Origin of the sequence: Comamonas thiooxydans (assembly GCF_002157685.2) — a bacterium.
Lineage (GTDB): Bacteria > Pseudomonadota > Gammaproteobacteria > Burkholderiales > Burkholderiaceae_C > Comamonas > Comamonas testosteroni_H.
The window spans coordinates 2,060,827-2,117,991 of the sequence record NZ_AP026738.1 but is presented as its reverse complement, the minus strand read 5'-3'; the positions used below and the strand labels follow the sequence as shown (position 1 = coordinate 2,117,991).

Genomic DNA, 57,165 nt, shown 5'->3' with positions numbered 1-57,165 from the left:
TGCTGCCATTGCCTGCCGGCCACCTGCAGCCTCCCGGCCGCAGGCAACAGCCCCAGCACGGCCTGGGCCAGCGTGGATTTACCGGAGCCCGATTCACCGATCACGCCCAGGGTACGGCCGGGCCGCAACAGCATATCCGCGCCCTTGACCGCTACAAATGCGCCCTTTTTGAACCAGCCGCGAATGCCAGGCAAGGGCGTGGCATAGCTCACCTGCAGGGCCTGGGTCTGTACCACGGCAGCCTCACCGGCCGGCACGATCTCATCCGCCACATTGCGCACCGGCCGGCTGGCCAGCAGCCTGCGGGTATAGGCATGCTGCGGGTTCCCCATCAGCTCAGCCACCGAACCCTGCTCCACGAGACGGCCTTTTTCCATGACCGCCACGCGGTCGGCAAAGCGGCGCACCAGATTCAGGTCATGCGTGATCATCAGCACGGCCATGCCGGTCTGCCGTTGCAGATCGGCCAGCAAATCCAGGATCTGGCCACGCAGCGTCACATCCAGCGCCGTTGTCGGCTCGTCGGCCAGCAGCAGCCGGGGACGGCTGGCCAGGGCCATGGCAATCATGGCGCGCTGGCGTTGCCCGCCGCTGAGCTGGTGCGGAAAGCTCTGCGCCCTGCGCCCCGGCTCGGGGATGCCGGTCGTGGCCAGCAGCTCCACCGCCTGCGTCAGGGCCTGGGCACGGCTCAGTGCCTGCTTGAGCTGCAGCACCTCGGCCACCTGCACGCCGACAGTCATCAGCGGGTTCAGCGCCGTCATTGGCTCCTGAAAGATCATGGCGATATCGCCGCCGCGTATGCCCTGTATCTCGCGCTCAGAAAGCCCCAGCAGATCGCGCCCATCCAGCAGGGCCCGGCCACCCAGTTGCGCATCTCCCACCAAGCGCAGCAGCGACAGCGCCGTGACCGACTTGCCCGAGCCGGACTCCCCCACCAGCGCCAGCTTCTCACCGGCAGCCATCTCGAAGCTCACGCCCTGAACCACGGGCTTGCCCGCAAAAGACACGCTCAGATCCTGCACGGTCAGCAGCTTGCTGCCGGCCTGGCTCTCGTATTTCTCCTTGCTCATGGCTTGCCTCCTGCGCGCTTTGCAGCCCCGGTGTGCGCCTGCTTGCGCGGGTCCAGCGCATCGCGCAGGGCATCCCCCATAAAGGTCAGCAACAGCAGCGTGATGACCAGCACGCCAAAGGTGGACAGGGAAATCCACCAGGCATCGATATTGTTCTTGCCCTGGCTCAGCAATTCGCCGAGGCTGGGCGTGCCCGGGGGAACGCCCAGGCCCAGAAAATCGAGCGAGGTCAGCGCCAGGATGGCCCCGCTCATGCGAAACGGCAAAAAGGTGATCACCGGCGTCATGCTGTTGGGCAGAATGTGGCGAAAGATGATGGAGCGATTGCTGGCACCCAGCGCCTGGGCGGATTTCACATAGTCGAGCTGGCGATTGCGCAGAAACTCGGCCCGCACATAGTCAGCCAGACCCATCCAGCCGAACAGGCTCAGCAGGATCAGCAGCAGCGAGACACTGGGCGCAAACAGCGCGCTGAAGATGATGAGCAGGTAGAGCTCGGGCATGGAGCCCCAGATTTCCGTCAGGCGCTGGAAGGCCAGATCCGTCTTGCCGCCAAAAAAGCCCTGCACCGCTCCCGCCAGCACGCCCAGCAGCACGCCCACGGCCGTCAGCGCCAGACCGAACAGGACGCTGACGCGAAAACCATAGATGAGCTGCGCCAGCAGATCGCGCCCCCGATCGTCGGTGCCCAGCCAGTTGTCGGCCGACGGCGCAGAAGGGTTGGGCGACTTGGCAAAATAGTTGATGGTGGACTTGCCATAGCGGTTGATGGGGAAGATCGCCCAGTTCTCGCCCTCGCCGAGCCTTTGCTGGATGAAGGGATCGAGGTAATCGGTCGGCGTATGGAAATCGCCGCCAAACGTGGTTTCCGGGTAATCGTGCAGCAGCGGCAGATAGGTCTGCCCCTCGTAGCGCACGATGAGCGGCTTGTCGTTGGACAGCAGTTCGGCACACAGGCTGAGCAGCACCAGCACCGAGAAGATCAGCAGGCTGACAAAGCCCAGCCGATTGCCCTTGAAGCGCCGCCAGGCCCGGCGCCCAGGAGATTCGGATTGGGCAGCAGGCGCCGCCGGCACACGCTCTACTCCTGTATTCATAGCTTCTTGCGCCTGCAGGGCAATGGTTTGAGGCTTATCTTGCATAAATCAGTCAAACTTGACCCGGGGGTCTACCCAGACATAGCAAAGATCGCTGATGAGCTTGGTCACCAGGCCGATCAGCGTGAACAGATACAGCGTGCCCAGCACCACGGGAAAGTCGCGCCGGATCACGCTTTCATAGCTGAGCAAACCCAGGCCGTCGAGCGAGAACAGGGTCTCGATCAGCAGCGCGCCGGCAAAGAAGGCGCCGATAAAAGCCGAGGGAAAGCCCGTGACGATGGGGATCAGCGCATTGCGAAACACATGTTTGTAGAGCACCTGGCGCTCGGAAAGGCCCTTGGCGCGGGCCGTCAGCACATATTGCTTGCGGATCTCTTCGAGAAACGAGTTCTTGGTCAGCATGGCCGTCACGGCAAAGCTGCCGGCCACCATGGCCGTCACGGGCAGCGCGATATGCCAGAGATAGTCTGCCACCTTGCCCATGGTGCTGAGTTCGTCGAAATTGGCCGAAGTCAGCCCGCGCAGCGGAAACCACTGCAGCTGCCCGCCAAAGACGACCAACAGCGCCACGCCCAGCACAAAACCCGGGATGGCATAGCCGATGAGAATCACAATGGTGGTCGCCAGATCGAAGCGCGAGCCGGCCCGGACGGCCTTGGCCACACCCAGTGGCACGGCCACCAGATAGCTGATGAAAAACGTCCACAGGCCCAGGCTGATGGAGACCGGCAGTTTTTCCTTGACCAGCGCCCAGACGCTTTTGTTCTGGAAAAAGCTGGTGCCCAGATCGAAACGCGCGAACTGCCCCAGCATCTGCACAAAGCGTTCGGCCGGCGGCTTGTCAAAGCCGTACAGCGCCTTGATCTCCTCGATCCGCTTGGGGTCCACGCCCTGTCCGCCGCGATAGCTCATGGAAGCGCCTTCGGCACCATGTCCGGCACCGGCCTTGGCCTCGGCCAGATACTGCTCCACCGGGCCGCCGGGCACGAACTGGATGACCACAAAGGTCAGCAGCAGCACACCCAGCAGCGTGGGGATCATCAGCAAAATGCGTTTGAGAATATAGGCAAACATCTTCGATCAACCCTTGTTTTCAGCCGCAGTTGCGATGGCCGCCGCCCCGGACCGCCCCAAGCAAGGCCAGCCCCTTCGGGGGGCAGCGACCCGTGCAACGGTGGAGCGTGGGGGCCACTTTACCTCGGCCGCCGCGCCGGGCCGCCCCAAGCAAGGCCAGCCCCCTCGGGGGGCAGCGACCCGTGCAACGGTGGAGCGTGGGGGCCACTTTACCTGGGCCGCCGCGCCGGGCCGCCCCAAGCAAGGTCAGCCCCCTCGGGGGGCAGCGACCCGTGCAACGGTGGAGCGTGGGGGCCACTTTACTTGGCCCACCAGGCATAGACGGCCCATAGCTCGCCCGGCGAATAGGCAGGAATCTGCCCGGGTAGCGCCAGCCTCCAGGCGTCATAGACCATGCGGTGGGTGCCCGAGTAGTACTGCGGGATCAGGTAGTGGCCGTGCACGATGATGCGCTCCAGCGCGTGGCAGGCGGGCAGCATCTGCTGCTCGGACTTGGCCGCAGCCATCTGGGCGATGATGGCATCCACGGCCTTGCTCTTGAGACCGACATAGTTTGAGGCCCCCTCCACATCGGCGGCGGCGCTGCCGAACAGCTCGGCATATTCCTGACCCGGATTGTGCGTGCCGGGCACGTTGAGCGTCACGATGTCGAAATCGTATTTGTCCATGCGCTGCTGATAGAGCGCGTAGTCCACGTTGCGCACCTTGAGCGTGATGCCCAGCTTTTCCAGATTGCGCATCCAGCTGCTGACGATCTTGACACCGCTCTCGCTGCTGTCCAGATATTCCAGCACCATGGGCTCGCCCCCGGCATTGCGCAAGGCTCCATCCCTGACCGTCCAGCCGGCATCGGCCAGCAGCTTCTGCGCACGCCGCAGATTGCCGCGCAGGCCATCAGGCCCATCGGTGCGTGGCGGCTGGGCCATCTGCCCCAGCGTGCCTGGCGGCAGACTGCCCTCATAGGGCTTGAGCAGAGCCAACTCGGCCTCGCTGGGATCGCCCGTGGTTTCGCAAGCGGTGTTGCCAAACAATCCATGCACGCGCTGATATGCGCCATAGAACATCTGACGGCTCATCCACTCAAAGTCATAAGCCAGGCCCAAGGCATCGCGCACACGCACATCCTTGAGCAGCTCACGCCGCGTATTCAGGAAAAAACTCTGAAAACCCGAGGGCAGCTTGTTCTCGAACGCGCCCTTGACCAGTTCGCCCGAGGCGAAGCGCCGTCCCGTCAGACGCCTGGCCCAGTCGCCCGCGCTATTGATGCGCATGAGATCGAACTCGCCGGCCTTGAGGGCCTCCAGCCGCGCCGTGTTGTCCTTGTAGATCTTGATGGTGATTCGGTCAAAATTGGCCAGACCGACACGCACCGGCAAGGCTGCCCCCCAATATTGAGGGTCGCGAACATAGCTGATGTCCTTGCCGAACTTGACCGGCCCTATCTTGTAGGGCCCGCTGCCGATAGGCGTGTCCATCACCACCTGATCGAAGGCCTTGGGCTTGCCATCCGCGCCCAGCCCCCAGTCACGGCTGAACACCGGCAGCAGGGCGCCCACGGTCAGCGGCAGGTCGCGGTTGGGCTTTTTGAAGCGAAAGCGCACCGTGCGCTCGTCGAGCACATCACAGGCAGCCACCTCGGCAAACAGCGTCTTGTAGCCGGGCGAGACATATTTGCTCAGCAGCGTCTCGTAGCTGTGCTTCACATCCTGGGCCAGCACGGGCTTGCCGTTGTGAAAACGCGCCTGCTTGCGCAGTTTGAAAGTCGCGGACAGGCCGTCGGCTGCCACCTCCACATCCTCGGCCAGCAGCCCATAGCCCGTCGCCGTCTCGTCGAGACTGGGGGTCAGCAGGGTCTCGAACAGCATGTCCGCCAGATAGGCCGGCGGCGAGCCCTTGATGGTGAAGGGGTTGTACTTGTCGAAGGTCGAATAGCGCAGATTGCTGACCATGCGCAACTCGCCACCCTTGGGCGCTGCGGGGTTCACATAGTCAAAGTGCTTGAAGTCGGCCGCGTACCTGGGCTGCCCCCAGAGTGCATAGCCATGTGCTGCCAGGGCAGGTGTGGCAACTTGGCTGCTGACAATCAGGGCTGAGCAAATCATCCAATGGCGCATGCGACAATTCTGCCCTACCCCGACTGATTCGCACCCAGTTCGAACAGATACGTTTTCAAAGATGGCGCGTCTGCCACAGATGCAGCCATCGTCTCTTTCAATTTTCTTTGGAGAACAACAATGGGTTTTCTCGCCGGTAAAAAGCTGCTGATCACGGGCGTTCTGTCCAACCGTTCCATTGCCTACGGCATTGCCAAGGCCTGCCACGAGCAAGGCGCAGAACTGGCTTTCAGCTATGTGGGTGAACGCTTCAAGGACCGCATCACCGAATTTGCTGCCGACTTCGACTCCAAGCTGGTGTTCGACTGCGACGTGGGCGACGACGCCCAGATCGAAAAGCTGTTCGCCGACCTGGGCGCCACCTGGGGTAAGTTCGACGGCTTTGTGCACTCCATCGGTTTTGCCCCCCGTGAAGCCATTGCCGGCAACTTCCTGGACGGTCTGAGCCGCGAGAACTTCAAGATCGCCCACGATATCAGCGCCTACAGCTTCCCCGCCATGGCCAAGGCTGCCCTGCCTTACCTGAACGACAAGTCCTCGCTGCTGACCCTGTCCTATCTGGGTGCTCTGCGCTCCATCCCCAACTACAACACCATGGGCCTGGCCAAGGCATCGCTGGAAGCATCCGTGCGCTACCTGGCAGAAGCCGTGGGCCGCACTGCCGACGGCCGCGCCATTCGTGCCAACGGCATCTCCGCCGGCCCCATCAAGACCCTGGCTGCCTCGGGCATCAAGGACTTCGGCAAGCTGCTGGGCCGCGTGGCCGACGCCGCTCCTCTGCGCCGCAACGTGACCATTGAAGACGTCGGCAATGTCGCGGCCTTCCTGCTGTCCGACCTGGCCTCCGGCGTGACCGCCGAGATCACCTATGTGGATGGCGGCTTCAGCCAGACTGCAGGCCTGTCTGCCGATCAGGTCTGAGCCTCAGGCTTTTGACGACACCAGCCCCGCAGGCTTCCGAGGCCTGCGGGGCTTTGTTTTTTGAGACCGTCCCCGACATCTTGGCCCTTGCCCTACAAGCGCGGCAAAGCACTGACGCTATGGTTCACAGTGTTTTCTCTATGGTTCTGACGAATATTCAAGAGGAGCTTACATGCCATATCGTTTTCTCATCCTGACCGCATCCGCTGCTGCCCTGACGGCCTGCAGCACCCCCGAGCCCCAGCCCGCCCAGGCCATCGCCAGGCTGCAGGCCACTTCGGGCAGCAAGGTCGGCGGCGATGTGAAATTCACCCAGAAGACCGGACAGCAAGTGGTGATCAATGCCGTGATTCACGGCCTCAAGCCCAATTCCGAGCACGGCTTTCACATCCACGACAAGGGCGACTGCGGCGACAACGGCAATGCCGCTGCCGGCCACTTCAACCCGCTGGGCAATCCGCATGGCAAATATGACTCGACCCAGCACCATATGGGCGACCTGCCCAGCCTGAAGGCCGACTCCAACGGCGTGGCCACCGTCAACGTACAGTCGGCAGACATCACCTTGCTGGCCGGCCCTGGCAATGTCATAGGCCGCGCGGTCATCGTTCATGCCCAGCCCGACGACTACACCACCCAGCCCACGGGCAATGCCGGCGCGCGCATCGCCTGCGCCGTCATCAGTCGCGACTGAAGGCCTTGCCCCTGGACAAAAGCCGCTGCCTGGCTTCAGCGGCTTTTTCATTGGAATCACCACAATTCCTATAGATAAGCCGCTGATAGCTATGTTTTTTGATACGGGTTCGTGCCCGCATCGACAGCATAGGCTCCGCGCTCTAGCATGAGCTGCATCTTTACCGGGAGATAGCCATGCCTGAACCACGGCACCGATCCCTGCGGAAATGCATGCTCTGGCTGGTCTGCGCCTGCCTCTGCATGGGCTTTATTGCCGTGCGGGCACAGACCACGGCCCAGCCGCCGTCGCTGATGCTAGCCCAGGTCTGGCGCAGCGGCCTGCCGCTGCAGGACTACTGGGTCAGCGAAAAACTGGACGGCGTGCGCGGCTACTGGAACGGCCACCAGCTCGTCAGCCGTGGCGGGCAACGGATCGCGGCGCCTGAGTGGTTTGTCCGGGACTGGCCAGCCACCCCCATGGATGGCGAGCTCTGGGCCGGACGCGGCCGGTTTGGCCATGCCCAGTCCACCACGGCACAGGCCATCCCCGACGACCAAGCCTGGCGCCAGATGAGATTCATGGTGTTTGATCTACCCACGGCTCCGGGCAGCTTTGACCAGCGCCTGCCGCTGCTGCAGCGCACCGTGAGCGCCATTGCCCAGGACTGGGTGCAGATGGTGGAGCAGCGCAAGCTGGGCTCGGAAGCCGAGCTGCAGCAATGGCTGCACACAGTCGTCAAAGGCGGCGGCGAGGGCTTGATGCTGCACAAGGGCAGCGCACCCTATCGCCCGGGCCGCAGCGACGATCTGCTCAAGCTCAAGCCTTTCGATGATGCCGAAGCCCAGGTCATAGGCTACAAAAGCGGACGCGGGCAATGGCAGGGCATGACGGGTGCGCTACTGGTGCAGACCCCGGACGGAAAGCAGTTCTCACTGGGCTCCGGACTGACGGCGCAGATGCGCAAAAGCCCGCCTGCGCTCGGCAGCTGGGTCACCTACCGCTACCAAGGACTGCACGAAAAAAGCGGGCTGCCGCGCTTTGCCCGCTTTTTGCGCGTGCGCAGCGAGTCGGGCTTTCAGCCCGAGCCGGCAAGCCCGTGATTCACAGCTTCATCGTTGGCCGCGACCATCGAGCATGCGCCTGAATTCCGCGACATCAGTGGCTAGGGCAGCTGCGCCCCCAGGTCGCGCGCGGCCTGCAACACGTTTTTGACATAGCGCTCGTCATAGCGATGCGCTGGCATGGTCAGCGTCAGGGCAGCGGCCAACTCCCCGCTGCGGCGGAAAACCGGGGCCGAAATACCGGCGATCTCGCTATGCCTGTCGCCCACCAGGGCTTCGTAACCATCGGCCCGTACCCGCGCATAGTGGCTGCGCTGCTTCTTCACCCAATCGCCCAGCTCCGGATCGAAAGCGACCAGCACCCGCCCGCCCGCGCCTTTGTCCAGAGGCAGCAGATCACCGGCACGTGCATGGTCGCGCACCGGATGCGGCGAATCCACGCGGTACAGACACAGGCGTTCGCGCCCCTGGCGCACATGGTAGGCCGCGCTCTCGCCCGTGGCCTGAACCAGTGCGCGCAGCACCGGCATGACCAGCTTGTCCAGCGAGAAGCTCTGTTCGTAAACCGCATGCAGCCTGGCCACGGCCGGACCCACCGCATAGCGCCCGTCATCCTGGCGCTGAACCCAGCCACCATGCTCCAGAGAGGCCAGCAACCTCAGCACCGTACTCTTGTAAAGGCGCGTTCGCTCGGCCAGCTCGGCCAGGCTCAGCGCGGCATCGCCATCCTGGAATGCACCCAGCACGCTGAGGGCACGGTCCACTGCGGCCACACCGCCAGGCGCGGCATTCTCGTCGGCGACGGATTCATTCAGGGATTTACGCGGCATAAAAACTCCTGCCCCTCAGCTTGACAGGGCATCAGGACGCAAGGCAATATTTCAATAGAAAGAATTTAGTTCTATCTGATAGAACATCATTACAACATTGTGCCAGCTGCAATGCAAGCATGAAATCCAAGTGAGGCAACCATGTCATTCCCCCATCGCTTCGATCTCCTGATCAGCGAAGTCGGCCCCCGCGACGGCCTGCAGTCGGTCTCGGCCACCATGAGCACGGCCCATAAATACGCCTGGATCGACGCCCTGGTGGCAGCGGGTGTGCAGGAAATCGAAGTCGGCTCCTTTGTCTCGCCCAAGCTGCTGCCGCAGATGGCCGATGCCGCCGAAGTCGTGCGCCATGCCGTCACCCACCCCGGCATCACCATCATGGCCCTGGTGCCCAATCTCAAGGGAGCCGAAGCCGCCATGCGCGCCGGCGCGCACAAGATCACGCTGCCCGTATCGGCCAGCCCCGCGCACTCCATGGCCAATGTGCGCAAGACGCCCGCACAGATGGTGGAGGAAGTGCGCGCCATCGCCAGGCTGCGCGACGAGATCGCCCCTGCAGTGCATATCGAGGCCGGCATCTCCACCGCCTTCGGCTGCACCTTGCAGGGCCTGGTGCCCGAGGACGAGGTGATCGCTCTGGCTGCAGCCTGCGTGGCCGCCGGCGCCGACGAATCGGGTCTGTCGGACACCACGGGCATGGCCAACCCGGCCCAGGTCAAGCGCCTGTTCACGCGCCTGCGCAGCGAACTCGGCGACAAGGCCGGCGCCGCGCATATGCACAACACCAGAGGCCTGGGCCTGGCCAACTGCCTGGCCGCCTATGAGGCAGGTGTGCGCACTTTCGACGCATCTCAGGCCGGGCTGGGCGGCTGCCCCTATGCCCCCGGCGCCTCCGGCAATGTGGTGACCGAAGATCTGGTCTTCATGTTCGAAGCCATGGGACTGCGCACCGGCATTGATATTGAGCGATTGCTTGCAGCGCGAGAAACGCTGGCCGCCGGACTGCCGGGCGAGGCGCTGTACGGCATGCTGCCACCCGCAGGCCTGCCCAAGGGCTTTGTGCCTCACCGTTACTGATTACGTAGCGGCTCGCAACCGGGCCGAGAACAAGAAGAGATGAATATGCACGCCTCAACCGAAACCGCCGAGACTTCCTCCTCCCCCCTGCCCTATAGCGGCATCCGCGTGGTGGAGTTCACCCATATGGTCATGGGCCCCAGCTGCGGCCTGATGCTGGCCGACCTGGGCGCCGAAGTCATCAAGGTCGAACCCGTGGGCCACGGCCGCAACGGCGATGCCACGCGCAAGCTGCTGGGCTCGGGCTCCGGCTTTTTTCCGCTGTTCAACCGCAACAAGAAAAGCCTGACGCTGGATTTGCAGACCCCCGAGGGCAAGGAAGCCGCGCTGCGGCTGATCGCCACGGCCGATGTGGTGACCGAAAACTTCAAGCCCGGCACCATGAAGAAGCTGGGCCTGGACTATGAAAGCCTCAAGCAGCAGTTTCCGCGCCTCATCTATGTGAGCCACAAGGGCTTTCTGCCCGGCCCCTACGAACACCGCACGGCACTGGACGAGGTGGTGCAGATGATGGGCGGCCTGGCCTATATGACGGGACGACCCGGCGACCCGCTGCGCGCGGGCACCAGTGTCAACGACATCATGGGCGGCATGTTCGGCGCCATGGGAGCCATGGCCGCCCTGGCCCAGCGCGCGAAGACGGGCAAGGGCCAGGAAGTGCAAAGCGCACTGTTCGAGAACAATGTGTTCCTGATCGCCCAGCACATGATGCAGTACGCGGTGACCGGCAAGCCCGCCGCCCCCATGCCCGCACGCATCTCGGCCTGGGCGATCTACGACGTGTTCGAAGTCCAGGGCGGCGAGCAGATCTTTCTGGCCGTGGTCAGCGACGGCGCATGGCGCGAGTTCTGCGATGCCTTTGGCCTGGAGCAGCTGCGTGACGATCCGCGCCTTGGCAGCAACAACGACCGCGTGCAGGCCCGCAGCTGGCTGATGCCGCTGCTGCGTGAAACCATGGCCGGATACAGCGCCGCGCATATCGCCAGCGTCTTCGAGGACAAGGGCCTGCCGTTCGCACCCATCGCCCGTCCGCACGATCTGCTCGAAGACCCTCACCTGAACGCCACCGGTGCGCTGGCCCCCATCACCCTGCCGGACGGCCGCGACAGCAAGACCGTGCTGCTGCCGCTGACCCTGGACGGCAAGCATCTGCAGGTGCGTCTCTCGCCACCCAAGCTCGGCGAGCACAGCCTGGAGATTCTGACCGCCCTGGGCTATAGCCAGGATCAGGCCCAGGCACTGGCCCAGGGTAGATCCGACTGAGCGGCCCTGCGGGGCCACGGCCCCGCTTTCTTCATCACACCCCAGAACAGGGCGCCCATGCACGCCCTGCGGGGATTCCTTACCCCAATTTCCAGCTACCAGGAGACAAAACCATGAAACACCGCCCTTCTTCCCGACACCCGAACCGCCGCCAGGCGATGGCAGCATGCACACTGATGGCCATGACGCTTGCCGCAGGCAGCGCAGCGGCCCAGCCTGGCGAATGGCCTGCCAAGTCGATCCGCATGGTCGTGCCCTTCACGCCTGGCGGCGGCACCGATACGGTGACGCGCCAGATCAGCGAGCGCATGGCGACCGCGAATCGCTGGGTCATCGTGGTGGACAACAAGCCCGGTGCAGGCGGCAATATCGGACTGGATGCCGTCGCCAAGGCACCGGCCGACGGCTATACCTTCGGCATGGGACAGACCGCCAATCTGGCCATCAATCCCTCGCTGCTGCCCAGCATGCCGTTCAACGCCAAGACCGATCTGCTTCCCGTGGCGCTGGTGGCCTCGCAGCCCGTGGTGCTGGTCGTACCCACCGATTCGCCCTGGAAATCGCTGCAGGATCTGATCGCCGCAGCCAAGGCCCAGCCCGGAGCCATCAAACAGGGCCTGGCATCCACGGGCACCGTGGGCCATCTGGCGGGGGAAATGCTTTCCTACAAGGCCAAGATCGATGTGCTCAACGTACCCTACAAGGGCGCTGCGCCTGCCGTGACCGATCTGCTGGGCAAGCAGACCCACTATATGTTCGGTACGCCTCAGGCGGTCTACCCCATGATCAAGGGCCAGCGCCTGCGCGCACTGGCCGTGACCTCGGCCAAGCGTCTTGCCATCCTGCCCCAGGTTCCCACCGTGGCCGAGTCCGGCTTTCCCGGCTTTGAAGCCGTGGACTGGAAGCTGATCGTGGCCCCCAGGAACACGCCTGCCGCGCTGGCGCAGAAGATCAATGCCGCTGTGAACACCGGCTTGCAGGACCCCGCCGTGCTCAAGCAGCTGCAGTCCGAAGGCAGCACGCCCATGGGCGGCAGCCTTCAGGATGCCCAGGCCTACCTGCAAAAGGAACAGGCCAGCTGGGCCGCGCTGATCCGCGACGCGAAGATCACTCTGGAATAGTCATCAAAATCAGGAGCGGCTTGCGCAATAACCACCTGTGCTTCAAATAGATTCATGCCTATATACAACTCAGGTCAAGCGCAAGCAGCTACTATTTTTGCTTCATGCAGCGCAGCCCCTGAATGAACAGCACGGCCAGGCTCGCGCCCGCGGCATTGGCCAGCGCATCGAGCCACTCGGCTGACCGCGTGGTGGAGAAGCCGGCCTGCAGCAGCTCGATCACGCCGCCGTAGCCGGCACAGATCAGCACCACGGCCAGCGCTTGCCCGGCGGTCCAGCACAAGCCCGCAGCATGCGCACGCGCCAGCCCCGCGCAGCAGAGCAAACCCGCCAGCACCGCATGCAGGCCGGCATGCACCAGCTTGTCCGTGTGCTCAAAGCCACGCAGAAACGGGAACAGCCTGAGAATCAGCCCACCGCTGCTGCCTGTCTCATTGAGGCAGCCCCAGAGCATGAACAAGGCCCAGCCCAGGCTGGCTGCCGCCAACAGCTTCCACAGATGCACAGGGCCAGCCGGTTGCAGGAATGAAGGCATGGCAGGGATATGAAAAAGCCCGAAGTGCAGGCACTCCGGGCTGATGTGCAAAAGGCCGGGATCGCCCCGACCTTGCAAAAGCCAAGGCTTATGCAGCCTTCCTTGCCGCTTTGACCGCAGCCTTCACTGCAGGCTTTGCGACGGACTTGGCCGCTGCCTTTGTTGCCGGCTTTGTGGCCGCCTTTTTTGCAGGCGTCTTGGCAGCGGTCGTGGCTTCGGGCGCCGCAGCCGTCTTCTTGGCAGCGGGCTTCTTGGCAGCGGGCTTCTTCACCGCAGCAGTCTTCTTCACTGCCACAGGCTTGACGCTTTCCTCGGCCACGCAGTCCGCGTAGTAGCGGATTTCGCCGTTTTCGTCTTCCAGCTCCACCAGACCGTGGATATCGGTCTCGAAGCCCGGGCACTCCTTGGCGAATTCGCGCGCGAACACCAGATAGTCCACGATCTTCTTGTTGAAGACTTCACCGGGGATCAGCAGCGGAATTCCGGGCGGGTAAGGCGTGACCAGACCCACGGTGGTGCGGCCGACCAGGTGGTCGATTTCCACACGCTCGGTCTTGCGCTGCGCGATATGTGCATAGGCATCCGAGGGCTTCATCGTGGGCTTGAGATCCGACAGATACATCTCGGTCGTCAGGCGTGCGATGTCGTACTTGGCATACAGCTCGTGCACATGCTGGCACAGATCGCGCAGGCCCATGCGCTCGTAGCGGCGATGCTGCTGGCAGAACTCGGGCAGGATGCGCGCCAGCGGTTGATTGCGGTCGTAGTCGTCCTTGAACTGCTGCAGCGCCGTCAGCATGGTGTTCCAGCGGCCCTTGGTGATGCCGATGGTGAACATGATGAAGAAGGAATACAGGCCGGTCTTCTCGACCACCACGCCATGCTCGGCCAGGTACTTGGTGACGATGGACGCGGGAATGCCGGTGTCGGCAAAATCACCGTCCAGGTCCAGGCCGGGCGTGACGATGGTGGACTTGATGGGGTCCAGCATATTGAAGCCGTCGGCCAGATCGCCAAAGCCGTGCCAGTTGTCGAACTCCTTGCCGTTCTTCTTGGAGCGGGTCTTGGTCGACGCATCGGTGCCGCGGATGATCCAGTCCTGGGCCGTGCCCACGCCTTCCTCGGCCAGGGCTTCGGGGCCCCAGACCTCGAACCACCAGTCGTCGTCACCGAACTCGTCTTCCACCTTGCGCATGGCACGGCGGAAGTCCAGCGCCTCGACAATCGACTCTTCCACCAGCGCCGTGCCGCCGGGCGGCTCCATCATGGCAGCAGCCACGTCGCAACTGGCGATGATGCTGTACTGAGGGCTGGTCGAGGTGTGCATCAGATACGCCTCGTTGAACAGCGGGTGATCCAGCTTCTCGGTCTGGCTGTCCTGCACCAGCACATGCGAGGCCTGGCTGATACCGGCGAGCAGCTTGTGGATGGACTGGGTGGCATAGACCACCGAGTGCATCGGGCGCTTGCGCTTCTTGCCCATGGCGTGATAGCTGCCATAGAAGGGGTGGAAGGCAGCGTGGGGCAGCCAGGCCTCATCGAAGTGCAGATTGGCCACATAGCCGTCCAGCATGCCCTTGATGGTCTCGGTGTTGTAGAGCACGCCGTCGTAGGTGGACTGCGTCAGCGTCAGCACGCGGGGCTTGACGGCCTTGGCGTCCACGCCCTTGAGCAGCGGGTTGGCGGCAATCTTGGCCTGAATGGACTCGACCGAGAACTCGCTCTGCGGAATCGGGCCGATGATGCCGAAGTGATTGCGCGTGGGCTTGAGGAACACCGGAATCGCACCCGTCATGATGATGGAGTGCAGGATGGACTTGTGGCAGTTGCGATCCACCACCACCACATCGCCAGGTGCCACGGTGTGGTGCCAGACGATCTTGTTGGAGGTCGATGTGCCATTGGTCACAAAGTAGCAGTGATCGGCATTGAAGATGCGTGCCGCATTGCGCTCGGACTCGCCGATGGCGCCGTTGTGGTCCAGCAGCTGGCCCAGTTCCTCCACGGCATTGCAGACGTCTGCGCGCAGCATGTTCTCACCGTAGAACTGGTGATACATCTGGCCCACGGGGCTCTTCAAAAAGGCCACGCCACCCGAGTGACCGGGGCAGTGCCAGCTGTAGGAGCCGTCTTCGGCATAGTCCAGCAGCGCCTTGAAGAACGGGGGCTGCACGCTCTCCAGATAGCTCTTGGCTTCGCGGATGATGTGCTTGGCCACGAACTCGGGCGTGTCCTCGAACATGTGAATGAAGCCATGCAGCTCACGCAGGATGTCGTTGGGCAGGTGACGGCTGGTCTTGGTCTCGCCGTAGATATAGATGGGCACCTCCTCATTCTTGCGGCGCACTTCACCGATGAAGTCGCGCAGGCTGTGAATGATGGGGTCCTTGTCGCCGCCGAGCTGGAATTCCTCGTCGTCGATCGACAAAATAAAGGCACTGGCCCGGCTTTGCTGCTGGGCGAACTGCGACAGATCGCCATAACTGGTCACGCCCAGGACTTCAAAGCCCTCTTCTTCAATGGCTTGAGCCAGGGCGCGGATGCCCAGTCCCGAGGTGTTCTCGGAACGATAGTCCTCGTCGATGATGACGATGGGAAAGCGAAACTTCATGAACAGCCTCCGTACCAATCAGGCCTAAAAAACGAAACAGCCGCGAAGTGTAAGGAATATCCTTATTGCGGCTTTGAAACAGGCTGTTTTTAACCCAGAATGTGGTGCACTAAATACAGGCCTTAACAGGAGCTCAGGTATGGATCACTCCACCGCGTGGTGGTTGCTTGTCGGTTTGCTGGTCATTGCGGAGCTGTTGACCGGCACTTTCTATCTCCTCATGCTGGCTCTGGGTGCCATTGCCGGAGCGCTTTGCGCTCATTTCGGCCTGGGCACCAGCAGCCAGATCGTCGCTGCGGCCCTGCTGGGCTCCGGTGCCGTCCTCGTCTGCTATCTGCTGCGCAAGCGCAGCCCGCGCAGACAGCCTGCCTCCAGCAATCGCGATGTCAACCTGGATGTGGGCGAAACCGTGGTCATCGAACAGTGGAACACCGACGGCACGGCCCAGGTCCGCTATCGCGGCGCCACCTGGACCGTCATGGGACGCCAGGGCGCGCTGCCCATCCCGGGCCCGCATCGCGTGGCCGAAGTCATTGGCAACCGCCTTCTGGTTGACAAGATCTGATCACCGGCCAGCCCCGGCATGGTTATGCTGGACGCTGGAACGCTTCGCTCTCTTTCTTCACACCAACGCCCCACAAGGGCTGGAGACAATATGGATTACGCAGTCCCTCTCGCCATCGCCATCATTGCCGTCATCTTCATCGTCCGCTCGATCAAGGTGGTTCCCCAGCAGCATGCATGGGTCAAGGAGCGTCTGGGCAAATACGCAGGCACGCTCACACCTGGCCTGAACTTTCTGATCCCGTTCGTGGATCGCATCGCCTACAAGCACAGCCTCAAGGAAATTCCCCTGGACGTGCCCAGCCAGGTCTGCATCACGCGCGACAACACGCAGCTGACCGTGGACGGCATTCTCTACTTCCAGGTCACCGACCCCATGCGCGCCAGCTATGGTTCGTCCAACTACATCATGGCCGTCACCCAGCTCGCCCAGACCTCGCTGCGCAGCGTGATCGGCAAGCTGGAGCTGGACAAGACCTTTGAAGAGCGCGACATGATCAACGCCCAGGTCGTCAATGCCATCGACGAGGCCGCGCTGAACTGGGGCGTGAAGGTGCTGCGCTACGAAATCAAGGATCTGACGCCACCCGCTGAAATTCTGCGCGCCATGCAGGCCCAGATCACGGCAGAACGTGAAAAGCGCGCCTTGATCGCAGCTTCCGAAGGCCGACGCCAGGAACAGATCAACATTGCCACCGGCGAGCGCGAGGCCTTCATCGCCCGCTCCGAGGGCGAGAAGCAAGCCGCCATCAACAAGGCGCAAGGTGAAGCTGCCGCCATCACCACCGTGGCCGAAGCGACCGGACAGGCGCTGGAGCGAGTGGCCACGGCCATCCGCCAGCCCGGCGGCGAGCAGGCAGTGCAGCTCAAGGTGGCTGAAAGCGCCGTGGAGGCCTACAGCAAGGTGGCTGCGGACTCCAACACCACCCTGGTCATTCCCGCGAACATGACGGAAGTCTCCGGCCTGATTGCCTCTGCCATGAAGATGGTTCAGGTGGGCAAGAGCGCCTGAGCCTGCTCGCTACAGGCTGCATGCAGAAAAGAACTTTCTGCACTTTCATTTTGAGGTCGAAATTTCTGGTTAGAATAGCGGCTTCATCACACGGAGCGGTGGATGAGTGGTTTAAGTCGCACGCCTGGAAAGCGTGTGTGGGTTAATAGCCCACCGCGGGTTCGAATCCCGCCTGCTCCGCCAGATTTTAAAATCAAGTCGACCACACTTGGTTTTTTACTTCAGCAATGAAGTATTTTTGGGATCGCTGTGGAGCGGTGGATGAGTGGTTTAAGTCGCACGCCTGGAAAGCGTGTGTGGGTTAATAGCCCACCGCGGGTTCGAATCCCGCCTGCTCCGCCAAATGACAAAAGGCCTTGAAGAAATTCAAGGCCTTTTTTCTTTTTGCCGCCTTCAACCGTGAATGCGATTTGAATTCATTGCGCAGCAATAGCATCTTGCATATTTTGCGCGGCGCCGGCCAATGCCACGGGCCTGAACAGTCCAAGTCGAAGCCGGCCATTTCCGGGCCGGCTTGAAAACCGCAGCGCACGTATCGCCTGCCAGCAATGCCCCAAGCCCCGGACTGCGTCCCGGGCTCTCGCACCTGCATCAGCCGGCTTTCACGAGCCAGGGCATCGGCAGCCCGGCCCGGGCCCACCTTGAACAGACGCTCAGAACTTGCCGCGCAGCGTCAGCATCACATTGCGCGGCTCGCCATAGTAGTTGGAGCCATAAGCCGCCCAGACACGCTGGTAATACACCTTGTCAAAGACATTGTTGACCGTCAGCGTTGCATCCAGATTCTTGTTGAAGCGATAGCCGATCTGCAATGCAGCCGTAGTCACCGGACCCTGAGAGAACTTCACGTCACCATTGAGGCGGTACATCCGGCTGACGCTGCGCAGACCGCCACCCACACTGAAGCCTTCCAGAGGCCCCGAACCGAACTGGTATCGTGTCCACAGGTTGAAGCTGTGGCGCGGAGCGATGAAGGTATAGAGCTGAGCCTTCTCGTCCGGCGTTCCTTCCAGGGTTTTGGTCTGGGTGTACGCGTATCCAACAGCAAGATTCCAGCCCGGAGCAATGCGACCGTTGATTTCGGCTTCCACACCCTGACTACGCATCTTGCCTGCGGCAACCGAAAACAGCGGATTGGCCGGATCGGTCATTGCACGATTGCTGTCTTCCATGCGGAACACAGCCGCACGGGCATTGAGCTGCTTGTTCAGCCACTCGCCCTTCAGGCCTGCCTCGTACTGCTGACCCACTCGTGGGCGCAATGTTATGCCCTCAGCGTCGCTGGCAGTCTGTGGCGCGAAAATGCGGGTGTAGCTTGCATAGGCAGACAACTGCTCGCTCAGGTCGAACACGACTCCCGCATACGGAGTGAACTTGCCGCTGATGCGCGTATCGGTTTCGGAAAACTGGTTGAAGTAGGCATTGCGATTGACGGCATGGTTGTCCCACCAGGTCATGCGCCCTCCCATGCTGAGCAACACGCCGCTGGCCGGGCGCAGATTGATTCGTCCATAGAGCCCGTACTGCTCGGTTCGGTTGTCGTTGCCGTTGGAGAAGCTGTAATTCGCAGGCTTGGGAACGTTGTTGTCGGGATCGAAGATGTTGATGGGAGCACCGTCTCCGCCGCCGTATTTGAAGCTCTTGTGCACCTTGCGATAGTCTGCTCCCAGCGTCAGCTCATTATTGGATGAGCCCAGCGCGGCAAACGGCGTGGTGATGAAGCCGTCCAGGCCATGCGTCTTCCAGTGGCTGCGGTAAGCCCAGCTGATGAGGCAGCTGTCGCCGGTAGCAGGGTCGGCCGCGCAGTCCGACCAGCCGAACAGGCGAGAGGGTTCATCCTGCTCCCGGTAGGTCGCATTGAGCTTGATCTGCCCGCCATTGTCCAGGCGATGCTGAAATTCTGCGAAGTACTCGGTGTTGCGTTCCGTGATGTGATTCCAGATGGGATCCAGATAGCTGGAGCGCGGAATATCCAGCAAGCGGCCATCCGGATAGGCAGGCAGGCCGAAGGCGGGACGCCCCTTGTATTGCTGATGGCTGGCTCCGGCGGTAAGCGTGCTCGAGGGAGTGAGGTCGGCTTCCAGCACGCCATAGATCAACGGCTTCCTGGAGTACACATGATCCACAAAAGAGCCGTGATCCTGATAAGCGGTGACAAGACGCCCGCGTAGGCGTCCATCACTGCTCAGAGGCCCGGTCATGTCCGCCTCGGCGTAATAGCGACTCCACGAACCGGCCGACAGCTGGGTGCTGAACTCCTTGTGCGCCTTGGGGCGCTTGCGCACCAGATTGATGGAGCCGCCAGGGTCGCCAGCCCCTTGAAACAGTCCGGCAGGGCCGCGCAGGACTTCAATGCGGTCGTACATGGCCATGCCGAATCCGCTGGAAAGATCATTGCCGGTGCTCGCAGGAGTGTTGACGCCGTCGATCTGCACGGTATCCACCGCGTAGCCGCGCAGGTAGAAATTGCCATGATTGCCCCCTGTGCTGCCTGGCTCCACGGTGACGCCAGGCACGGTGCGCATGGCGTCATCGAGACTCTGGATATTCTGATCCTCGAGCATCTGGCGCGTCACGACGGAAACCGACTGCGGAATTTCGCGCAGACTCTGTGCACTTTTGCCGGTCGTGACGAGCTGCGCCGCATAGGAACCCGTGCCTTCCGAGAAGGCCGACGCTTCGGCCGCAGCAGTCACCAGCACTTCCGCCAGACTGGGGGCGGCACCCGCCGCCACAGGGGCCTGAGTGCTTTTGCGCAGAATGAAAACACCGGGCTGGGCCTGGACGGCCTCAAGCCCCGTGCCGCGCAACAGCTGCGCAAAACCCTCGGCGACTGCGAACCTGCCATGCAGACCTGGCGTTTGAAGTTCCCCGGAAAGGGCGGAGTCCGCAGACAGCGTCACCCCGGACTCTCCCGCAAAACGCGCCAGGGCCTGGCTCAATGGCCCGCGAGGCAGGCTGTACTCCCGCCGCTGCGGCTCGCTCGGAAAGCCCTGGCCAGACTGGGCCTGAACGCCGCCGGCTGCGGCCATGCCCAGCAGCAGTATCAGCCCGGCTTGCACGGCACTCTGTTTGAATCCCTGGCCACCGACGGACAGGATGGACGATGAAAGTAGTGAAGTCTGCCCGCAAAAATGCTGCGCCATGGCCATGGAGTAACCCTTCTGAAAAACGCCGATAAATGTGTTGTCTTTCTTGTATGACCGGCGTCCCGCCAAAAGGGGACATGGAAGCGGAACAAATCGAGTGCCTCAGCGCGGCACGATGGTCACCCAGTAGCGCGAGCGCTGCAGAACCTTGATGGGCAGGGAGGCCGCCAGCGCCGCCAGTGCCTGATCCGTGTCGCGCAGTTGAAAGGCTCCGCTCACAGGCAGCGCAGCAACAGCCGGATCGCATCGCACGATGCCCGGACGGTAGCGCGAGAGCTCGGCAGCAAAAATTCCCAGCGGTGTCTTTTCCGCATAGAGCACCCCTGCCGTCCAGCCATCTGCGGCAAGACCGGCGGCTTCGGGCGCGCCCACATGCTCTGCACTCATATGTGCCTGCTGCCCCGCATCGATGCGCACCGCCGCGCCGCCGTTGGCGGGGATCAGCTCCACCGCCCCCTGTTGAACGGCGACGAGGGAGCTGCGATCCGTCGACGCAGAAGGTGGAGCGATACGCACGGTAAAGCGCGTTCCCAGCGCGCGCGCCGTTCCTTGCGCCGTCTGGACCAGAAAAGGCCGCAACTCGGCATCGGCAGCTGTCTGCACCCAGATGGCGCCCGCACGCAGGATCAGTCGGCGCTCCGACGCTGTGAACACCATGTCGACGGCGCTGCCGGTATCCAGCCGGATTCTGCTGCCGTCGGCCAGCGTCGATTCACGGCTCTCTCCCGTGTCGGTACGCATGTCCGCCGACCATTCATGCCAGAGCGCGAGACGCCAGACCCCATAGCCGAGCGGCCCCGCCACGATCACAGTCGCCAGCAGCCGTGCAACAGCACGCCGCTGCGATCGACTCGCCTCGCGCAGCGCCGCAGCGCTCAGGCCACCCAGCGTATTGCCTGCTTCTGCACTGTTGCCGCCCCGGCTTGCATACAGCTGGCCGAGAACCCGTTCGGCGCGCTGCCAGGCGATTTCATGGCGTGGGTCGGAGTTGCGCCATTGCATGAGTTCTGTCTGCAGCGTCGCATCGCCGTCATCGGCGTGCAGCCGCACCAGCCACTGCGCTGCCTGCTGCGCTGCACTCGGGTCGATAGCCAGGGTCGAGGACGGTGAAGCGGACATGCTCAGACCACCAGCAAGATACATTGCTCGAAGGCCTGCGCCATATAGCGCTTGACGGTGCGGACCGTGACATCAAGGCGCTGCGCCACTTGCGCGTAAGTCAGGCCATCGAGTTGAGACAGCAGGAATGCCTCACGTACCTTGGGTGGCAGGCCGTTGAGCATGGCATCGACCTGATGCAATGACTCCAGTACCAGCAACTGCTGCTCGGGCGAAGGCGCCAGAGGCTCCGGCAGTTGGGCCATCGCGTCCAGCCATGCCTGCTCCAGCGACTGCCGCTGCACATGATTGATGAGCAGATTGCGCGCCACAGTGGTCAGATAGGCGCGCGGTTCGCGCAACACCAGCGCGCGCTGCTCCGCCTGGGCAGCCAGCACTCTCACAAAGGTATCTTGCGCAAGATCCGCCGCATGATCAGCTCCGCCGAGCTTGCGCCTCAGCCAGCCCAAGAGCCAGGGGTGATGCTCTCCATAAATCTTGGCCACATCGGACAAGGAGCGGAATGGGTATGACAAGATACGATACGTTACTCATTTTTGATAATGAGAATTATTATCGATTAAAGTCAAAAATGAAATAGATGTGGTTTTTTGGGAACTTTGGCTCGCCTGCACTTCGCCACCTGCCGGCCATCCCCTCATCGCCAACAAATTCACCGGCATCCGGCAAATCCCACGGATGTCGACGACCGGTTCAGTTCCTTGATGTCAGAGGCCAGGCAAGGCTCGACCCATCTGTGCAATCTGGCTGAGTCTCATGAGCGTTGGGGCGGCTTCATAGGCAACACCAACGCTCCTCTCATCATGCGGACAGATTAGGGGCACTCAACCTTGGGTTCCAGGACTGACCTGCCAGCCGCCACCCAAGGCCTTGAACAGCGTGGCCAGGGCCGTCTGCCGCTGCGCGCTGACCTCGATCAGTGCCATCTGCTGCGCATAGTCCGTGCGCTGCGCATCCAGATAGCGCAGATGACTGTCCACCCCCGCGCGATAGCGCAGCTCGGCAAGCTTGAGCGTATTCGCGCTGGTCTGCACCAGGCGCTGGCGGGCAAGCTCCTCGCGCCTCAACGTCTCCACGGAGGCCAGCGCATCGCTGACCTCACGAAACGCGGTCTGGATGCTGCGCTCGTAACTGGCTATCGCCATGTCCTTGCGCAGTTGCGCGATTTCCAGGTTGGCGCGATTGCGGCCGCCATCGAAAATCGGCAAGCTGAGCTGCGGCATGAAGGACCAGGAGCGCTGGCCGCCGGCAAACAGATCGCCAAGCTCGGCACTGGCCGAGCCATAGGAGCCCGTGAGCGAGATGCGCGGAAAGAACGCGGCCCGCGCCGCCCCTATGCTCGCATTGCGCGCGCGCAGTTGGTACTCGGCAGCGCGGATGTCGGGCCGCTGCACCAGCAGATCTGAGGACAGACCCGGGCCTATCTCCTGCACCAGGGGCGTGGTGCTCAGATCTGCTGCCGGCTGGACCCTTCCATCGCCAACCAGCCAGTCCAGAGCATTGCCGGCCTGGCGCAGTTCGCGTTCGAAGCGCTCGACTTCGGCACGCGCCAGCTCGAGCTGTCCTTGCGCCTCCTGCTCGTCGAGACGACTTGCCGTGCCGGTCTTTCTGCGCTCGCTCATCAGCTGCCATTCCTTCTCGCGCGCCTGCAAGGTACGCAGCGCCAGAGTATGGCGCTGCCGTGCGCTGTCCTGGGCCAGCGAGGCCTGGATCACTTCCGCGATCAGACTGATCTGCACGCTGCGCGCAGCCTCTTCGGTGGCCAGATACTCCATGAGCGCGGCCTCGGACAGCGAGCGCACACGGCCGAATAGATCGAGCTCGAAAGCCATCAGCCCAGCGCCTGCCTGATAGTTGCTCTGCACCCTGGCCGCTCCTGTGCCGCTCAGGTCGGCAGGCAGGCGCTGGCGGTTGCCGCCGGCCTGCACTTCCAGGCCGGGCAATTGATCCGCACGCTGCACGCGATAGGCCGCGCGTGCGGTCTGCACATTGAGCAGTGTCTGACGCAGATCGCGGTTGTTGTCCAGCGCCGTTTCGATACGCGAGCGCAGGCGCTCATCGATCACGAAATCCTTCCAGTGCAAGCTCTGCACCGATGCAGCCGAAGCTGATGATGCTGCGCTCCAGGTGCCGGGAATGGGCGCAGCAGGCCTGTCATAGGTCGGTGCAAAAGAGCAGCCGGCGAGCACCGCGGCAATCAGCGTCAGCGCCGCGGTACGCATGGGGTTTCGCCCGTTCATGCGGTTTCTCCTTCGGAGTCTGTGTTTTTTTCCTCCGGCACTGCGCGGCGCTTGCGCCGCAGCGAGAGCACGAAGACAAAGAAGATGGGCACGAACAGCACGCCCAGCAAGGTGGCGCTGAGCATGCCGCCGATCACGCCGACGCCGATGGCGGCCTGGCTGGAGGCACCCGCCCCGGTGGCCAGTGCCAGTGGCACCACCCCGAGGATGAAGGCCAGCGAAGTCATCACGATGGGACGGAAGCGCAAACGGGCTGCCTGCAATGCCGCTTCCGTCAGCGAATGGCCGCGCTCGTGCAGGTCCTTGGCGAACTCCACGATCAGGATGGCGTTCTTGGCCGCCAGACCGATGATGGTGATCAGGCCAACCTTGAAATACACGTCATTCGAGAGACCCAGCGCCGAAGTGGCCAGCACCGATCCCAGCGCACCTATGGGCACGATCAGCATCACGGCTGCTGGAATGCTCCAGCTTTCGTAAAGGGCCACGAGCAGCAGGAACACCACCACGATGGCCAGAGCGAACAGCTTGGGAGCCTGTGCGCCAGCGGCCTTTTCCTGATAGGACAGCGCCGTCCACTCGTAGCCTATGCCGCGCGGCATTTCGCCCAGGATGCGTTCGAGCTCGGCCATGGCCTCACCCGTGGTGTGGCCGGGCTTGGCGTCGCCCGCGATACGGAAGGCCGGATAGCCGTTGTAGCGCGAGATCTGCACCGGCCCCTGCTCCCATTCCACGCTGGCAAACGAGGCCAGCGGCACCTGCTCGCCCTGGGCATTGGGCACATACAGCCGCAGCAGGGCCTCGGGCGTCATGCGCGCGGCCGTATCGGCCTGCACCACCACGCGCTGCAGGCGTCCGGCATTCGGAAACTCGTTGATCACGGCCGAGCCATAGGCCGTGGACAGCACGGCACTGATGCTCGCGAAGCTCACGCCCTGGGCCTGGGCCTTGCGCCGGTCTATGTCCAGGCGCAGCTGCGGCGCGTCTTCGAGGTTTTCCATCATCGCGTAGGCGATCACCGGCGAGGCATTGGCCTTCTTCAGCAGCTCGTCGCGCGCGGCGACCAGGGCCTCACGACCCAGATTGGCGCGGTCCTGCAGACGCAGCGCAAAGCCGCCGGAATTGCCCAGGCCGTCGATGGGTGGCGGGTCCACAGCCATGGCCGCACCATCGGACAGACTGCCGAAGCGCTGATTGAAGGCCTGGACCTCGTCCCACGATGCCTGGCCCTTGTTGCGCAAGGACCAGTCCTTGAGCGTGACGAAGGCCATGGCCGCGTTCTGCCCCATGCCCGAGAAGCTGTAGCCCATGAGGAACTCGGCCTGGGCCGTGGCGGGGCGGCTTTGCACATAGGCTTCCATGTCGCGCACCACGGCCTCGGTACGTGCTTCGGTCGCACCGGGAGGCAGTTGCACGCTGACGATGTAGTAGCCCATGTCTTCATAAGGCACAAAGGACTCGGGCATGCGCGTATAGGCAAAGCCCAGCCCGCCCACGATCGCCGCATAGATCAGCATATAGCGGCCTGTGCGCTTGACCAGACGCTGGTTGAGCAGCGAAAAGCGCTCGGTCAGCTTGGCAAAGTGGCGGTTGAACCAGCCGAAGAGACCTTTCTTCTCCGCGTGGTGATCCTCGGCAACAGGCTTGAGCAGCGTGGCGCACAGTGCCGGCGTGAATGTCAGCGCCAGCAGGCCGGAGAACAGGATGGAGACCGCCAGCGACAGCGAGAACTGACGGTAGATCACGCCCACCGAGCCGCTCATGAAGGCCAGGGGCAGGAACACGGCCACCAGCACCAGCGTGATGCCGACGATGGCCCCCGAGACCTGCTGCATGGCCTTCACCGTGGCGGCCAGCGGCGAGAGGCCCTCCTCGGCCATGAGACGCTCCACGTTCTCCACCACCACGATGGCATCGTCGACCAGAATGCCGATGGCCAGCACCATGCCGAACATGGTCATCATATTGACCGAGAAGCCCAGCGCATACATCACCGCCAGGGTACCGGCCAGACACACCGGGACCACGATGGTGGGAATCAGCGTATAGCGCAGATTCTGCAGAAACAGCCACATCACCAGAAACACCAGCACCACGGCCTCGACCAGGGTCTGGATCACCTTGCCGATGGCGACTTCGACAAAGCGCGAGGTGTCATAGGGCACGGCGTACTGAATATCGTCGGGGAAGTTCTGCGACAGCTCGGCTAGCCTCGCCTTGACCGCCTTGGCGGTCTGCATAGCATTGGCACCAGGTGCCAGTTGCACGGCGGCCGCCACTCCTTTGTGGCCGTCCTCGCGCGAGGCAAAGCTGTAGTCGAGCTGGCCGACTTCGAGACGCGCCACATCGGCCAGGTGTACGGCCGAGCCGTCGGCCCTGGCCTGCAGCACGATCTGGCCGAACTCCTCGGGCGAACTCAGCGTTCCCTTGACGGCAATCGTGGCGCTGAGCTCCTGCTCGGACGATCCGGGCTGGCTGCCGAAGCTGCCCGCCGGCACCTGGGCGTTCTGCGCGGCAATGGCGGCATTTACGTCCGCCACCGACAGGCCGTAGCCCAGCAGCTTCTGCGGATCGACCCAGACCCGCATGGCGACATCGGCGCCGAAGTACTGCACCTTGCCCACCCCGGGCACACGGCGGATCTCGTTGTTGATGTTGCGCACCGCATAGTCGGAGAGGCGGACCTCGTTCTTGCCGCTGTCGTCACCCTTGTAGGTCAGCGAATAGATCATCAGGAAATTGGCGCTGGCCTGCTCTACCTGCAGACCCATCTGCATCACCGATGCGGGCAGCCTGGCCTCGGCCTTCTTGATGCGGTTCTGCACCTCGACCTGAGCCAGTGCGGGATCGGTGCCCGGCGCGAAGGTGGCCGTGATTTCGGCCAGGCCCGTGGCACCGCTGGACGAGTCGAAGTACAGCAGCCCCTTGGTGCCGTTGAGCTCCTCCTCGATGACGCTGGTCACCGACTCCATCACCGTGGTGGCCGATGCCCCCGGATAGGTTGCCGAGATGGAGATCTGCGGCGGCGCCACGTTGGGAAACTGCGCCACGGGCAAGGCCGGGATAGCCAGCAGGCCGGCAAGCAGGATGAAGATCGCGACCACCCAGGCCAGCTTGGGGCGATCAATAAAAAACCGGGACATTGTCTATCCTTGAATAAGGCTTGTCTTCTTGGCATTCAGCGCTTGCAGGACCAGCGCATAGTGCTCATTTCTTTTCCGTGACTTCAGCATCTTTGACAGCGTCAGCGACGCTTGCAGCGGCAGCTCTGATCTGCACCTTGGTGCCGGGCACGGCTGCAGCAAGGCCTCCGACCAGCACCCTGGCGTTTTCCTTCAGACCCTCGGTGATATGCCACTCGGATCCGTACATGGCGCCGGTGCTCACCTTCTGGGACTGCACAATGTCGTTCTCGTCGAGCACCAGCACATGGGCCAGTCCGTCGCTGCCGCGCTGCACCGCACGCTGAGGCACGAGAATGGCCGCGGGATCCTCACCCAGCCCCAGGGTCACACGCACATACATGCCGGGCAACAGCAAGCCATCCTTGTTGGGGAATTCACCGCGCAGCGCAAGCTGGCCGGTTCCGCGATCCACCGTCACATCCGAAAACAGCATGCGTCCCTGGCGCTTTTCGTCCAGGCCGTCCGCCACCAGCGTCACGGGAGCACTCCTCTGCGACCGCTCTCCCTGTTGCTGTGCACGCAAGCGCGTGGCCAGCGCGGCGGTCTGGCGAAAATCGGCATAAATGGGGTCAAGCTGCTGTATCACTGCCATCGGCGTGGCCTCCCCCTGGCCGACCAGAGCGCCTTCCGTCACCAGCGCACGGCCGATGCGGCCCGCAATCGGGGCCCTCACCGTCGCATAGTCCAGATTCAGGCGTGCCGCCTCTACTTCGGCCTGGGCCGATTGACGCATGGCCATGGCGCTGTGCAGCGCAGCCTTGGCGCTGTCGAAATCCTGGCGACTCACGGCTTCCTGTGCCACCAGCGGCTCGTAACGACGCACCACGGACTGAGCATCGGAGAGCGCGGCCTCCGCTCGCGCCAATTCACCCCGGGCCCGCGACAGCGCCGCGCGCAACGGTGCCGGGTCGATGTTGAACAGCACCTCTCCGGCCTTCACATCGGCACCCTCTTTGAAGTTGCGGCTCAGCACGATACCCGGCACCCGCGCACGCACCTCCGCCACACGTACGGGCTCGACCCGCCCAGGCAGTTCAGCACTAAGGCTCAGCGCCCTGGGCTTGACGGTCACCACATCCACCAGCGGCAATTCCTGAGGCGGGCCGCCCGCTTCCGACTTGATGCAGCCGACCAACATCATTGCGGCCGCCAATGCGGCCAGGGCCGACCAGGCACGCACATTCTGGCTTTTCTTCTTCATGGCTTTTGAGTCTTGTCAAATCTTGAAAGAAGTGCATGATGCATGAAAATATTTTTTGAATCAAATTTGATTCATTAAGACCTATATTGATTCATGGCATTTTGATACCAAGTAAAGTTGCTCTCCCAAGCTTTTAGCCCCGCTGCTTGAATCAAAATAGGTTCATCCGTATCCGCCCCAACCGGAGCCACGAATGACGACAACCCCTCACGACAACACAGCAATCCTCCCTCCACTGGCCCTGGCCCTGGTCAACCACCCACGCGCCACTTTGCAGGAGCTGGCCAAGGCCATAGGCATCAGCAAGGCCACCCTCTATCGCTTCTGCCCCACGCGCGATCTGCTGATCAAGCGACTGCTGGAACAAAGCCTGCGCACGCTGGACGATGCGCTGGACGAAGCCCGCATCGAGGAAGGCCCGGTGCTCGAAGCACTCAAGCGCCTCAATGCCAAGCATCTTGAACATCGCGAATTCACGCTGTTCCTGACCTATTACTGGAACGAGGTCGAAAAACCCATGGAGGAAAATGCGATCTGGGAACCCAAGGTCGACGCTTTCTTCCTGCGTGGCCAGCAGGAAGGCGTGTTCCGCATCGATTTCAGCGCGGCAACATTGACCGAGCTGTGGCTGGGAACCGTGATCGCCCTCATCGACGGCGAGCGCCGCGGTCGCATCCCTCGCGCCCCGCTGGCACAGCTTGCCGAGCAGGCGTTCTTGCAGGGCGTCATGCGCCAGGACGGAGCGGCGACAGCCTGACAGAATCGACCCGGACCGCAGCCTTAACGGCAATGCCTGCCTGCAACTGCACCATGCTCATGCCGTTCCCCTGCAACGCGAGATTGCGTGCCCTCACACTCATTTTCACAACCAGACAGTAGCCTTGTCATGATCAGTCACCTCGACCACCTGGTTCTCACCACGGCCAACGAAGCGCAATGCATACGCTTTTACACCGAAGTCCTCGGCATGCGGCTGGAATCCTTCATAGGCGGCACCCCACCCGTGGAGCGCAAGGCCTTTGTATTTGGGCAGCAGAAGATCAATCTGCATGTGAAGGGACGCGAGTTTGAACCCAAGGCCCACACGCCTGTGCCCGGTGCCCTTGATCTGTGCTTTCTGGCCTCGGTGCCGCTGGACGAGGTTATCGCGCGTCTGCAGCAGTTGTCGGTTCCCATCGCCGAAGGCCCTGTGATGCGCACCGGTGCCTCATCGAAAATCCGCTCCATCTATGTGCGTGACCCCGACCTGAACCTCATCGAGATCTCGGAGCCGGCCTAGCCGCCCTCGCGCTGGCAAGCCGGGGCCTCGAAAACGGCCCCCGCTTGTCAGCTCAGAGCTCTGCCAAAGCCTTTTTTGCCGGAGCATGGCCTTGCTCTGCGGCGCGCTGCAACCACTCACGAGCCTGCTTGGCATTCTTCTTCACACCCAGACCGTCCCGGTACAAAGTTCCCAGCGCGTACTGGGCCGGGGCATCCTGCTGCTCGGCGGCAAGCCGATACCACTTCAGCGCCTGAGCCAGGCTCTTGCCCACACCCTCGCCGTTCTCGTACAGAGTGCCCAGGTTGTACTGGGCCTTGGCATAGCCTTGATTGGCTGCCATGGTGAACCACTTGGCGGCCTCGGTGTAGTTGGGTTGCGCAAAGCCCTTGCCCAGATATTGAAAGACACCGACGTTGTACTGGGCCAGAACATTGCCCTTGAGAGCCGAGTTCAGGTTCTCCATGTATTCCATGGACTGCGCAAACTCCGCGGACTTGGGCGACGAAGCGGAGAGTTGCTCAAGCCGCTGCGCCGCCGCTGCATGCTGGTACTTCAATGCCTGGGTGTAATAGGCAATCGCTTCCTTTTCATTGCGATACTCGCCCTCTCCCTGTTCGAACAGGCGGCCCAGTTCATAGTAAGCCTCGCCCGAGCCGCGGATGGCAACAGCGTGCAGCAGCAGCACGGCCCGCTTGTAGTCGGGGTCCACGCCCTGGCCTTCGAAGCAAATCTTTCCCAGCAGCAATTGGGCTTTCTGCACGCCTTTGTCTGCCAGCGGGGTCAGCCATTTCGCGGCTTCGGCACGATTCTTCTCCACGCCTTCGCCAAGGTAATACATCTCGGCCACCGTGAACTGCGCCAGCACATCGGCTTGCTGCGCCGCCATCAGATACCAGCGAAACGAGGCCTGCAGATCCTGAGCAAGCAGCTCGCCTTTACGATAGACGAAGCCCAGGCTGTTTTGTGCCGCGGCAGAGCCCTGTTGCGCGGCGCGCTCCAGCCATGCGACGCCTGTTGCGGCGTCCTTTTCAACTGCTTCGCCTTTTAGATAAATAGTTCCCAGCAGGTTCTGCGCATCGAGATTTCCGGCGTTTGCAGCCTGATGAATGTGTGCCAGGCCTGCCTCAGGATCCTTTTTCACACCCTCGGCACCCAGCACATAGACCAGACCCAGCAGATACTGGGATGGCGCATGATTGTGCTCGGCGGCCAGACGCAGCCAGCGCAAGGCATCGTCGGCATTCTTTTCCACGCCCTTGCCGTAAAGATAGGCCTTTCCCAACTCGTACTGTGCCGCGACATCGCCTGTCTTCGCGGCATTGACCATTTCGCTGGGCTGAGCCTGCGCACAACCCCAAACTGACAGCCAAGCCGACAGAACCAAAGCACCAGACCATCGCGCAAGCATTGCTTCCCCTGTTCAAAGAAAAAATGGGAGTATATAGAAGCAACACCTTGCCCATAAAGCGTTGACAGCTATCAAAAACATACTAACCCGCTGCAGTAGGGAAATGACTGCCGATGGAACTCGTCCTTGCCTGTCGTCACAGAGCCGCTTACGCCCGCGAAGTCTCTCTTGTCTCGGGACAGCATTGCTGCCCGAGGCTCTCCCAGGCCAAGCAACGCAGAGATCTGCCCGGTCAAACTAGGCCGGGGTGCAATTTGCGTCGCATGTGCGCGATATTGCAAACAGTGCGGAAAGCCAGGCCGGACCTTGCGCCTTTGCGGGCAAGCATCTCTTTGGCTCAGGCAGCCATGGGCGTACAAAGCTCCACCACGGTGCCGTCGGGGCAACGCAGATAAGACACCATCTGACCCCAGGGTTTGGCCGTCGGAGCGGCCATCTCGATGGCGCCTGCGCTCAGCGCGCTCCGATGGGCCAGCTCGACATCCTCCGTGACCAGCGCGATTTCAAATCCCAATGGCTTGGCAGAGCTGTGTGCTTCGACATGGCCTCCAGGAAAATTCAACGCGCCCAGTTCATGGGCGGCAAATGCCAGCGTGGTCTGCCCCGTCTCGAGCTCGCCATAGGTTCCGGATTCATGCAGAAAACGCTGTTGTATGCCGAACGCCCGGCTAAAGAATTCCAGCGATGCCGAGACATCCGGGACGTAGATGATTGTGTAACCCAATTTCATGAAGACATCCTCTCAAAACCCAACCGAACTTGAACGACCGCATCTTTACCGCTCAAGACCATTGCCTGCATCATCCTACTCAGCAAAACGGCAAAGGCCTTGAAACGCTTCAAGGCCTTTCGGGGACGGTCAGATTCAAGCTCTCATCTATAGCCCCATGCCCAGAATCGAGTTATCGGCGTGCAGCTCGCTGCCGCTCATGACACTGGACTCTTCGCTGGCCAGGAACAGCACCAGTTGCGCGATACGCTCGGGCATATAAGCGCGGCCGGCACGGTTGAGCTTGGGGTCATGCAAGACCATTTCCTTGCTCACGCCCTTTGGCAGCGAAGCCTGCATCATGGGCGTATAGATGCCATCGGGATGAATGGAATTGACACGAATCGCATAGCCTTGCTTGCGACAGTTCAGTGCAGCGGCGCGGGTCAGTGCCGACACGGCGGCCTTGCTGGCGCTATAGCCGGCGTATTGCTCTATGGGCAGCCAGCTGGATACCGAAGCCATATTGATGATGGAGCCGCCAGCCTGCTTCATCGCCGCAATGCCCTGCTGGCAACCGATGAAGACCGACTCGGTGTTGATCTTGAGCAGGCGGCTGAAATCCTCCAGACGCCCTGTTTCCATATCACCAGGCAGCAGGATGCCGGCATTGTTGACCAGCACATCGAGCCTGCCAAGACGTTGCTGCACCGCCGCCATCACAAGCGCCCAGTCCGCCTCGCTGCTCACGTCATGGCGGACAAACATGGAGCGTTCGCCCAATTCAGCCGCCAGTTGCTGCCCTACCGTTTCATTGATATCGCTGAATGCGACCTTGGCGCCTTCACCAAGAAACAGCTTCACCACCTCCAGACCCACACCGCTGGCACCACCAGTGACCAGCGCCACCTTGCCCTGCAAACGATTTGTCATCTACGTCTCCTCTTGTTTTTCCAAGCCCTGAGCAGGGCATTGCTACTGCCACATAAAAAAGGAGGCGCAAACGCCTCCTGACTTGAATGGCAAAAGCCCGCAGCCACACAAAGTACGCCACAAGCTGTTTGCCGGATTCATTTTTTAGTTGCCTGCGTTACGCGCTGCTTCGGGCGTAAACATGGCTGCAGTCATATTGCCCTTGTTCAAGACGGGACCCTGGGGTCGCTCCTGGAACAGGTTGTAGGCCACATAGCCGCCAGAGTTCAGGTCGTGATAGAAGCTGGTGCCCGCATGCCAGATCCTTGCGTCGAAGGCATAGTAATGATTGACTACCGCCTGCAGCCACAACTGGCCGCGTGCATCGTAGTAATCGCTCATCAGTGCCTGGCCGGTATCTTCATCGAGGAACAGCACGCGCTTGCCGAACATGTGGCGGTAGCCATCCTTGAGCGAAGCCTCCAGCACCCAGACACGGCGCAGCTCATAGCGCATGTAGTCGGGGTTTTCATGACCGGGTTTGAGCAGATCGGCATACTTCACGTTGCTGCCGTGAATCTTGTAGGCATTGGCCGGCACATAGACTTCCCTCTTGCCCAGCGACTTCCAGTTGTAGCGCTCGGGCGAGCCGTTGAACAGGCGATCGGAGTCAATCGTCAGCTTGCCGCCGGTGCCCGATAGAGGCTGGTCGAAACCGTATTCGGGAATCTGGCGCACCCGACGTGTGCCGGGGTCATAGCTCCAGCCCAGGCGCTTTTCCTTGCCAAATTCAACCGGCTCGGACACCACGCTGACGCCGCCCTTCTCACGCTCGGGCAGCTTGACTGCATTCATGCCCTGGGACATGGGACTGCTCAGTGGCTGTCCTGCGTTGGCCGGGTCGTTGACCTGACTGAAGGCGCGATTGTCGGCACGACCCCAGACGATGGTGCCATCGGCCAGCACATTGGCGTTGTCACGCAGCGTGTGTTCGGTGAAAGCACGCGAAGGCAGCAGGTTGTTGAAGGCCAGCTCAAGTCCATTTCTGGGGAACGGGAAGGGCAGCGCCCCCTTGACCGCACCCGTTGTACCCTGACCGTCTGCGTTCATCACGGCATCCTGGGCATTCTTTCTGGCCGCCGCGCAGACGGCATCCGAGAAGCGAAAGTCACGGTGGCCCTGATAGACCGGAATACGATAGGTCTTGGGGTATTTGGCAAACATGGCCTTCTGACCCTCGCTCAGGCGCTCGCCATACTGCGCCAGATTCTCAGCCGTGATGGTGAGCAGCGGCTTTTCACCGGCATAGGGGTCCACCGGGTGCTGGCCAGCATGCGGGTTGTATTGAATGCCGGGCGGCGTACCCAGCCATTTGCCCGTGAACTCGGGCACACCGCTGGCTGTACCCGCTTTTTCGCCCCCCGTGCAGGTCAACGACTTGCCCAGCCTGGACAGTTCATCGGGCGTCGCCTTGGCCCAAGCCCCCCCCACAAACAATACGCCTGCAGCCAAGACCGCCATCAAACGGGGTCCCTCTCCTAACTTCATGCCTAGTCTCCTTGGATGCATCCGCCATGCATCTACCTGTCATTGAACTTCTCTTATCGTTCTTCTTCCTTGCCCACTCGCAATTGCGAAGCAACGAAATCATTGTTCGACCGGCGACGATCGCAAACATCGTCAATTAGGACTAGCGCAGGCAGGCGCCAGCAACAGACACAAAAAAGCGGGCCATTGGCCCGCTATGGAAAAGCAGTTTTCGTTCAGCGCTTGATGCCGAACACACCCAGCATCTGCTCCGTCTGCTTTTGCATCTGCTCCTGCATCTGCGTGAACATGTTCTGGGACTGCTCCATATAGCTGCCCATCAAACCCTGCATGGCTTGAGGCTGCATGCTCATGAACTGCTTCCAGGCCTCGGGGTTCATGCCCTGGGACTGGCCCGCAAGCTTGCTTTGGAAGTCCGTGAACATCTGCACGTTCTTTTCGATGTAGCTCCCCATGAAGCCCTGCATGGCATGACCATAGAAGCGAATGATGTTGGCCAGCATTGCCTCGGAGAACATGGGAGCCCCGCCCGCTTCTTCTTCCAGAATGATCTGCAGCAGGATGGAGCGCGTCAGGTCTTCATTGGTCTTGGCATCCCTGATGACCACCGGCTCGCTGTCCATGACCAGTTGCTTGACCTCGGCCAGAGTGATGTATGAAGAGGTATTGGTGTCGTAGAGGCGGCGATTGGGATACTTCTTGATGATTCGCTGGCTCCCCACCTGGACATCACCCTCTTTGCCCTCTTTGTTTTCTTGCATCGCAAGTCCTTTATGTTCTGGGGGTCGGCCCCGTCGTCAATTGAGCTATTGCAGTGCAACAGATTTTAGGCAGTGCACAAGCCTCATCGGCAAGCAGTAACCCTGACAACCCAGCTTGTCCGTGCTGCAACAAAGTCGCACCACCGTCACAGCCAGCATCAGGTCTTTGCCATTTATTCACAAAAAACAGTTTGCCGTCTATCGAAATCAAGCTTGCAGAAGGTTTACAGTGCCTCTCGTTGTTTGACGAAAGGCTCAACGGATGATTACCACCAAAACACGCAATGCTGTTTGTCTGACCGCCCTGCTGGCTGCCGCCGGCTTCATGACTGCAGCACAGGCCCAGCCCGATGCTGCTGCGACCGATGCCGCCAAGGCCGCTGCGCCGCAGGCAGCACCCGCAGCTCAGGCAGTCCCTGCCAATGTGGATGCCGCTGCCGCAGACGCCGCATTGCGCAAGCGCCTGCAGGCAGTTGTCGCAGCCATGGACGGCAAGTCCAAGCTGGCTGCCAACAATTTCAACGAGGAGTTCCTCAAGAACTCCCCCATCGACACCGTGCAGAAAGCCCTGGACTCCGTGCGCACTGGCGTCGGCAGCTGCCAGACGGTTGGCCGCATGGAAAGCTCCACACCTCTGGCAACCAGCGTGCTGCTGAGCTGCACCAAGGGCTTTGTACCCATGGAACTGGCGGTCGAGCCCAAGGCTCCTTACCGTATTTCGGGCATTTTGCTGCGCCCAGCCTTCTGGAAATAAGCGCATTTCACCATCAAAAATGGAGCCTGCTGGCTCCATTTTTTGTTGGCACCGACAAAGTCAGATCACCACCGGCTCAGGCTCCAGGCGAATGCCAAAACGTTCGTAGACACTGGTCTGAATTGCCCCTGCAAGCGTCATCACCTCGCCGCCGGTCACGCTGGCGTCGAGGCTGTGGCGATCTCCGCGATTGACCAGCACCAGCGCCTGCTTGTCGTAGACGCCCGCCCGGCCCATGGTCTTGCCTTTCCAGCCGCAGGCATCGATCAACCAGCCGGCCGCCAGCTTGATGGAGCCGTCATCCATGGGATAGTGAACAATCTTGGGCTCGCGCGCGATGATGTCCGCGCATTGCTCGGTCGTCACCGTGGGATTCTTGAAGAAGCTGCCCGCATTGCCGATGACTTCGGGGTCCGGCAGCTTGGCACGACGAATCTCGCAGACCCATTCAAAGATCTGCTGTGCAGTCGGCTGCTCTATGCCTTTTTCCGCCTGCTTGCGCTGCAGATCGAGATAGCCCAGATCCGGTTGCCAGCTCTTGGGCAGCGCCAGACGCACCCGGGTGATCACCGCTCGTCCTTTGAGACCCAGGCCGCGCGGGACAGCCGTCGAACCTGTCACGGGCCAGTACTTGGGCTGAGCCGGTGCATGTTTGAACACCGAGTCACGGTAGCCGAAGGCACATTGCGCGGCATTGAGGCTGAACTGCTCGCCGGTGACCAGATCGATCGCGTCCAGGGAGTCGAAGCGATCCTGCAGCTCCAGCCCGTAAGCACCGATGTTCTGCACCGGGGCCGCGCCTACCGTGCCTGGAATCAGGGCCATGTTTTCTAGGCCTGTATAGCCCTGGGCCAGCGTCCATGCAACCATGTCATGCCAACGCTCGCCCGCCCCGATCTCGACAATCCAGTGCTTGTCGGTTTCGCGCAGCAGCCGCATGCCCATGATTTCCATCTTGAGCACCACCGGGGCCACATCGCCCGTCAGCACCACATTGCTGCCACCGCCAAGGACGAACACAGGCTGCCGTCCCCATAGCGGGTCGGCGAGAAACTGACGGATATCGTCCTGGCTACGAATGCGCACCAGCGTTTCGGCGCGCGCGGCAATGCCAAAGGTGTTGCAATGCTGCAGGGGAACATTTTTCTCGACTAACATCCATCCAATTGTCGCACTGCGCCTGCTCTGCTGCTGGCAAGCAGTACATCACGGCCCGGCGCACTGTGGCTGTTTACCGCTCTGATACTGATAGGAATTACACATGCCTTCTTTTGACACTGTTTGCGAAGCCGATTTCGTCGAAGTGAAGAACGCCGTTGACAACGCCACCAAGGAAATTGGCACCCGTTTCGACTTCAAGGGCACATCGGCCGCCGTCGAACTCAAGGACAAGGAAATCACCATTTACGGGGATGCCGAGTTCCAGCTGCAGCAAGTCGAGGACCTGCTGCGCAACAAGCTGACCAAGCGCAATGTTGACGTGCGCTTCCTGGACATCCAGAAGGCACAGAAGATTGGCGGCGACAAGGTCAAGCAGCTCATCAAGGTCAAGAATGGCATCGAGTCCGAGCTGGCCAAGAAGATCCAGAAGCTGATGAAGGAAAGCAAGCTCAAGGTGCAGGCTGCCATTCAAGAAGAGAAGGTCCGCATCACCGGAGCCAAGCGTGACGATCTGCAGGCGGCCATGGCCTTGATCCGCAAGGATCTGGCCGACCACCCTCTGTCATTCAACAACTTCCGCGATTGAATGAAGCTCCCCCTGCGTAGCTCCGCGGCTTCCCCTTCCCTCGCCTTGCGGGAGGGGGACGAGGCCGTTGCCACAGGGCGACGCGGCCAGCTCAGCTCCTTGCCCCGCGCCTCTCGCCTGCGTCGCATGGGGCTCATGCTTTCAGTCGCCGTAGCCTCCAGCAGCGCCTTTGGACAGTCCGTCGCCCTGACCGGCGTGCTGGGCAGCAAGGCCTTGCTGGTCATCGATGGCAGCGCCCCCAAGGCGCTGGCCGTCAACGAAAGCCACAAGGAGGTGCGCCTGCTGCAGATCAGCGGCGACTCCGCCGTGGTGGATATCAAGGGCCAGCGCCAGACGGTGCGCCTGGGAGCAGCTCCGGTCAGCGTGGGCAGCCGGGGCGGCATTGATGGCGCCGCGCGCTCGGGCCGGCTGGTCCTGATCGCCGACTCGCGCGGCCATTTTGTCGATCGCGGCTATATCAACGGAAAAACCATGCAGTACATGGTGGACACCGGCGCCAGCACCATTGCCATAGGCCGCGCCGATGCCGATCGCATGGGCCTGCCCTACGAGCAGGGTGCCCCCGTCCTGATGCGCACGGCCAACGGCACTGCCCAAGGCTGGCGCATCAAGCTCGACAGCGTCAAACTGGGCGAAATGGAGGTCTACGGCATAGAGGCCGTCGTTGCCCCCCAGTCCATGCCCTATGTGCTGCTGGGCAACAGTCTGCTGACCCGGTTTCAGATGACCCGCAAGGGCAATGAGATGGTTCTGGAAAAGAACTGAACCCGCCTCTCGCCCATGCACGCACGCTACGACGATCCCTATGAAGACCTGCTGGGCCTATGGTCGGATCTGGAGGCCGCACTCGCGGTTTTGCTGACCGAGCCGCTGCGCATCCCAGGCTTTGCCATCAAGCTGCACCAGCTTGATCTGTGGCTGCAAGACCTCATCACGCAGGACAGCGATGCCGCGCTGTACCTGATGTTTCAGCGTGCCAGCTCGACAACCGTGGGCTACAGCCCGTCTCACGCCGTGGTCTGCGCGGGCCTGTGCCATATCCTTGCCAAGGAGCTTGACCTGCCTCAATCCGAGCGCGACATGCTGATCCGGGCCGCTCTGACCATGAACATCGGCATGACCGTGCTGCAGAACCAGCTGGCCGAGCAACGTACACCGCTGAGCAGTCAGCAGGCCGAAGCCGTCAAGCAGCACCCCACAGAGGGCCGGCTGATGCTGGAGCGGCTCATGGTACGTGACCGACTCTGGCTGGACACCGTGCAATACCACCATGTGGTGCTGCAGCCCGCGCCGCTGGCACAGTTGCAGCCGCTGGAGCGTCTGGTACGCATTCTGGGCACGGTAGACCGTTATGCGGCCCTGATCAGCCCGCGCAAGACCCGTAGCGGCCGCTCGGCCACCGAGTCTCTGCAAGTGCTGCAGCAGGGCGGCCAATACGCCGATGAGATCAAGCAGGCATTGATCGATGTCGTGGGCCTGTACCCACCCGGCACCTATGTACAGCTGGACAATGGCGAAGTGGCCGTGGTGCTGCGCCGCGGAAAAAGCCTGGAAGAGCCCGAGATTGCCAGCGTGATCGACCGTGACGGCCACAGCATGTACCCGCCCATCTGGCATCTGGACGGTCGCAGGCCGGCCATCACCTCCGCGCTGGCTCGCTCGTCGCTGACGCTGGACCTGGACCTGCGCTCCATGGCTCAGCTGGGCATTCACAGTGCACGCGGCAATGCCGAGCTGTACCGCATGGTCAAGCTGCCGGGTAGCAGACGCTGACCCTTTCTAAACGCCCTGTGCAGCGATCAGGCCGGCATGGTGGCCACGCGTGAAAGCCTCTTCCAGCACCGAATAGCCGGCCCAGTCCGAATGCGCAAAGCTCAGCCGCGCCGTCGCAGGCGTTGGCAGGCCCTGCACTCGCTCCCCATTCAATAGCAGATTGCGCTTACTGGCACTGAACTTGACGGCTATTTCGCTCAATATCTGCTGATCACCAGGACGCGGAATCGCCATCGCATGGCCATAACGGGTGATTTCCATGCGTGTGGCATGCTGCAGCAAGTCTGGGTGCGGCTCGCTCAGCGTGTTCACGATGCGCTCGCGCCAGAAGGCAAACGGCTGCTGCATCAATTGCCGACGCCCATCGGCCCAGTCGCCCAGTGCCTGGTAGTAGCTCAGCACCGTGGGCTGGCTGCGGATGCGGTCCAGTCGCTGATTGCCTGCATCCACATAGCCCAGCCCGCCCGCATTGCCATCGCGGTACAGCACATTGTCCCAGGCGGGCTCGGCGCCGGGGTAGTCGGCCAGCGGTCGGGCGATATGGATGTTCGCCACCAGCCAGGGGGCCCAGTCCAGGCGAGCCGCTACGGTCCGCAGAAAATCGGGGGCATTGCGCAGCACTCTTGCGGCAATAAAGCTGGGCAGCGCCACCACGCAATGGCGCGCCAGCCAGCGTTCATGCTGCTGGCGGCCATGGTGATAAACCTCGATCTGCACGCCGCCCGCGTCCTCGGTGACCGCAAGCACGCTGCAATCGGTCTGCAGCTGCGTGGCTTTCAGTCCCGCCACCAGTTGCTGCGCCAGCCAGCCATTGCCCTGTGGCCAGGTCAGCACCTGCTCGCCGTCCGCTTCGCTCTCATGCTCGGCCTGCGGACGCGGCGCGTGGAAACCATGGCGGCTGGCGAAATAATGAATCCCCGCCCAGGCCGAGACACGGCTCAGACCGGCACCGAAATCATCCCGGCAGCTGTAGTCCAGATACCAGAGCAGGCGCTCGTCATCCAGACCCTGCGCGGCCAGCCACTGGTCGAAGCGCTGCGCATCCAGCTCGGCGTGGGCGACAGGCAGACCCGCTTGGCGCTGCCAGACACGGATGGAAGGCATGGCAAAGGCCGCCGCCTGAGCCGCTGCCTCGACCTGCTTTTCAAACAGCGCATATTGCTCCAGCGTGCGCTGGCTCACGCCCTGCACCGGCAACAGTCCTTCGTGCCAGCCGCCCTGCCAGTACAGACGCTCCTGCGGGCTATGGCAGAGATAGCGCTCGTCATAGCGCCAGCGGCCAGCGAAGCGCTGGCGCACGCCCAGCTCCTCCAGCCAGTCCTGCACCTCATGGGCATCGTCGCCGGGCACGGGCAGATAGTGTGCGCCCAGCGGGCAGGCAATGCCCTTGACTTGCCCGCCCTGGCTGTTGCCTCCCATGGCGGCCTGGGTATCGAGCAAGGCTGCGCCCTGAACACCAGCCAGTTCCAGCGCGCGCGCCGCTGCCAGCCCGGCCATGCCCCCGCCCACAATCACGACCGGCGCCCGGTGCACCACGGCAGGTGCGGGCAGCTCCAGCCCCTGCGCCAGACGCTGCCAGAAAGGGCGCAGGCCATGACCGCGCTCCAGCGCCACGCCGCTGAAGCCGCCAGGCAGATCTTCCAGCCTGGGCGACTCCTGCCCGCAGCCGGCCAGGCCGGCAGCACCGAAAGCGCCGGCAGCCGCCCGCTTGAGCCAGTCACGCCGATGCAGATGGTCCGGCATCAATGTTCCACCTTGCCCCACTCGCGCTCATAGGTGTTGACCAGCACCTGATTGGACAGGCGGTTCACCTCGGTCGGCACGCGCGCCATATCGAGAGGGAAGTCAAACATCAGGCGCAGCGTGGGCAGAGTCAGAAAGCGCATGCCAGCGGGCAAGGCCTCGGGCTCGCGCCAGGGACGGTGGCTGGCCAGCACAAAGCCCCATTCGCCAAAACTGGGCACATGCACGTGATAGGGCTTCGCCGTCAGACCCACGGACTCCACGGTCTGCACCACGGTCCAGAAGCTCTGGCGCGCAATCAGCGGCGAGGTGGTCTGAATCACGGCATAGCCGCTGGCTGCCAGACGCTTGTCCAGCAGCGAATAAAAACTATTGGTGAACAGCTTGCCTATGGCGAAATTGGTGGGATCGGGAAAATCCACCACGATCACATCGAAGGTATCCGCAGTCTCCTGCAACCAGTGAAAGGCGTCGGTGTTGACGATCTTCACGCGCTGGTCATTGAGCGCATTGCCATTGAGCGCCGTCATCATGGCGTTGCTCTTGAACAGATCGGTCATGGCCGGGTCCAGCTCCACCAGCACCACGGACTCCACGCCGGGGTACTTGAGCACCTCGCGCACGGCCATGCCGTCGCCGCCGCCCAGCACCGCCACCTTCTTCGGTGCACCGTGCGCGGCCATGGCGGGGTGGACCAGCGCTTCGTGATAGCGGTACTCGTCGCTCTGGGCAAACTGCAGATTGCCGTTCAGGTACAGCCGCGCGCCCTGGCGTCCCTGTGTCACCACGATGCGCTGGTAGGGCGAGCTGCTGCTCAGCACAATGCGATCCTGGTAGAAATGGTCGTCGGCCAGCCGGGTCAGCTGATCCGCGCCCGCGATGCCGCCGCCCAGGGCCAGCAGCACCAGCGCGCAGGCCCAGGCATGGGCGCGCAGATTGCGCAGCTCATGCTTGAACAGCACCAGGGCCCAGACCGCTATGGCCGCGTTCATGAAGCCGAACAGCAGACCTGTGCGCACCAGGCCCAGCTTGGGCACCAGCACGATGGGGAATGCCAGCGACACGGCCAGGGCCCCCAGATAGTCGAAGGTCAGCACCTTGGAGACCAGATCCTTGAGCGATGCATTGCGCTTCAAGATGCGCATCACCAGCGGAATCTCCAGTCCCACCAGCGTGCCCACCACCATCACCATGCCGTAGAGCAGAAAACGGAACGCGCCCGGCGCATAGGCATTGGCCAGAAACAGCACGGCTGGCAAGGCACCACCGACCAGCGCCACCATCAGCTCCACACGCAGAAAATGCGCGGGCAGCTGATCTTCGAAATAGCGCGACAGCCACGAGCCTATGCCCATGGCAAACAGATAGGTGCCGATGATGGTGGAGAACTGCAGCACCGAATCACCGAGCAGATAGGATGCCAGCGCACCTGCCGCCAGCTCATAGAGCAGACCGCAGGCCGCAATCACGAACACGCTGGCCAGCAGCGCCACATCAATGGGCCGAGGCCCCTGGCCAGCGCTATGCTCCTCGGCCACCATCGAAGTCATCAAAGGTACTTTCTATCTAGTTCAGCACACCATCGGCCTGCACTCCTCGGGAATCAGCACTTCCCATTGGACTCTGAAGCTCAGACCCGGCGCGCTGCAAACGAGAGACTGCCAGCAAGCGCCGCCGCGCAGCGATGCAGTCGTCCCCCTCCCGCGTAGCGAGAGAGGGGCGCCCGGTCAGGGGGAAGGCGCGGGCGCCTCAGGGGGTGTTTAGTGAATAGCCGCAGCGACGATGATGCTGATCCCCAGGCACATGGCCGCCACCACCATGGCCAGCGCCTTGTTGTGCTTCTCCACGATCTCGGCCCACATGTCCACGGGCGTGATCTTGTCGATGATGATGAAGCACAGCCAGAACACCACCACACCCACCAGGGCGTAGATGATGGAGCCGAAGAAGTTCTGGGGGTTGAACCAGTCAAACATGATCTCTCTCCTCGAATGAGATGGGGGTGCTATTTGTGGCTTCCGCCGGAGGTATAGCCGCCATAGGAGCCGCTGCTGGAGCGGCTGTAGCTGCAGTTGGGGTCGGTGCGCGGATCGCAGTTGGGGCTGGACATGCAGGCGCGCAGGAACGGCAGTATGAACAGCAGCAGGAACAACCAGAACAGGATCGTGCCCCAGCTGAAGCCGCTGCCCGACAGCGGGCTGACCTGGGAGCGGTCCTTGAGCTTGCCGGTGCTGAAGGCCTGGGCAATGGTCTCTGCCGACGCACGCTGTCCGTGGGTCCAGGTGGTTTCCTGATTGGCGGTCTCCAGCGCCAGCGTGGACTGCTTGCCGCCATTGGCAAAATCCACATTGCTGGACTTGGCGCCCTTGAAGACGGGCCAGTAGAACTCGCCCTCGGCATACTCCGTCTCCGCCAGGTAGGCGTAGTCGCGCTGGTATTTGCGCTGCAGATAGGTCGCAGTGGCGCCGTTCTTGCTGAGCTTGGGAGCACCCGTGATGACGCGCGCTGTGCTCCAGCCGTCTTCCGAATCGACGATGAACGAAAAGCCCGCCTTCTTGTTGTAGAGCAGGTATTCGTCCCAGGTGAAGCTGTCGTCCTCATCCTCGCCCAGGCCGCGCCCGCTACGCCTCTGAAAGCCCACGATCTGCCATTTCAGGCCATCCAGCGTGCCTTCGCTGCCCAGCGGAATCAGAGGCTTGACCTTTCTGCGCTGCTCGGCATAGCTCAGCTCCGCCCCCATGCCCTTGGACATGTCGATCAGGCTGCCGCAGCTGGGGCAGCTCAGGGCCTTGGTGGTGTCGAAGCGCACGGGCACCACGGCACCGCACTTGGGACAGTTGAAGTGGCGCCCCTGGGTTTTCTTCTGGGCGCTGCTGCGCAGGCCCTGCATCTGCAAGGCCTCCAGCGCCACGGCCGCCCCCAGGCTGAAGGCCGGTGCCTTGTCGCTGAAGTCGATGGAGAGAATCTGGTTCTTGTCGCTACGCAGCTCCACCAGCTTGAAGCTCTTGCCCAGCTGAGGCAACTGGGGCAGCTCGCCCTGAGCCGCCATCAGCTGCGCATCCTGAATGCTGGTGACGGTGAAGGATTCCGTGCCTGCCTTGAGCTCGCGGCCCATGCGCCATTCACGCTGCTGGAATTCGGTCACATTCCAGCCCGGCGGCTGCCAGTTCACGGCAAAGACAAAGCTGCCGTTGTCCTCGCTCAGCCAGGCCAGCTCGCCGTTGCTGAGCGCAGCCACCCATTCCGACCAGCTGCCGGCCGCGCTTTTGTACTGCGCGCGGCCCACGACGGTGAAGGGCTCGGGCTTGCCGTTGCGCTTGACCATGCCCGAAGCGCCCAGCTGCAGCGGGCTGTAGTCCTCGAACACCTCGGCCATGGAGCCAATGCGCTTGAGCGTCTCGCCATCGCGCAGCACGGTGCTGCGGCAGAACTCGCAGACGGCAAAGCTCGATTGCGCACTGGCGAAGTGGACCGGCGCGCCACAACCAGGACAGGGAGCGCTGTAGGCGCGCTGCGATGGGCTGGAAGCCATATCTTTTTGCTATTGAATTAAGAGCTTCTTGTGCTTTTATATACGAGGTCTGGCGACCTCCATGGACTATCTCCGGGAGCGTCCTAGCGATGCCTGCTCTTGCCGCTCTTGCGGGCCGCGCCCTCTGCAGGCTTGGAGCCCTCGGTCTTTTTCTGCCCCAGCCTGGACTCCTTGCCGGCAATCAGGCGCTGGATGTTTTCGCGATGACGCCAGACCAGCAGGATCGCCATCACCACAATCGCGGCAGTGATGGGCGTTTCCGCATCCCAGACGATGCCGCTGCACAGCACGTAGTACACGGGCGCGAACACCGAGGCCACCAGCGCGGCCAGGGAGGAATAGCGGAAGAACACGGCCACGATGACCCAGGTCAGCGCCGTCGCCAGACCCAGCCAGCCGCTGATGCCCAGCAGCACGCCCAGCGCCGTGGCCACGCCCTTGCCACCCTTGAAGCCGAAGAACACCGGATACAGATGACCCAGGAAGGCCGCCAGGCCGGCCAGTGCCACCGTGCTGTCACCCAGGCCGAACGGCTCGCCGAAGGCCTTGACCAGTACCACCGGCACCAGACCCTTGAGTGCATCCAGCAGCAGCGTGACGGCCGCGGCCGCCTTGCTGCCCGAGCGCAGCACATTGGTGGCCCCGGGGTTGCCGCTGCCATAGGTGCGCGGGTCGTTCAGGCCCATGACGCGGCTGACGATGACGGCAAAGGACAGCGAACCAATCAGATAGGCCGCGATGACGGCGATAACGGGATAGAGGGCGTTCAAAGGAATTCCTCGGCCAGAGACTGGCCCTTAGGCTCGTCGACCAAAGTCGACGGCACCGATTGTTGTCACGACTTGCGCAATCCGGATCAGTCATGGCGGTTTGTCGACCGCCATGCCCGTTGTGCATCCTGGTTTGCGTAAGTCCTTGTTGTTTACGTTTTTGCCGGCCGGCGTCTGCCCCCGGCTGGCTAGTCCCCTATTCTGCCAGCGCGCAGTGCACTGGCCGGGCATCGAGCAGACGGGTACAAACCTCAGGGGCCAGTTGCACCAGATAGCCGCGCCGCCCGCCGTTGATGGCAATGCGTGGCAGCGCGAGTATGGTTTCCTCGATATAGACCGGCATTTCGCGCCTGGTGCCAAACGGCGAGGTGCCGCCCACCAGATAGCCGCTGTGGCGGTTGGCCACCTCGGGCTTGCAGGGCTCCACGCTCTTGGCCCCGATCTGGCGCGCCAGGTTCTTGGTCGATACCTTGCAATCGCCATGCATGAGCACGATCAGCGGCTTGGCATCCTGATCCTGCATCACCAGGGTCTTGACGACCGCATGCTCGTCCAGCCCCAGCTGACGCGCCGACTCCTCGGTGCCGCCATGCTCCACATAGTCATAGGGGTGCTCGGTGAACTCCACCTTGTGGGCCTTGAGCATCTGCGTGGCCGGAGTCTCGCTCACATGGGCGTTTTTGTCTTTTTTTGCCATGATTCAATTTTGATAGCTAGTGGCGCATGCCCGATGTGGGCCATCAACCATTTTCCCTCAATAAAGCGATCAGACAGCAGGATCGCGCATCTCCCAGCGGATGCGGTCTATTTCGGCCAGCAGCTCGGCAGGCAGCTGCGTGCCCCAGGCGTCGAGATCCTCGTCGAGCTGGGCCACCGAAGTCACGCCGATGATGGTGCTGGCCACCTGCCACTTGGTGTAGCAGAAGGCCAATGCCAGCTGCGTGGGAGTGAGGCCATACTGCTGAGCCAGCGCGTTGTAGCGGCGTGCGGCGGCCAGCGCATCGGGGCGACCCCAGCGCTGTTTCTGCACGGATTCATACCTGGCGATGCGTGCCTGCTTGGGCGCACCGGCCTCGGTCGGCGCAAACTGATCGAACTTGCCCGTCAGCAGGCCGAAAGCCAGTGGCGAATAGGCCAGCAGTGACACCTCGAGACGGTGACAGGTTTCGTCCAGCCCGTTCTCATAGCTGCGATTGATCAGGCAGTAAGGGTTCTGGATCGTAGCCACACGCGGCAGTCCGTGCTGCTCGGCCAGGCGCACGAACTCGTGCACGCCATAAGGCGTCTCGTTGGACAGGCCGATGTGGCGGATCTTGCCCTGCCTGACCAGACCGGCCAGCGCCTCTAGTTGCTCGTGGATGGGCGTGAGCGAGCTTTCCTTCTTCGGGTCGTAATACATGGTGCCAAAGGCCGGCACATGACGCTCGGGCCAGTGAATCTGGTAGAGGTCGATCACCTCGGTCTGCAGGCGCTCAAGGCTGGCGTCGCAGGAGCGCACGATGTCCTGCGCCGACAGGCCCGAGCCTTCGCGGATCCAGGGCATGCCGCGCGAAGGGCCGGCCACCTTGCTGGCCAGCGTGATCCGCTCGCGCATGCCGGGGCGGGCCTTGAGCCAGCGGCCGATGATGGATTCCGTCGCGCCAAAGGTGGCCTGACGAGCGGGCACGGCATACATCTCGGCCGTGTCGAAGAAATCCACGCCGCGCTCCACGGCTCGGTCCATGATGCGCCAGGCTTCAGCCTCATCGACCTGCTCGCCGAAGGTCATGGTGCCCAGACAGATGGGGCTGACGCGCAGATCGCTCTGCCCCAGAGCAACGGGATTCATGGAAAGACGGGAAGTGGATGCAGCAAAAGTCATGCTTCCAAGTTTAGAGCCTGACAGTACAAGATCAGGGCAGACTGCTTGTTTTTGCTGACACAGCTGTCCCGCGCACGACGGGCCATGCTGCAAGCGCAGCAATAATCAAAACAACGGAGACAATATGACAACGCACAACCCCGCGCAGACCAGCCAGCTCACCGATATCCCGCCCTATCAGCCGCGCCGCCAGTGGCAGTCACAGATGCTGCCCGTGCGCAATATGCACTACCACCTGCGCAGCTGGGAGCCCGAGCCGGCTTCTGGTGTCGATGCCGGGCTGCCCGTGCTGGTGCTGGCCCATGGCTGGATGGATGTGGCCGCCTCCTACCAGTTTGTGGTCGATGCCTTCAGCGACGCCTTTGTGCAGGGCCGCCGCATTCTTGCCCACGACTGGCGCGGCTTCGGCCTGAGCCGCAGCGCCGATCCCTGCGACAGCTATTACTTCACCGACTATCTGGCCGACCTGGACATGCTGCTGGAGCAGATTTCGCCCGATCAGCCCATCGACCTGGTCGGCCACAGCATGGGCGGCAATATCTCCTGCATGTATGCGGGCGCGCGGCCCGCTCGCATACGCCGCTTTGTCAATCTCGAAGGCTTTGGCATGGCACCGACCACGCCCGACCAGGCCCCCGGACGTCTGGCCCAATGGATGGATCAGCTGCGCGAGCAGCGCGCGGGCGGCATGGGTCTCTCGGACTATGACAGCGTGGAGGCCGTTGCCAACCGCCTGCAGAAAACCAATCGCCGCCTGCCCCGCGACAAGGCGCTGTGGCTGGCTCATCACTGGTCGGCCTCCGATGCCCAAGGCCGCTGGCATATTCTGGGCGACGCCGCGCACAAGCTCTCCAACCCCTATCTGTATCGCGTGGACGAGGCCCTGGCCTGCCTGGCCTCCATCAGCGCCCCCACCCTGTCGGTCGAAGCCTCGGACGACAGCCTGGGCCAATGGCATCAGGGCCGCTACACGCTGGAGCAGTACCACGAGCGCATTCGCCATATTCCCCAATGCGAGATCGCCCATGTGCAGGACGCCGGCCATATGCTGCACCACGACCAGCCCGAGGCCGTGGCCAGGCTGATCGAGGACTTTCTGCGCTGACCGCCTGCTATCCAAACAAGAGCTTCTGGCGCATACCATCAAATGATTTCAGATTGATTTAAATCTTAAATCCATTGAATACATGCGCTACAAGCTCATTTAACAATAGCAAACTCTGGATCACCGGGCCTGCAGCTCCAGCACATGGCGCCAGCGCCCGGGCTGCATCCGCAGCGGGCGATAGCGGCCCTCGGCCCATTCCCGGCTCATGTCGGCATAGCGGCCCGATAGCGCCAGCCCGCTCTGCCCGGTCTGGTAGATGAACTGCGAGGACTCCGGATCGCCGAGGTCGTAGATGGCGCGCAGCGAGGGCGCATGACGGCTGACAAAGCGCCCGCCCAGCGGGCCTTTGGCATCGGCGGGCGGCGGGTTGGCGTTGTACTGCCCGACGTTGACGCTATAGGTATCTCCGCCCGAGGCCACGCTCACATTGAACACACCGGCCAGTGCCGCCACCGCGCCCAGCGGCTTGTGCGCGCTGAGCGCCGGATGCGCAGCGCCCCAGCGCCATCGGCGCGGATCATTGCCGTAGGCCGACTGCAGCTTGCTCAGCGTGCGGGTCAGCGCCTGTCCGGCCTGTTGCTCGCAGCTCATGGGCGCGCACCACCAGGCGTCATTGCGCGCGAGGATTCCCTCCAGCCCGGCGCGGAAGTCCCGTTTGCCGTAGCTCATGGCAAAGCGCTGCTCGCCAATGCGCGCAATCACCAGGGCGCGCGTCAGCTCGTCGACCCAGACCGAGAAGATCAGCGGCTCGGGCCTGTCCCGCTCCATCTGCCCGTCGAAGTCCGCCAGCAGTTGCTGTGCCTGCGCTGCCAGCGCGTGGCTCGATCGGGCCTTGCGCAGCACGGGCAGCAAGGCCCGGGTGGCCAGGGACTGCACATCGTTCTGGATCGCCGCCATGCTGGCCACATCATGCTGGTTGCCGGCCGCCAGCAGTTGCTCTATGCGCTGGTGGCGGTAGGGCAGGCTCCAGTCCTGGGTCAGAAAATGCGCATAGCCAGCTTCCGTCACGCGCTGGTTGGCCGTGGCCACAAAGCCGCGCGTGCCGCCATCGTCCTGCGGCGTCTGCTCGTAGCCCAGCCAGCCCTGCCAGTCATAGCGCGCCTCCCAGCCGGGCGCCGGCGCCACGCCGCGCAAGTCATTGTCGGGCGCACGCACCGGCACCCTGCCGGCGGCCTTGAAGCCTATATGTCCCTGCACATCGGCCGCCACAATGCTCTGCATGGGCGAGTGGTAGATGGAAAATGCCTCGAACAACTCGGACACCGTCTGTGCCCCGTTGGCCCTGAGGCCGGCCTCCACCGTGCGGTTATCCGTATCCAGCGCCGCCCAGCGCAGGGCCAGCGCATAGCGATCGGTGTTGATGACCTTGCCGTATTGCTGCTGCGCGTCGCTGATCACGGGGCCGTGGCGCGTGCTGCGCAGCGTCACCCTGACATCGCTCTGTCCCTTGACCTTGAAGACCTCCTCGCGCACGGCAAATTCTTCCCAGCCCGTGGGCGTGCGGTACTGGCTGGCATCGGCCGGGTTGATCTGCTCCAGATACAGGTCCTGCACATCGGGGTTGGTGTTGGTAAAGCCCCAGGCCACCTGCGCCGTGCGGCCCAGCACCACGAAGGGCATGCCGGGCAAGGTGGCCCCTGTCACATCCAGCGCGCTCAGGGCGCTGCCGTCGCCGGCCCGGCCCTGTGGCGCCTGAAGACGCGCAAAGTACCAGATGGCCGGAGCGCTCAGCCCCAGATGCGGGTCGTTGGCCAGCAAGGGCTTGCCGCTTCGGGTCTTGCTGCCGGCCACCACCCAGTTGTTGCTGCCCAGTCCGTCGTTCGTCCCCATATCCCTCACCATGGAGGCCGCCCATTGCTGCAAGGCTGATTGAATCTGCCCGGCCGACGCGGAGACCTTGGGCTTGGCATCCGCCTCCCGGTAGACACCGAGCTGGCGGTACAGGCCGGCCAGATCCACCGCCGTCGCGGGCGGCTCGCCCGGATAGGCCGGCATCAGCTGCCACAGCTGCTCGGTGCTCAGGACCTGCAGCAGATTCAGCCGCGCGAACTCGTTGCCCCAGTTGCCGCCCAGATCCAGCGCCATCATCAGCGCCCAGCCCACGGTGTCTTCCGGCTCCCATGTCGATGGCCCTCCTGCTCCGGCCCTGGTGCCCAGCAGCAGGAACTCCGGCGCTGCAGCCTGCGAGGACCTGGCGTAAAAGGCGGCTATACCCTGGCTGTAGGCCTGCAAGGCTTCCTGCACGGCAGGCGGCAGCGCCGCATACTGGCGACGCGCCGCGCCATGGATATCGAGAGCACGCATCAGCTTGTCCAGCTCCAGCGTGGCTGGTCCCAGAATCTCCGACAGCCGCCCCTGCATCAGGCGGCGGTTGAACTCCAGCTGCCAGCCGCGCTCCTGCGCATGGACAAAGCCCAGGGCCCGCCAGGCATCCTGCGGCGATTCGGCGCTGATATGCGTGACATCGGACTCGTCGCGCCTGACCCACACGCTGCGCTCAAGCCCGGCGAGGACCAGCTTGCCATCCATGCGCGGCTGGGCCCGCACACCATAGACCGCCAACGCGGCCCCTGCCAACAAAACCAGCCCGGTGGCCGCAGCCGCCAGATGCAGTGTGCGCCTGAGCCAGGGACGGGCAGAGGGCTCTGCCGCCGAAGTGATGTCTCCCATATCGCCTCTTGTCATGCGTCCGGTGCGCAACATCCACATGCTGATCGCGTCCAGCCATGGGCGACAATACCTGTTTGGGCCCCGGCCCGGTGTTAGGAAAACGACTTACGCAAATTCGGATCGGGCATGGTTTTCTGTCGATGGAAATGCCCGTCGAGCCGCCCTGTTTGCGTCAGTCCCAAGGAATTCAACGCATGTGGCCCTTCAGTCTGTTCAAGAAACTCAGCCAGGATCCGGCCGTGGGTCAGCCCCGGGGCGACTATATCGGCTGCTATCTGCTGGGAACGCATACCAGCGGGCGCGACGATGACATCAGCTATATCTCGCTGGCAACCACGCGGGAGCAGCTGGAGCTGGATGCACGCCAGTATCTGCAGGAGTTCCTGGAGCAGCATCCGCAGTTGACCGAAGCAGAGCGCCTTGCCCTGCAGGATCTGCTGGAGCACTGGAATGCGCGCGCCGATGCCCACCTGGCCCAGGACGGCGGCAAGCCCGGCCAGCCCCTGGCCGTGCAAGGCGGCAGCGAACTGTTTCTGCGCACCGGCATGCGGGCTCGCAAAAAGGAAAAAGGCGTGTATCTGGAATAGACGCCGGGGCGGCGGCCGCTGCCCGACGCCTGCCGCTACTGCGTGAAATTCATGTCGAAGCCGGCTTCGGTCAGGCGCACCTCGCCGCCTTCGGCTTTTTCCAGCCAGCCCCTGCCGACGGCCCAGTCCAGCGCGGACTGGCGCTCGCCTTCGCCGATGCCATGCTTTTGCAGGTCGGCGGCAAGCGCCTGCTCGCTCATGCCTTCGCCGGCACGCAAGCTTTGCTCCACCACTAGGATGTAGACCATCTTGTGGGCGGCTGTCTGAATGCTCTGCTCTGTCATGTCCAGGAGTCCTCTGGCCGCAAGGCCTTTGAATGCGAAAGAAAACCAGGCGCCGGCCGGGCCGAAAGCCTTGCGCCTTGCCCAGGGCCCGGTCTTGCCATCGCTGTTTGTATGCCGCCAGTCATACCCACTCTGGCAGTGAGTTTGTAGCCATCTCTCTAGTATTTCCGATGCGTTTCCTCTGCTTGCCGGCTCCGCAACCATGGTGCCGGCGCTTCAGTTTCAGAACTGTGTTTCAGGGAGGTCATCATGGCTCGCCACACGCCCATAGAACGCTATCGCAATATCGGCATCTCCGCGCATATCGATGCCGGCAAGACCACTACCACCGAGCGCATATTGTTCTATACCGGGGTCAACCACAAGCTGGGCGAAGTCCACGACGGCGCCGCGACCATGGACTGGATGGAGCAGGAGCAGGAACGCGGCATCACCATCACCTCGGCAGCCACCACGGCCTTCTGGTCGGGCATGGAGCACAACTTCCCGGCCCACCGCATCAACATCATCGACACCCCCGGACACGTGGACTTCACCATCGAGGTCGAGCGTTCCATGCGCGTGCTCGACGGCGCGGTCATGGTCTACGACTCCGTGGGCGGCGTGCAGCCGCAGTCGGAGACCGTCTGGCGCCAGGCCAACAAGTACAAGGTGCCGCGTCTGGCCTTCGTCAACAAGATGGACCGCGTGGGCGCCGATTTCTTTCGTGTGCGCCAGATGATGGTGGACCGCCTCAAGGCCCACCCGGTTCCCATCGTCATACCCATCGGGGCCGAAGCCGATTTTCATGGTCTGGTCGACCTCATCAAGATGAAAGCCATCTTCTGGGACGACGAGTCGCAAGGGGTGAAATTCGAGTACCAGGAGATCCCCGCAGCGCTTCTGGCCAGCGCACAGGAATGGCGCCAGAAGATGGTTGAGGCCGCTGCCGAGGCCAATGAAGCCCTGACCGAGAAATACCTGGACAGCGGCGACCTCGATGCCGAGGACATCATCACCGGCCTGCGCCTGCGCACCATCGCCACCGAAATTCAGCCCATGCTCTGCGGCTCGGCCTTCAAGAACCGAGGCGTTCAGCGCCTGCTCGACGCGATTGTCGAACTCATGCCTTCGCCGCTCGATGTTCCTGCCGTCGAAGGTCATAGCGAAGATGACAGCGCCAGCACCACGCTGATACGCTATGCCAGCGATGATGAGAGATTCGCCGCCCTGGCCTTCAAGCTCATGACCGACCCCTTCGTGGGCCAGTTGACCTTTGTACGCGTTTACTCAGGCGTGCTGGCCAAGGGCGATCTGGTCTACAACCCGACCCGCGGTAAGAAGGAGCGCATAGGCCGCATCGTGCAGATGCATGCCAACGCACGCCAGGAGATCGACGAAATCCGCGCCGGCGACATCGCAGCCTGCGTGGGTCTCAAGGACGTGAGCACGGGCGAGACGCTGTGTGATCCGCAGGCACCCATCGTGCTGGAAAAAATCTCCTTCCCCGAACCCGTGATCGCCCAGGCCGTGGAACCCAGGAGCAAGGCCGACCAGGAAAAAATGGGCCAGGCACTGGCGCGACTCGCGGCCGAAGACCCGTCCTTCAAAGTCAGCACCGATGAGGAATCGGGCCAGACCATCATTGCCGGCATGGGCGAGTTGCACCTGGAAATCATCGTCGACCGCATGAAACGCGAATTCAATGTGGCCGCCAATGTGGGCAAGCCCCAGGTGGCCTACCGCGAAACCATTCGCAAGACAGTCAGCGATGTGGACGGCAAGTTCGTGCGCCAGTCCGGCGGCAAGGGTCAGTACGGCCATGTGGTGCTGAGCGTGGAGCCGCTGGAATCGGGCAAGGGCTTTGAATTCGTCGATGAAATCAAGGGCGGCGTGATTCCGCGCGAGTTCCTTCCTGCCGTGGAAAAAGGCCTGCGCGAAGCCATGAACTCTGGCGTTCTGGCCGGCTACCCGGTGGTCGATGTGCGGGTGCGGCTGACCTTCGGCTCCTACCACGAAGTGGACTCGTCGGAGCAGGCCTTCCGCATGGCCGCCATCCTGGGTTTCAAGGAAGCCTGCAAGAAAGCCGCCCCGGTGATTCTGGAGCCCATCATGGCCGTCGAGGTGGAAACGCCCGAGGAATATGCAGGCGCCGTGATGGGCAATCTGTCCTCGCGCCGCGGCGCCGTGCAGGGCATGGACGATATCGCAGGCGACGGCAAGACCATCAGGGCCGAGGTGCCGCTATCGGAAATGTTCGGCTATGCCACGCATCTGCGCTCCATGACTCAGGGCCGCGCCACCTACACCATGGAGTTCAAGCGCTACGCACAGGCCCCGCAGCAGGCAGCAGCCGCAGCGACCGCGACGACCGGCCACCGAAAACAGGGCTAGGCAGATCCAGGCAACTGTGCCGCGGCTCGGCGGCACAGTTGCCGGGCTGGCTCAGACAGACGACTCAGGCCGCATGTAGCCACTGCATGGCCATGGCATCTTCGGTAAAGGGGAAATGCCTGACCTCGGCATGCGTGAGATGCCTGCCGACGAACTCGGCCATGCCCGCCAGATGACTGTCGGTCACCAGAGCGATCTGCTCCACCTGATGGCGATGGTCTCGGACAAAGCCCATATGGGCGCTGAAGCCGGCCCAGTTTTGCCAGCCGGGAAAGTCCTTGGACTGGATCATCACCCCATGCAGTTTGGGATGTTCGGCCAGAAAATCGTCCACGTCCTGGCTGACGCCGTCGAAATCCTGCTCGGTCAGGGGCCCATGGGGCTCCAGCAGCAAGATGCCTTCGGGTTTCATGAGGGAGTAATTGAGCATATGCAACTCCTGCAGCGAAACTTCACTGTACGCCTGCGCTCGCTGGAATGCAGCCCTAGACAGCACCCGCAGCACAGGTTTTCGCGGCTCCTGGCGCAGCATCGTGTCGACTGCGAGGTCGACTAGGGACAGCCCATGGCCCGGCTCAGGCTCCGCAGCTGCTCGCCCAGCGCGGCACGCAGATCGGCGCGCATGGCATCGCGTGTCAGCAGCTCTTCGGCATAAAGTGCCGCCCAGTCAATCCCCACGCCCAGCACCACACCGGCAACTGCTCCCGCCACTGCCCCCACGGCCGTGCCGACACCGGGAACGACGGAGCCCACGGCAGCACCCGCTACCGCTGCCCCGGCCTTGCCCAGCCCCTGCTTGGCAGCGGCCTTAGCCAGCACCTTGCTAGCGGCCTTCATCGAAGCCTTGGCCATGGCTTTGCCCGCGACGGCAGCGGCAAAAGCACCGCCCCCCGTGCCCACCAGAGCGCTGGCCGTCAGACGCTGGCGTGCATCACCCAGCAACTCCAGCGCAGGCAGGCTGGCAACCTCGGAACGCACCAGACATTGCTCGGGACTCAAGGCCAGATGATGGCGCGCCAGGGTTTCCTCGATGCGCTGCTGGCCCTCGACCAGAGCAGCGCCGCTGCTCAGCGCCTGCTTTTGCAGAGTCTGCACCCAGCCCTCCAGCCCTGGCGTGGCTCCCAGGGTTTCGCTGAGCTTGTTCTGCAGAAACTGGCTCACATCGCCCGTGAGCAGACTGAGGATACGCCCCCACTCCGCACCCAGGCTGAAATACCAGTCCAGATAGCGCTCGACGGCCGCATCCAGCTGCTGGTTCATCTCCGGGATGCTCTGGCACAGAGCCTGCCCGGCCTGGGCCCGGCCCAGCAGTTGCAGGACCTGCTGATGTGTAGCCTCCAGCGTGCCGAGGCGGTAGAGCTGCTGCCCGATGCGCTCGCACTCGGGCATACGCCTGAGCGCCAGCGGGCTCTCCTGCGCACGGGCCAGACCGTCAAGGACGGCCGTGGTCTGCACCAGAATGCCCAGCACCAGCACGGCAACCAGGGCCAGCAAAGGCGCGGCCGGCGAAGGCGCGGCATTGCGCACAGTCCCCGAAGGCCTGGCCTGCAGCAGCAGGGCCGAGGAAGTCGATGCCCCCTGCATGGCTCGCCCCAGGCATAGCAGCACGCCTACCGGACCAAACAGCGCTAACAGTAATAGGCGCAGCACGGGCAACTGGGGCAAATCGGCCATGGCGCCACTGGCCAGCTGCACGGCCATCAGGGCATCCAGCCCCCAGCGCACCAGCCCAGAGGGCGCTGCGTGAATCTGGGCCAACGCATGATTCAATGCCTCGGGCTCCATGCCAGAGGCCAGCGCCCGCCCCAGATCCTGCTGGCTGACCATGGCACAGAGCCAGCCGCTACCCACAAGCACCAGCAGCAGCCAGGTGGCAGCGCGCTGGGTCCAGGCCCAGGCAAAGGCCGGCGATGAAAACTCTCGCTTCAGTCCGGCCTGCATGCCACAGGCCAGCAAGACATGGAGCAAGGGTGCCAGCGCCAGCAGCGCCCATTCCCAGGGCGCCAGAAACCAGGCCTGCCAGAGTGAGCTGGTGCACAGCAGCAAGGCCAGTGCCAATGCCTTGCAGGCCGGCCACCAGCCGCCGCCAAGCCAGCGGCCGATATGCCCCTGCGGCGCGAACTGCAAGCGCAGCAGCTTTTTGCGCAGCATCAAGAGCAGCCAATGTCCCCAGGCCGGCAGCAACACCAGCAGCAGGACCGCGAGCAGCCAGCCCCAGGGCGGCAGGCGCGTCAGCAGATGGGAAAAGCCGGCCAGTGCCGCCAGCCACAGCCAGCCCAGCAGTACCGCGCGCAGCAGAGTTCGCGGCCGGGTCGACCCAAGCTCGGTCACTGGCGCGCCAGCACGGTTCATGATTCGCGGCTCTTGCCCGCTGCCCCCCGGCCTGCAGCAGCAATCCCCCTGGCGACGCGCGCGTTGTAAACCGTCAGACGGCTCAGACCTAGTTGCTCTGCGATCCGCGCATCGGAGGCCGTCCCCAGCAGGGCCACAGCCTCGTCGCACCAGTCAAAAGCGCTGCTGGAAGCCGCTCCTGTCACCGAGGCAATACCGAGCTCGGTGCGCTTGGCCACCACGCTGGCCTTGCTGATGCCCAGCTGCCTTGCCACCTCGGCGTCCGCTTCCCGGCCCAGCAGAGCCAGCGCTGGCTGCGTCCACTGGAAATGCCCGTAGGCCGGAATGCCCAGCGCATTGCGCTTGAGGTTGACCGTCTTGGCCGATGTGCCCCAGCGCTCGGCCAGCACCGAGTCCTTTTCCTGGCCCAGGCAGGCCAGCATTTCCTCGGTCCACTGCAGTGCAGCCTTGCCCATGCGTGCGTCCTTCCAGATTTTCAGAATACAAGCCAAATCGACATTCAGCCTATATATAGCCTGCGTTGGCAGCTATCAAAACAGATATAACTAAGGCGCTACACAAGGCGCAGGCCGTGCTGGCCACGCCCCAGCAGCCTCAGCGGCAGTCTGGCATCAGACATGTCCCCAATAGATCAGCGCATCCCGCCCTTCCACGGACAGCGACACCTGCGCCCCCACGGGCAGCAGCACCTTGGTGGGCACATGGCCGAAGGGCAGGCCTTGGAGCACGGGGCGCTTGAGCTGCATGCGCAGCCAGTCGACAACGGTCTGCAGCTTGAAGCCCTTGTCATGCGTGGTGAGCTTGAATTCGGTGAACTGGCCGAAGACGATGGCTTTTTGGTTTTGCAGCACGCCCGCCAGCAGCAGCTGCGTCAGCATGCGCTCGATCTTGTACGGGTGCTCGCCCACGTCTTCGAGGAACAGAATGCCGCCATCGACTTGCGGAAAGTAAGGCGTGCCCAGCAGGGACACCAGCACCGCCAGATTGCCGCCCCACAAGGTGGCTCCGCCGGGAACATAGAAGTCCTTGAGCTGCGGCTTGCCATTGGGCAGCTCGCCAATCCTGGGCATCTGCCAGCCCGCGCCCTCA

The 57,165-nt window shown here is 62.7% G+C and carries 50 protein-coding genes and 2 tRNA genes (2 of these 52 cut by a window edge); 20 read left to right on the top strand and 32 right to left on the bottom strand.

Going from position 1 to position 57,165, the window contains the following annotated elements:
- The 4 genes from CTR2_RS09730 to CTR2_RS09715 form a co-directional block, all read right to left on the bottom strand.
- Positions 1-1,070, bottom strand: partial view of an ABC transporter ATP-binding protein gene (locus tag CTR2_RS09730; RefSeq protein ID WP_087084242.1) — the 5' portion only. Its footprint begins 586 nt before the window's first position; only the first 1,070 of its 1,656 coding nucleotides appear in the window; the start codon lies at positions 1,068-1,070; the stop codon falls past the left edge of the window.
- Positions 1,067-2,167 (bottom strand): ABC transporter permease, encoded by a 1,101-nt coding sequence (locus CTR2_RS09725; protein WP_087084668.1) that lies wholly within the window; start codon positions 2,165-2,167, stop codon positions 1,067-1,069. Before CTR2_RS09725 ends, CTR2_RS09730 begins: the two co-directional genes overlap by 4 nt.
- Before the next feature lie 48 nt (positions 2,168-2,215).
- The gene (locus CTR2_RS09720; protein ID WP_087084243.1) at positions 2,216-3,244 is read right to left on the bottom strand and encodes a microcin C ABC transporter permease YejB; all 1,029 of its coding nucleotides are present in this window, start codon (positions 3,242-3,244) and stop codon (positions 2,216-2,218) included.
- Between the two features lie 299 nt (positions 3,245-3,543).
- Entirely contained in the window at positions 3,544-5,358 is a 1,815-nt protein-coding gene (locus CTR2_RS09715; protein ID WP_087084244.1) for an extracellular solute-binding protein, read from the bottom strand.
- Between the two features lie 120 nt (positions 5,359-5,478).
- On the opposite strand from CTR2_RS09715, the gene fabI reads away from it, so the two are divergent.
- The 3 genes from fabI to CTR2_RS09700 all read left to right on the top strand — a co-directional run bounded on the left by fabI (position 5,479) and on the right by CTR2_RS09700 (position 8,055).
- Complete coding sequence (fabI, locus tag CTR2_RS09710) at positions 5,479-6,279, top strand: enoyl-ACP reductase FabI (RefSeq protein ID WP_003063172.1); 801 nt, start codon at positions 5,479-5,481, stop codon at positions 6,277-6,279.
- Between the two features lie 172 nt (positions 6,280-6,451).
- Positions 6,452-6,973 carry a superoxide dismutase family protein gene (locus CTR2_RS09705; RefSeq protein WP_087084245.1) on the top strand — a complete coding sequence of 174 codons (522 nt, stop codon included), beginning with the start codon at positions 6,452-6,454 and terminating at the stop codon, positions 6,971-6,973.
- 176 nt (positions 6,974-7,149) lie between these two features.
- Positions 7,150-8,055, top strand: a complete 906-nt coding sequence (locus CTR2_RS09700) for a DNA ligase (RefSeq protein ID WP_254913397.1) — start codon at positions 7,150-7,152, stop codon at positions 8,053-8,055.
- 62 nt (positions 8,056-8,117) lie between these two features.
- On the opposite strand, the gene CTR2_RS09695 is transcribed toward CTR2_RS09700, so the two are convergent.
- A complete protein-coding gene (locus CTR2_RS09695; protein WP_087084247.1) occupies positions 8,118-8,846 on the bottom strand; it encodes an IclR family transcriptional regulator in 729 nt (242 codons plus the stop codon).
- 141 nt (positions 8,847-8,987) lie between these two features.
- On the opposite strand from CTR2_RS09695, the gene CTR2_RS09690 reads away from it, so the two are divergent.
- The 3 genes from CTR2_RS09690 (at position 8,988) to CTR2_RS09680 (ending at position 12,307) form a co-directional block, all read left to right on the top strand.
- Complete coding sequence (locus CTR2_RS09690) at positions 8,988-9,923, top strand: hydroxymethylglutaryl-CoA lyase (RefSeq protein WP_087084248.1); 936 nt, start codon at positions 8,988-8,990, stop codon at positions 9,921-9,923.
- A 45-nt stretch (positions 9,924-9,968) separates the two neighbouring features.
- Positions 9,969-11,186 carry a CaiB/BaiF CoA transferase family protein gene (locus CTR2_RS09685; RefSeq protein WP_176391682.1) on the top strand — a complete coding sequence of 406 codons (1,218 nt, stop codon included), beginning with the start codon at positions 9,969-9,971 and terminating at the stop codon, positions 11,184-11,186.
- Positions 11,187-11,299: 113 nt separating this feature from the next.
- Positions 11,300-12,307, top strand: coding sequence for a Bug family tripartite tricarboxylate transporter substrate binding protein (locus tag CTR2_RS09680; RefSeq protein ID WP_087084250.1), 1,008 nt, complete (start codon positions 11,300-11,302; stop codon positions 12,305-12,307).
- Positions 12,308-12,398: 91 nt separating this feature from the next.
- Here the strand turns inward: CTR2_RS09680 and CTR2_RS09675 are convergent, their stop codons facing one another.
- The gene (locus CTR2_RS09675) at positions 12,399-12,842 is read right to left on the bottom strand and encodes a VanZ family protein (protein WP_087084669.1); all 444 of its coding nucleotides are present in this window, start codon (positions 12,840-12,842) and stop codon (positions 12,399-12,401) included.
- Between the two features lie 88 nt (positions 12,843-12,930).
- A complete protein-coding gene (locus CTR2_RS09670) occupies positions 12,931-15,453 on the bottom strand; it encodes an arginine/lysine/ornithine decarboxylase (protein WP_087084251.1) in 2,523 nt (840 codons plus the stop codon).
- Between the two features lie 139 nt (positions 15,454-15,592).
- Between CTR2_RS09670 and CTR2_RS09665 the strand changes: the two genes are divergently transcribed.
- The 5 genes from CTR2_RS09665 (at position 15,593) to CTR2_RS09645 (ending at position 17,547) form a co-directional block, all read left to right on the top strand.
- Positions 15,593-16,018, top strand: a complete 426-nt coding sequence (locus CTR2_RS09665; protein WP_003063189.1) for an NfeD family protein — start codon at positions 15,593-15,595, stop codon at positions 16,016-16,018.
- Positions 16,019-16,108: 90 nt separating this feature from the next.
- Positions 16,109-17,029: an SPFH domain-containing protein gene (locus tag CTR2_RS09660; RefSeq protein ID WP_003063190.1), complete on the top strand. Its 921-nt coding sequence runs from the start codon at positions 16,109-16,111 to the stop codon at positions 17,027-17,029.
- Between the two features lie 92 nt (positions 17,030-17,121).
- Positions 17,122-17,212 (top strand) — tRNA-Ser (locus CTR2_RS09655).
- A gap of 68 nt (positions 17,213-17,280) precedes the next feature.
- A tRNA-Ser gene (locus CTR2_RS09650) sits at positions 17,281-17,371 on the top strand.
- Between the two features lie 14 nt (positions 17,372-17,385).
- On the top strand, positions 17,386-17,547 hold the full coding sequence (locus tag CTR2_RS09645) for a hypothetical protein (protein ID WP_176391683.1): 162 nt from the start codon (positions 17,386-17,388) through the stop codon (positions 17,545-17,547).
- Positions 17,548-17,682: 135 nt separating this feature from the next.
- On the opposite strand, the gene CTR2_RS09640 is transcribed toward CTR2_RS09645, so the two are convergent.
- The 6 genes from CTR2_RS09640 to CTR2_RS09615 all read right to left on the bottom strand — a co-directional run bounded on the left by CTR2_RS09640 (position 17,683) and on the right by CTR2_RS09615 (position 27,923).
- Complete coding sequence (locus CTR2_RS09640) at positions 17,683-20,175, bottom strand: TonB-dependent siderophore receptor (protein ID WP_254913398.1); 2,493 nt, start codon at positions 20,173-20,175, stop codon at positions 17,683-17,685.
- A gap of 105 nt (positions 20,176-20,280) precedes the next feature.
- The gene (locus CTR2_RS09635; RefSeq protein ID WP_087084253.1) at positions 20,281-21,297 is read right to left on the bottom strand and encodes a FecR domain-containing protein; all 1,017 of its coding nucleotides are present in this window, start codon (positions 21,295-21,297) and stop codon (positions 20,281-20,283) included.
- A 2-nt stretch (positions 21,298-21,299) separates the two neighbouring features.
- The gene (locus CTR2_RS09630) at positions 21,300-21,791 is read right to left on the bottom strand and encodes a sigma-70 family RNA polymerase sigma factor (RefSeq protein WP_087084254.1); all 492 of its coding nucleotides are present in this window, start codon (positions 21,789-21,791) and stop codon (positions 21,300-21,302) included.
- Positions 21,792-22,121: 330 nt separating this feature from the next.
- Positions 22,122-23,537: an efflux transporter outer membrane subunit gene (locus tag CTR2_RS09625; protein WP_087084255.1), complete on the bottom strand. Its 1,416-nt coding sequence runs from the start codon at positions 23,535-23,537 to the stop codon at positions 22,122-22,124.
- Positions 23,534-26,680, bottom strand: coding sequence for an efflux RND transporter permease subunit (locus CTR2_RS09620; RefSeq protein ID WP_087084256.1), 3,147 nt, complete (start codon positions 26,678-26,680; stop codon positions 23,534-23,536). The genes CTR2_RS09625 and CTR2_RS09620 overlap by 4 nt, the downstream gene beginning before the upstream one ends.
- Before the next feature lie 64 nt (positions 26,681-26,744).
- A complete protein-coding gene (locus tag CTR2_RS09615) occupies positions 26,745-27,923 on the bottom strand; it encodes an efflux RND transporter periplasmic adaptor subunit (protein ID WP_087084257.1) in 1,179 nt (392 codons plus the stop codon).
- A 193-nt stretch (positions 27,924-28,116) separates the two neighbouring features.
- On the opposite strand from CTR2_RS09615, the gene CTR2_RS09610 reads away from it, so the two are divergent.
- A complete protein-coding gene (locus CTR2_RS09610; RefSeq protein ID WP_087084258.1) occupies positions 28,117-28,680 on the top strand; it encodes a TetR/AcrR family transcriptional regulator in 564 nt (187 codons plus the stop codon).
- A 129-nt stretch (positions 28,681-28,809) separates the two neighbouring features.
- Entirely contained in the window at positions 28,810-29,202 is a 393-nt protein-coding gene (locus CTR2_RS09605; protein ID WP_087084259.1) for a VOC family protein, read from the top strand.
- 52 nt (positions 29,203-29,254) lie between these two features.
- Here the strand turns inward: CTR2_RS09605 and CTR2_RS09600 are convergent, their stop codons facing one another.
- From CTR2_RS09600 to phaR, 5 genes are all read right to left on the bottom strand, one after another.
- Positions 29,255-30,511 (bottom strand): tetratricopeptide repeat protein, encoded by a 1,257-nt coding sequence (locus tag CTR2_RS09600; RefSeq protein WP_254913400.1) that lies wholly within the window; start codon positions 30,509-30,511, stop codon positions 29,255-29,257.
- Positions 30,512-30,929: 418 nt separating this feature from the next.
- Positions 30,930-31,322: a VOC family protein gene (locus tag CTR2_RS09595; protein ID WP_087084261.1), complete on the bottom strand. Its 393-nt coding sequence runs from the start codon at positions 31,320-31,322 to the stop codon at positions 30,930-30,932.
- 147 nt (positions 31,323-31,469) lie between these two features.
- Entirely contained in the window at positions 31,470-32,234 is a 765-nt protein-coding gene (locus CTR2_RS09590; RefSeq protein WP_087084262.1) for an SDR family oxidoreductase, read from the bottom strand.
- Between the two features lie 144 nt (positions 32,235-32,378).
- Positions 32,379-33,761, bottom strand: coding sequence for a DUF1329 domain-containing protein (locus CTR2_RS09585; protein ID WP_087084263.1), 1,383 nt, complete (start codon positions 33,759-33,761; stop codon positions 32,379-32,381).
- 215 nt (positions 33,762-33,976) lie between these two features.
- Complete coding sequence (gene phaR / locus CTR2_RS09580) at positions 33,977-34,522, bottom strand: polyhydroxyalkanoate synthesis repressor PhaR (protein ID WP_052263658.1); 546 nt, start codon at positions 34,520-34,522, stop codon at positions 33,977-33,979.
- A 262-nt stretch (positions 34,523-34,784) separates the two neighbouring features.
- Here phaR and CTR2_RS09575 point away from each other — a divergent pair, with 262 nt between their 5' ends.
- A complete protein-coding gene (locus CTR2_RS09575) occupies positions 34,785-35,276 on the top strand; it encodes a hypothetical protein (protein ID WP_003063220.1) in 492 nt (163 codons plus the stop codon).
- A 60-nt stretch (positions 35,277-35,336) separates the two neighbouring features.
- Here the strand turns inward: CTR2_RS09575 and murB are convergent, their stop codons facing one another.
- Positions 35,337-36,434: a UDP-N-acetylmuramate dehydrogenase gene (gene murB, locus CTR2_RS09570; RefSeq protein ID WP_087084264.1), complete on the bottom strand. Its 1,098-nt coding sequence runs from the start codon at positions 36,432-36,434 to the stop codon at positions 35,337-35,339.
- A gap of 103 nt (positions 36,435-36,537) precedes the next feature.
- On the opposite strand from murB, the gene CTR2_RS09565 reads away from it, so the two are divergent.
- From CTR2_RS09565 to CTR2_RS09555, 3 genes are all read left to right on the top strand, one after another.
- Positions 36,538-37,023 carry a YajQ family cyclic di-GMP-binding protein gene (locus tag CTR2_RS09565; protein WP_003063225.1) on the top strand — a complete coding sequence of 162 codons (486 nt, stop codon included), beginning with the start codon at positions 36,538-36,540 and terminating at the stop codon, positions 37,021-37,023.
- Positions 37,024-37,158: 135 nt separating this feature from the next.
- Positions 37,159-37,788 (top strand): retropepsin-like aspartic protease family protein, encoded by a 630-nt coding sequence (locus CTR2_RS09560; protein WP_238707665.1) that lies wholly within the window; start codon positions 37,159-37,161, stop codon positions 37,786-37,788.
- 15 nt (positions 37,789-37,803) lie between these two features.
- A complete protein-coding gene (locus CTR2_RS09555; RefSeq protein WP_087084266.1) occupies positions 37,804-38,796 on the top strand; it encodes an HD-GYP domain-containing protein in 993 nt (330 codons plus the stop codon).
- Positions 38,797-38,802: 6 nt separating this feature from the next.
- Here CTR2_RS09555 and CTR2_RS09550 read toward each other — a convergent pair whose 3' ends face one another.
- From CTR2_RS09550 to CTR2_RS09520, 7 genes are all read right to left on the bottom strand, one after another.
- On the bottom strand, positions 38,803-40,539 hold the full coding sequence (locus CTR2_RS09550; protein WP_087084267.1) for an NAD(P)-binding protein: 1,737 nt from the start codon (positions 40,537-40,539) through the stop codon (positions 38,803-38,805).
- Positions 40,539-42,089 (bottom strand): polyamine aminopropyltransferase, encoded by a 1,551-nt coding sequence (locus CTR2_RS09545; protein WP_087084268.1) that lies wholly within the window; start codon positions 42,087-42,089, stop codon positions 40,539-40,541. Before CTR2_RS09545 ends, CTR2_RS09550 begins: the two co-directional genes overlap by 1 nt.
- Positions 42,090-42,299: 210 nt before the next feature.
- Positions 42,300-42,515 carry a DUF350 domain-containing protein gene (locus tag CTR2_RS09540; RefSeq protein ID WP_003056416.1) on the bottom strand — a complete coding sequence of 72 codons (216 nt, stop codon included), beginning with the start codon at positions 42,513-42,515 and terminating at the stop codon, positions 42,300-42,302.
- 29 nt (positions 42,516-42,544) lie between these two features.
- The gene (locus CTR2_RS09535) at positions 42,545-44,071 is read right to left on the bottom strand and encodes a DUF4178 domain-containing protein (protein WP_087084269.1); all 1,527 of its coding nucleotides are present in this window, start codon (positions 44,069-44,071) and stop codon (positions 42,545-42,547) included.
- An 83-nt stretch (positions 44,072-44,154) separates the two neighbouring features.
- Positions 44,155-44,841 carry a glycerol-3-phosphate 1-O-acyltransferase PlsY gene (plsY, locus tag CTR2_RS09530; protein ID WP_087084270.1) on the bottom strand — a complete coding sequence of 229 codons (687 nt, stop codon included), beginning with the start codon at positions 44,839-44,841 and terminating at the stop codon, positions 44,155-44,157.
- A 196-nt stretch (positions 44,842-45,037) separates the two neighbouring features.
- Positions 45,038-45,538 (bottom strand): Cys-tRNA(Pro) deacylase, encoded by a 501-nt coding sequence (gene ybaK, locus CTR2_RS09525; RefSeq protein ID WP_087084271.1) that lies wholly within the window; start codon positions 45,536-45,538, stop codon positions 45,038-45,040.
- Positions 45,539-45,607: 69 nt separating this feature from the next.
- Positions 45,608-46,669, bottom strand: a complete 1,062-nt coding sequence (locus CTR2_RS09520) for an aldo/keto reductase (RefSeq protein ID WP_087084272.1) — start codon at positions 46,667-46,669, stop codon at positions 45,608-45,610.
- A 157-nt stretch (positions 46,670-46,826) separates the two neighbouring features.
- On the opposite strand from CTR2_RS09520, the gene CTR2_RS09515 reads away from it, so the two are divergent.
- The gene (locus CTR2_RS09515) at positions 46,827-47,807 is read left to right on the top strand and encodes an alpha/beta fold hydrolase (protein ID WP_087084273.1); all 981 of its coding nucleotides are present in this window, start codon (positions 46,827-46,829) and stop codon (positions 47,805-47,807) included.
- 120 nt (positions 47,808-47,927) lie between these two features.
- Here CTR2_RS09515 and CTR2_RS09510 read toward each other — a convergent pair whose 3' ends face one another.
- Entirely contained in the window at positions 47,928-50,480 is a 2,553-nt protein-coding gene (locus CTR2_RS09510) for a penicillin acylase family protein (RefSeq protein ID WP_254913401.1), read from the bottom strand.
- A 194-nt stretch (positions 50,481-50,674) separates the two neighbouring features.
- Here CTR2_RS09510 and CTR2_RS09505 point away from each other — a divergent pair, with 194 nt between their 5' ends.
- Positions 50,675-51,067 carry a hypothetical protein gene (locus tag CTR2_RS09505; RefSeq protein WP_039048469.1) on the top strand — a complete coding sequence of 131 codons (393 nt, stop codon included), beginning with the start codon at positions 50,675-50,677 and terminating at the stop codon, positions 51,065-51,067.
- Between the two features lie 35 nt (positions 51,068-51,102).
- Here the strand turns inward: CTR2_RS09505 and CTR2_RS09500 are convergent, their stop codons facing one another.
- The gene (locus CTR2_RS09500) at positions 51,103-51,351 is read right to left on the bottom strand and encodes a hypothetical protein (RefSeq protein WP_087084275.1); all 249 of its coding nucleotides are present in this window, start codon (positions 51,349-51,351) and stop codon (positions 51,103-51,105) included.
- 249 nt (positions 51,352-51,600) lie between these two features.
- Here CTR2_RS09500 and fusA point away from each other — a divergent pair, with 249 nt between their 5' ends.
- Positions 51,601-53,724, top strand: coding sequence for an elongation factor G (gene fusA, locus CTR2_RS09495; RefSeq protein ID WP_087084276.1), 2,124 nt, complete (start codon positions 51,601-51,603; stop codon positions 53,722-53,724).
- 64 nt (positions 53,725-53,788) lie between these two features.
- On the opposite strand, the gene CTR2_RS09490 is transcribed toward fusA, so the two are convergent.
- The 4 genes from CTR2_RS09490 to CTR2_RS09475 all read right to left on the bottom strand — a co-directional run.
- A complete protein-coding gene (locus CTR2_RS09490; protein ID WP_087084277.1) occupies positions 53,789-54,154 on the bottom strand; it encodes a SpoIIAA family protein in 366 nt (121 codons plus the stop codon).
- A 122-nt stretch (positions 54,155-54,276) separates the two neighbouring features.
- Positions 54,277-56,076 carry a hypothetical protein gene (locus CTR2_RS09485; protein WP_087084278.1) on the bottom strand — a complete coding sequence of 600 codons (1,800 nt, stop codon included), beginning with the start codon at positions 56,074-56,076 and terminating at the stop codon, positions 54,277-54,279.
- The gene (locus tag CTR2_RS09480) at positions 56,073-56,531 is read right to left on the bottom strand and encodes a hypothetical protein (RefSeq protein ID WP_087084279.1); all 459 of its coding nucleotides are present in this window, start codon (positions 56,529-56,531) and stop codon (positions 56,073-56,075) included. Before CTR2_RS09480 ends, CTR2_RS09485 begins: the two co-directional genes overlap by 4 nt.
- Positions 56,532-56,687: 156 nt before the next feature.
- Positions 56,688-57,165, bottom strand: the final stretch of a protein-coding gene (locus tag CTR2_RS09475; protein WP_176391730.1) for an LD-carboxypeptidase. The gene runs 572 nt beyond the window's last position; 478 of the gene's 1,050 nt are visible here — the last part of the coding sequence; its start codon lies off the right edge, out of view; it ends in the stop codon at positions 56,688-56,690.

Coding starts and splice junctions, on each gene's coding strand:
- CTR2_RS09725 (WP_087084668.1), bottom strand. CDS start 2,167: ATGAATACAGGAGTAGAGCGTGTGCCGGCGGCGCCTGCTGCCCAATCC.
- CTR2_RS09720 (WP_087084243.1), bottom strand. CDS start 3,244: ATGTTTGCCTATATTCTCAAACGCATTTTGCTGATGATCCCCACGCTG.
- CTR2_RS09715 (WP_087084244.1), bottom strand. CDS start 5,358: ATGCGCCATTGGATGATTTGCTCAGCCCTGATTGTCAGCAGCCAAGTT.
- fabI (WP_003063172.1), top strand. CDS start 5,479: ATGGGTTTTCTCGCCGGTAAAAAGCTGCTGATCACGGGCGTTCTGTCC.
- CTR2_RS09705 (WP_087084245.1), top strand. CDS start 6,452: ATGCCATATCGTTTTCTCATCCTGACCGCATCCGCTGCTGCCCTGACG.
- CTR2_RS09700 (WP_254913397.1), top strand. CDS start 7,150: ATGCCTGAACCACGGCACCGATCCCTGCGGAAATGCATGCTCTGGCTG.
- CTR2_RS09695 (WP_087084247.1), bottom strand. CDS start 8,846: ATGCCGCGTAAATCCCTGAATGAATCCGTCGCCGACGAGAATGCCGCG.
- CTR2_RS09690 (WP_087084248.1), top strand. CDS start 8,988: ATGTCATTCCCCCATCGCTTCGATCTCCTGATCAGCGAAGTCGGCCCC.
- CTR2_RS09685 (WP_176391682.1), top strand. CDS start 9,969: ATGCACGCCTCAACCGAAACCGCCGAGACTTCCTCCTCCCCCCTGCCC.
- CTR2_RS09680 (WP_087084250.1), top strand. CDS start 11,300: ATGAAACACCGCCCTTCTTCCCGACACCCGAACCGCCGCCAGGCGATG.
- CTR2_RS09675 (WP_087084669.1), bottom strand. CDS start 12,842: ATGCCTTCATTCCTGCAACCGGCTGGCCCTGTGCATCTGTGGAAGCTG.
- CTR2_RS09670 (WP_087084251.1), bottom strand. CDS start 15,453: ATGAAGTTTCGCTTTCCCATCGTCATCATCGACGAGGACTATCGTTCC.
- CTR2_RS09665 (WP_003063189.1), top strand. CDS start 15,593: ATGGATCACTCCACCGCGTGGTGGTTGCTTGTCGGTTTGCTGGTCATT.
- CTR2_RS09660 (WP_003063190.1), top strand. CDS start 16,109: ATGGATTACGCAGTCCCTCTCGCCATCGCCATCATTGCCGTCATCTTC.
- CTR2_RS09640 (WP_254913398.1), bottom strand. CDS start 20,175: ATGGCGCAGCATTTTTGCGGGCAGACTTCACTACTTTCATCGTCCATC.
- CTR2_RS09635 (WP_087084253.1), bottom strand. CDS start 21,297: ATGTCCGCTTCACCGTCCTCGACCCTGGCTATCGACCCGAGTGCAGCG.
- CTR2_RS09625 (WP_087084255.1), bottom strand. CDS start 23,537: ATGAACGGGCGAAACCCCATGCGTACCGCGGCGCTGACGCTGATTGCC.
- CTR2_RS09620 (WP_087084256.1), bottom strand. CDS start 26,680: ATGTCCCGGTTTTTTATTGATCGCCCCAAGCTGGCCTGGGTGGTCGCG.
- CTR2_RS09615 (WP_087084257.1), bottom strand. CDS start 27,923: ATGAAGAAGAAAAGCCAGAATGTGCGTGCCTGGTCGGCCCTGGCCGCA.
- CTR2_RS09610 (WP_087084258.1), top strand. CDS start 28,117: ATGACGACAACCCCTCACGACAACACAGCAATCCTCCCTCCACTGGCC.
- CTR2_RS09605 (WP_087084259.1), top strand. CDS start 28,810: ATGATCAGTCACCTCGACCACCTGGTTCTCACCACGGCCAACGAAGCG.
- CTR2_RS09600 (WP_254913400.1), bottom strand. CDS start 30,511: ATGGTCAATGCCGCGAAGACAGGCGATGTCGCGGCACAGTACGAGTTG.
- CTR2_RS09595 (WP_087084261.1), bottom strand. CDS start 31,322: ATGAAATTGGGTTACACAATCATCTACGTCCCGGATGTCTCGGCATCG.
- CTR2_RS09590 (WP_087084262.1), bottom strand. CDS start 32,234: ATGACAAATCGTTTGCAGGGCAAGGTGGCGCTGGTCACTGGTGGTGCC.
- CTR2_RS09585 (WP_087084263.1), bottom strand. CDS start 33,761: ATGAAGTTAGGAGAGGGACCCCGTTTGATGGCGGTCTTGGCTGCAGGC.
- phaR (WP_052263658.1), bottom strand. CDS start 34,522: ATGCAAGAAAACAAAGAGGGCAAAGAGGGTGATGTCCAGGTGGGGAGC.
- CTR2_RS09575 (WP_003063220.1), top strand. CDS start 34,785: ATGATTACCACCAAAACACGCAATGCTGTTTGTCTGACCGCCCTGCTG.
- murB (WP_087084264.1), bottom strand. CDS start 36,434: ATGTTAGTCGAGAAAAATGTTCCCCTGCAGCATTGCAACACCTTTGGC.
- CTR2_RS09565 (WP_003063225.1), top strand. CDS start 36,538: ATGCCTTCTTTTGACACTGTTTGCGAAGCCGATTTCGTCGAAGTGAAG.
- CTR2_RS09560 (WP_238707665.1), top strand. CDS start 37,159: ATGCTTTCAGTCGCCGTAGCCTCCAGCAGCGCCTTTGGACAGTCCGTC.
- CTR2_RS09555 (WP_087084266.1), top strand. CDS start 37,804: ATGCACGCACGCTACGACGATCCCTATGAAGACCTGCTGGGCCTATGG.
- CTR2_RS09550 (WP_087084267.1), bottom strand. CDS start 40,539: ATGCCGGACCATCTGCATCGGCGTGACTGGCTCAAGCGGGCGGCTGCC.
- CTR2_RS09545 (WP_087084268.1), bottom strand. CDS start 42,089: ATGACTTCGATGGTGGCCGAGGAGCATAGCGCTGGCCAGGGGCCTCGG.
- CTR2_RS09540 (WP_003056416.1), bottom strand. CDS start 42,515: ATGTTTGACTGGTTCAACCCCCAGAACTTCTTCGGCTCCATCATCTAC.
- CTR2_RS09535 (WP_087084269.1), bottom strand. CDS start 44,071: ATGGCTTCCAGCCCATCGCAGCGCGCCTACAGCGCTCCCTGTCCTGGT.
- ybaK (WP_087084271.1), bottom strand. CDS start 45,538: ATGGCAAAAAAAGACAAAAACGCCCATGTGAGCGAGACTCCGGCCACG.
- CTR2_RS09520 (WP_087084272.1), bottom strand. CDS start 46,669: ATGAATCCCGTTGCTCTGGGGCAGAGCGATCTGCGCGTCAGCCCCATC.
- CTR2_RS09515 (WP_087084273.1), top strand. CDS start 46,827: ATGACAACGCACAACCCCGCGCAGACCAGCCAGCTCACCGATATCCCG.
- CTR2_RS09510 (WP_254913401.1), bottom strand. CDS start 50,480: ATGGGAGACATCACTTCGGCGGCAGAGCCCTCTGCCCGTCCCTGGCTC.
- CTR2_RS09505 (WP_039048469.1), top strand. CDS start 50,675: ATGTGGCCCTTCAGTCTGTTCAAGAAACTCAGCCAGGATCCGGCCGTG.
- CTR2_RS09500 (WP_087084275.1), bottom strand. CDS start 51,351: ATGACAGAGCAGAGCATTCAGACAGCCGCCCACAAGATGGTCTACATC.
- fusA (WP_087084276.1), top strand. CDS start 51,601: ATGGCTCGCCACACGCCCATAGAACGCTATCGCAATATCGGCATCTCC.
- CTR2_RS09490 (WP_087084277.1), bottom strand. CDS start 54,154: ATGCTCAATTACTCCCTCATGAAACCCGAAGGCATCTTGCTGCTGGAG.
- CTR2_RS09485 (WP_087084278.1), bottom strand. CDS start 56,076: ATGAACCGTGCTGGCGCGCCAGTGACCGAGCTTGGGTCGACCCGGCCG.
- CTR2_RS09480 (WP_087084279.1), bottom strand. CDS start 56,531: ATGGGCAAGGCTGCACTGCAGTGGACCGAGGAAATGCTGGCCTGCCTG.